This window comes from Specibacter cremeus, from assembly GCF_003946885.1.
GTDB lineage: Bacteria > Actinomycetota > Actinomycetes > Actinomycetales > Micrococcaceae > Specibacter > Specibacter cremeus.
In genome coordinates, this window is the sequence record NZ_RWKQ01000007.1 from 1 (window position 1) to 57056 (window position 57056).

At 68.7% G+C, this 57056-nt stretch carries 53 protein-coding genes and 1 tRNA gene (1 of these 54 running past the window's edge); 17 read left to right on the forward strand and 37 right to left on the reverse strand.

The window, feature by feature from the left end:
- The 3 genes from EJC77_RS20610 to EJC77_RS03735 all read right to left on the reverse strand — a co-directional run.
- Positions 1-223: hypothetical protein (locus tag EJC77_RS20610; RefSeq protein ID WP_205786827.1), on the reverse strand; the 223-nt coding region annotated here is incomplete at its 3' end.
- A gap of 834 nt (positions 224-1057) precedes the next feature.
- Entirely contained in the window at positions 1058-1747 is a 690-nt protein-coding gene (locus tag EJC77_RS03730) for a FadR/GntR family transcriptional regulator (RefSeq protein ID WP_125610239.1), read from the reverse strand.
- Between the two features lie 154 nt (positions 1748-1901).
- On the reverse strand, positions 1902-3584 hold the full coding sequence (locus tag EJC77_RS03735; RefSeq protein ID WP_205786828.1) for a thiamine pyrophosphate-binding protein: 1683 nt from the start codon (positions 3582-3584) through the stop codon (positions 1902-1904).
- 102 nt (positions 3585-3686) lie between these two features.
- On the opposite strand from EJC77_RS03735, the gene EJC77_RS03740 reads away from it, so the two are divergent.
- Together EJC77_RS03740 and EJC77_RS03745 are read left to right on the forward strand one after the other, a co-directional pair.
- Positions 3687-4853 carry a PucR family transcriptional regulator gene (locus EJC77_RS03740; RefSeq protein WP_125610240.1) on the forward strand — a complete coding sequence of 389 codons (1167 nt, stop codon included), beginning with the start codon at positions 3687-3689 and terminating at the stop codon, positions 4851-4853.
- Between the two features lie 148 nt (positions 4854-5001).
- Positions 5002-6390, forward strand: coding sequence for an aldehyde dehydrogenase family protein (locus EJC77_RS03745; protein WP_125610241.1), 1389 nt, complete (start codon positions 5002-5004; stop codon positions 6388-6390).
- Between the two features lie 354 nt (positions 6391-6744).
- On the opposite strand, the gene EJC77_RS03750 is transcribed toward EJC77_RS03745, so the two are convergent.
- Genes EJC77_RS03750 through EJC77_RS03770 form a run of 5 tightly spaced genes read right to left on the reverse strand, consistent with a single transcriptional unit; the run spans position 6745 to position 11152 of the window.
- Positions 6745-7146: a RidA family protein gene (locus tag EJC77_RS03750; RefSeq protein WP_125610242.1), complete on the reverse strand. Its 402-nt coding sequence runs from the start codon at positions 7144-7146 to the stop codon at positions 6745-6747.
- Between the two features lie 54 nt (positions 7147-7200).
- Positions 7201-7965 carry an amino acid ABC transporter ATP-binding protein gene (locus tag EJC77_RS03755; protein ID WP_125610243.1) on the reverse strand — a complete coding sequence of 255 codons (765 nt, stop codon included), beginning with the start codon at positions 7963-7965 and terminating at the stop codon, positions 7201-7203.
- The gene (locus EJC77_RS03760; protein ID WP_125610244.1) at positions 7965-8897 is read right to left on the reverse strand and encodes an amino acid ABC transporter permease; all 933 of its coding nucleotides are present in this window, start codon (positions 8895-8897) and stop codon (positions 7965-7967) included. Before EJC77_RS03760 ends, EJC77_RS03755 begins: the two co-directional genes overlap by 1 nt.
- Before the next feature lie 12 nt (positions 8898-8909).
- Positions 8910-9854: an ABC transporter substrate-binding protein gene (locus tag EJC77_RS03765; protein WP_125610245.1), complete on the reverse strand. Its 945-nt coding sequence runs from the start codon at positions 9852-9854 to the stop codon at positions 8910-8912.
- Complete coding sequence (locus EJC77_RS03770) at positions 9854-11152, reverse strand: alpha-hydroxy acid oxidase (RefSeq protein ID WP_205786832.1); 1299 nt, start codon at positions 11150-11152, stop codon at positions 9854-9856. The genes EJC77_RS03765 and EJC77_RS03770 overlap by 1 nt, the downstream gene beginning before the upstream one ends.
- A gap of 130 nt (positions 11153-11282) precedes the next feature.
- Between EJC77_RS03770 and EJC77_RS03775 the strand changes: the two genes are divergently transcribed.
- The 3 genes from EJC77_RS03775 to EJC77_RS03785 all read left to right on the forward strand — a co-directional run bounded on the left by EJC77_RS03775 (position 11283) and on the right by EJC77_RS03785 (position 14501).
- Positions 11283-12953: a PucR family transcriptional regulator gene (locus tag EJC77_RS03775; RefSeq protein WP_125610246.1), complete on the forward strand. Its 1671-nt coding sequence runs from the start codon at positions 11283-11285 to the stop codon at positions 12951-12953.
- Positions 12954-13150: 197 nt separating this feature from the next.
- Positions 13151-13678: a helix-turn-helix domain-containing protein gene (locus EJC77_RS03780; RefSeq protein WP_125610247.1), complete on the forward strand. Its 528-nt coding sequence runs from the start codon at positions 13151-13153 to the stop codon at positions 13676-13678.
- Positions 13679-13793: 115 nt separating this feature from the next.
- Positions 13794-14501: an RES family NAD+ phosphorylase gene (locus EJC77_RS03785; protein WP_125610248.1), complete on the forward strand. Its 708-nt coding sequence runs from the start codon at positions 13794-13796 to the stop codon at positions 14499-14501.
- A gap of 370 nt (positions 14502-14871) precedes the next feature.
- On the opposite strand, the gene EJC77_RS03790 is transcribed toward EJC77_RS03785, so the two are convergent.
- The 5 genes from EJC77_RS03790 to galU form a co-directional block, all read right to left on the reverse strand.
- Positions 14872-14944 (reverse strand) — tRNA-Ala (locus EJC77_RS03790).
- 32 nt (positions 14945-14976) lie between these two features.
- The gene (locus tag EJC77_RS03795) at positions 14977-15771 is read right to left on the reverse strand and encodes an SDR family oxidoreductase (protein WP_125610249.1); all 795 of its coding nucleotides are present in this window, start codon (positions 15769-15771) and stop codon (positions 14977-14979) included.
- A 106-nt stretch (positions 15772-15877) separates the two neighbouring features.
- A complete protein-coding gene (locus EJC77_RS03800; RefSeq protein ID WP_125610250.1) occupies positions 15878-16840 on the reverse strand; it encodes a hypothetical protein in 963 nt (320 codons plus the stop codon).
- A 72-nt stretch (positions 16841-16912) separates the two neighbouring features.
- Positions 16913-17533 carry a GNAT family N-acetyltransferase gene (locus EJC77_RS03805; RefSeq protein ID WP_125610251.1) on the reverse strand — a complete coding sequence of 207 codons (621 nt, stop codon included), beginning with the start codon at positions 17531-17533 and terminating at the stop codon, positions 16913-16915.
- Between the two features lie 5 nt (positions 17534-17538).
- A complete protein-coding gene (gene galU, locus EJC77_RS03810) occupies positions 17539-18441 on the reverse strand; it encodes a UTP--glucose-1-phosphate uridylyltransferase GalU (RefSeq protein ID WP_125610252.1) in 903 nt (300 codons plus the stop codon).
- Positions 18442-18520: 79 nt separating this feature from the next.
- Between galU and EJC77_RS03815 the strand changes: the two genes are divergently transcribed.
- The 3 genes from EJC77_RS03815 (at position 18521) to EJC77_RS03825 (ending at position 20490) form a co-directional block, all read left to right on the forward strand.
- On the forward strand, positions 18521-19156 hold the full coding sequence (locus EJC77_RS03815) for a 5-formyltetrahydrofolate cyclo-ligase (RefSeq protein ID WP_125610253.1): 636 nt from the start codon (positions 18521-18523) through the stop codon (positions 19154-19156).
- A gap of 116 nt (positions 19157-19272) precedes the next feature.
- Positions 19273-19575, forward strand: coding sequence for an FmdB family zinc ribbon protein (locus EJC77_RS03820; RefSeq protein ID WP_125610254.1), 303 nt, complete (start codon positions 19273-19275; stop codon positions 19573-19575).
- Between the two features lie 183 nt (positions 19576-19758).
- Positions 19759-20490 carry an RcpC/CpaB family pilus assembly protein gene (locus EJC77_RS03825; RefSeq protein WP_125610255.1) on the forward strand — a complete coding sequence of 244 codons (732 nt, stop codon included), beginning with the start codon at positions 19759-19761 and terminating at the stop codon, positions 20488-20490.
- Here the strand turns inward: EJC77_RS03825 and EJC77_RS03830 are convergent.
- From EJC77_RS03830 to groES, 11 genes are all read right to left on the reverse strand, one after another.
- The gene (locus EJC77_RS03830) at positions 20487-21011 is read right to left on the reverse strand and encodes a hypothetical protein (protein ID WP_125610256.1); all 525 of its coding nucleotides are present in this window, start codon (positions 21009-21011) and stop codon (positions 20487-20489) included. The two genes, EJC77_RS03825 and EJC77_RS03830, sit on opposite strands and share 4 nt — an antisense overlap.
- 66 nt (positions 21012-21077) lie before the next feature.
- A complete protein-coding gene (locus EJC77_RS03835; protein ID WP_125610257.1) occupies positions 21078-25238 on the reverse strand; it encodes a DUF4011 domain-containing protein in 4161 nt (1386 codons plus the stop codon).
- Between the two features lie 111 nt (positions 25239-25349).
- Positions 25350-26939: a glutamine-hydrolyzing GMP synthase gene (gene guaA / locus EJC77_RS03840; protein ID WP_125610258.1), complete on the reverse strand. Its 1590-nt coding sequence runs from the start codon at positions 26937-26939 to the stop codon at positions 25350-25352.
- A 45-nt stretch (positions 26940-26984) separates the two neighbouring features.
- Positions 26985-27479: a DUF3817 domain-containing protein gene (locus EJC77_RS03845; RefSeq protein WP_240629745.1), complete on the reverse strand. Its 495-nt coding sequence runs from the start codon at positions 27477-27479 to the stop codon at positions 26985-26987.
- On the reverse strand, positions 27476-28327 hold the full coding sequence (locus tag EJC77_RS03850) for an SURF1 family protein (RefSeq protein ID WP_125610259.1): 852 nt from the start codon (positions 28325-28327) through the stop codon (positions 27476-27478). Before EJC77_RS03850 ends, EJC77_RS03845 begins: the two co-directional genes overlap by 4 nt.
- Positions 28328-28369: 42 nt before the next feature.
- Positions 28370-28861, reverse strand: coding sequence for a PTS sugar transporter subunit IIA (locus tag EJC77_RS03855; protein WP_125610260.1), 492 nt, complete (start codon positions 28859-28861; stop codon positions 28370-28372).
- A gap of 19 nt (positions 28862-28880) precedes the next feature.
- Positions 28881-30623: a glycerol-3-phosphate dehydrogenase/oxidase gene (locus EJC77_RS03860; protein WP_125610261.1), complete on the reverse strand. Its 1743-nt coding sequence runs from the start codon at positions 30621-30623 to the stop codon at positions 28881-28883.
- Positions 30624-30921: 298 nt separating this feature from the next.
- Positions 30922-32046: a GuaB3 family IMP dehydrogenase-related protein gene (locus EJC77_RS03865; RefSeq protein WP_125610262.1), complete on the reverse strand. Its 1125-nt coding sequence runs from the start codon at positions 32044-32046 to the stop codon at positions 30922-30924.
- Between the two features lie 162 nt (positions 32047-32208).
- Complete coding sequence (gene guaB / locus EJC77_RS03870) at positions 32209-33723, reverse strand: IMP dehydrogenase (RefSeq protein WP_125610263.1); 1515 nt, start codon at positions 33721-33723, stop codon at positions 32209-32211.
- Between the two features lie 303 nt (positions 33724-34026).
- Positions 34027-35634, reverse strand: a complete 1608-nt coding sequence (gene groL / locus EJC77_RS03875; protein WP_125610264.1) for a chaperonin GroEL — start codon at positions 35632-35634, stop codon at positions 34027-34029.
- 98 nt (positions 35635-35732) lie between these two features.
- Positions 35733-36029: a co-chaperone GroES gene (gene groES / locus EJC77_RS03880; RefSeq protein ID WP_125610265.1), complete on the reverse strand. Its 297-nt coding sequence runs from the start codon at positions 36027-36029 to the stop codon at positions 35733-35735.
- A gap of 307 nt (positions 36030-36336) precedes the next feature.
- On the opposite strand from groES, the gene EJC77_RS03885 reads away from it, so the two are divergent.
- Together EJC77_RS03885 and EJC77_RS03890 are read left to right on the forward strand one after the other, a co-directional pair.
- Positions 36337-37209, forward strand: coding sequence for an ABC transporter ATP-binding protein (locus tag EJC77_RS03885; RefSeq protein WP_125610266.1), 873 nt, complete (start codon positions 36337-36339; stop codon positions 37207-37209).
- Positions 37206-38018, forward strand: a complete 813-nt coding sequence (locus tag EJC77_RS03890; protein WP_125610267.1) for an ABC transporter permease — start codon at positions 37206-37208, stop codon at positions 38016-38018. Before EJC77_RS03885 ends, EJC77_RS03890 begins: the two co-directional genes overlap by 4 nt.
- A gap of 3 nt (positions 38019-38021) precedes the next feature.
- Here the strand turns inward: EJC77_RS03890 and EJC77_RS03895 are convergent, their stop codons facing one another.
- The 5 genes from EJC77_RS03895 to EJC77_RS03915 form a co-directional block, all read right to left on the reverse strand.
- A complete protein-coding gene (locus tag EJC77_RS03895) occupies positions 38022-39368 on the reverse strand; it encodes a hypothetical protein (RefSeq protein ID WP_125610268.1) in 1347 nt (448 codons plus the stop codon).
- Positions 39369-39428: 60 nt separating this feature from the next.
- Positions 39429-39632: a hypothetical protein gene (locus tag EJC77_RS03900; RefSeq protein WP_125610269.1), complete on the reverse strand. Its 204-nt coding sequence runs from the start codon at positions 39630-39632 to the stop codon at positions 39429-39431.
- A 219-nt stretch (positions 39633-39851) separates the two neighbouring features.
- The gene (locus EJC77_RS03905; RefSeq protein ID WP_125610270.1) at positions 39852-40592 is read right to left on the reverse strand and encodes a hypothetical protein; all 741 of its coding nucleotides are present in this window, start codon (positions 40590-40592) and stop codon (positions 39852-39854) included.
- A 95-nt stretch (positions 40593-40687) separates the two neighbouring features.
- The gene (locus EJC77_RS03910; protein ID WP_125610271.1) at positions 40688-41437 is read right to left on the reverse strand and encodes an AfsR/SARP family transcriptional regulator; all 750 of its coding nucleotides are present in this window, start codon (positions 41435-41437) and stop codon (positions 40688-40690) included.
- A 132-nt stretch (positions 41438-41569) separates the two neighbouring features.
- Positions 41570-41857 carry a hypothetical protein gene (locus EJC77_RS03915; RefSeq protein WP_125610272.1) on the reverse strand — a complete coding sequence of 96 codons (288 nt, stop codon included), beginning with the start codon at positions 41855-41857 and terminating at the stop codon, positions 41570-41572.
- A 229-nt stretch (positions 41858-42086) separates the two neighbouring features.
- On the opposite strand from EJC77_RS03915, the gene EJC77_RS03920 reads away from it, so the two are divergent.
- From EJC77_RS03920 to EJC77_RS03930, 3 genes are all read left to right on the forward strand, one after another.
- Positions 42087-42290, forward strand: a complete 204-nt coding sequence (locus tag EJC77_RS03920) for a hypothetical protein (protein WP_125610273.1) — start codon at positions 42087-42089, stop codon at positions 42288-42290.
- Between the two features lie 59 nt (positions 42291-42349).
- Positions 42350-42565 carry a hypothetical protein gene (locus EJC77_RS03925; RefSeq protein ID WP_125610274.1) on the forward strand — a complete coding sequence of 72 codons (216 nt, stop codon included), beginning with the start codon at positions 42350-42352 and terminating at the stop codon, positions 42563-42565.
- Between the two features lie 94 nt (positions 42566-42659).
- Positions 42660-43895, forward strand: a complete 1236-nt coding sequence (locus EJC77_RS03930) for a class I SAM-dependent methyltransferase (protein ID WP_125610275.1) — start codon at positions 42660-42662, stop codon at positions 43893-43895.
- 47 nt (positions 43896-43942) lie between these two features.
- On the opposite strand, the gene EJC77_RS03935 is transcribed toward EJC77_RS03930, so the two are convergent.
- Positions 43943-44236 (reverse strand): DUF503 domain-containing protein, encoded by a 294-nt coding sequence (locus tag EJC77_RS03935; protein WP_125610337.1) that lies wholly within the window; start codon positions 44234-44236, stop codon positions 43943-43945.
- Between the two features lie 168 nt (positions 44237-44404).
- Here EJC77_RS03935 and EJC77_RS03940 point away from each other — a divergent pair, with 168 nt between their 5' ends.
- Positions 44405-45547 (forward strand): glutamate--cysteine ligase, encoded by a 1143-nt coding sequence (locus tag EJC77_RS03940; RefSeq protein ID WP_125610276.1) that lies wholly within the window; start codon positions 44405-44407, stop codon positions 45545-45547.
- 3 nt (positions 45548-45550) lie between these two features.
- Here the strand turns inward: EJC77_RS03940 and EJC77_RS03945 are convergent, their stop codons facing one another.
- The gene (locus EJC77_RS03945; RefSeq protein ID WP_205786836.1) at positions 45551-46120 is read right to left on the reverse strand and encodes a TetR/AcrR family transcriptional regulator; all 570 of its coding nucleotides are present in this window, start codon (positions 46118-46120) and stop codon (positions 45551-45553) included.
- 133 nt (positions 46121-46253) lie between these two features.
- Between EJC77_RS03945 and EJC77_RS03950 the strand changes: the two genes are divergently transcribed.
- Positions 46254-48521, forward strand: coding sequence for a glycoside hydrolase family 3 C-terminal domain-containing protein (locus tag EJC77_RS03950; RefSeq protein ID WP_125610277.1), 2268 nt, complete (start codon positions 46254-46256; stop codon positions 48519-48521).
- A gap of 5 nt (positions 48522-48526) precedes the next feature.
- On the opposite strand, the gene tsaD is transcribed toward EJC77_RS03950, so the two are convergent.
- Genes tsaD through alr form a run of 5 tightly spaced genes read right to left on the reverse strand, consistent with a single transcriptional unit; the run spans position 48527 to position 52561 of the window.
- The gene (tsaD, locus tag EJC77_RS03955; protein ID WP_125610278.1) at positions 48527-49627 is read right to left on the reverse strand and encodes a tRNA (adenosine(37)-N6)-threonylcarbamoyltransferase complex transferase subunit TsaD; all 1101 of its coding nucleotides are present in this window, start codon (positions 49625-49627) and stop codon (positions 48527-48529) included.
- Positions 49624-50067 (reverse strand): ribosomal protein S18-alanine N-acetyltransferase, encoded by a 444-nt coding sequence (gene rimI, locus EJC77_RS03960; protein ID WP_125610339.1) that lies wholly within the window; start codon positions 50065-50067, stop codon positions 49624-49626. The genes tsaD and rimI overlap by 4 nt, the downstream gene beginning before the upstream one ends.
- Positions 50068-50105: 38 nt before the next feature.
- Positions 50106-50831 carry a tRNA (adenosine(37)-N6)-threonylcarbamoyltransferase complex dimerization subunit type 1 TsaB gene (gene tsaB, locus EJC77_RS03965; protein WP_125610279.1) on the reverse strand — a complete coding sequence of 242 codons (726 nt, stop codon included), beginning with the start codon at positions 50829-50831 and terminating at the stop codon, positions 50106-50108.
- Between the two features lie 9 nt (positions 50832-50840).
- Entirely contained in the window at positions 50841-51407 is a 567-nt protein-coding gene (tsaE, locus tag EJC77_RS03970; protein WP_125610280.1) for a tRNA (adenosine(37)-N6)-threonylcarbamoyltransferase complex ATPase subunit type 1 TsaE, read from the reverse strand.
- Positions 51404-52561, reverse strand: a complete 1158-nt coding sequence (gene alr / locus EJC77_RS03975; RefSeq protein WP_125610281.1) for an alanine racemase — start codon at positions 52559-52561, stop codon at positions 51404-51406. The genes tsaE and alr overlap by 4 nt, the downstream gene beginning before the upstream one ends.
- Before the next feature lie 212 nt (positions 52562-52773).
- On the opposite strand from alr, the gene mshA reads away from it, so the two are divergent.
- Complete coding sequence (mshA, locus tag EJC77_RS03980; protein ID WP_125610282.1) at positions 52774-54024, forward strand: D-inositol-3-phosphate glycosyltransferase; 1251 nt, start codon at positions 52774-52776, stop codon at positions 54022-54024.
- 2 nt (positions 54025-54026) lie between these two features.
- On the opposite strand, the gene EJC77_RS03985 is transcribed toward mshA, so the two are convergent.
- On the reverse strand, positions 54027-55211 hold the full coding sequence (locus EJC77_RS03985; protein WP_125610283.1) for an ROK family protein: 1185 nt from the start codon (positions 55209-55211) through the stop codon (positions 54027-54029).
- 204 nt (positions 55212-55415) lie between these two features.
- On the opposite strand from EJC77_RS03985, the gene EJC77_RS03990 reads away from it, so the two are divergent.
- Positions 55416-57056 carry the 5' portion of a glycoside hydrolase family 13 protein gene (locus EJC77_RS03990; RefSeq protein ID WP_125610284.1) on the forward strand. 51 nt of this gene lie beyond the right edge of the window, so only the first 1641 of its 1692 coding nucleotides appear in the window; it begins with the start codon at positions 55416-55418; its stop codon lies off the right edge, out of view.

Genomic DNA, 57056 nt, shown 5'->3' on the forward strand with positions numbered 1-57056 from the left:
GGCCCGGCCGTCCGACCCACGCCATAGCACGGGCCGGGCAGGACATCAACCAAAATCCTAAGTTAAAACAACGCGGGTCCTTACACAGGCGCTCGCCCCCTCGAAGGGGTTCAAGATTGCCACCTTCGCCACCCTGCTGGATCGCATCGATCTCACCGGTGTCGTCGTGACGGCCGATGCCCTGCATACGCAGGACCGGCACGCCCACTATCTGCACCGGCACGGGGGCCACGCTCCTGTTCACGGTCAAACGCAACCGGCCGAGGCTGCATACCCAGCCGGCCGCCCTGCCCTGGGGCGGCGCCGTGAGATACGGTTCCCCTCGGGCACCGGGCCCTGGGCAAGGAGCACGGGCGTCTGGAGGAACGCACCCTCCAACTCGTCGGTGTGGCTGCCGAGATCGGGTTCCCGCACGCCCGGCTGGCCGCCCGCCTGATCCGCACCCGCACGCCCCTGGACGGTGGCGACCCGGGCTCCGAGGTCGTCTACCCGATCACCGACCTTCCGTGGGAGGCGACCACCACCGCCCAACTGGCCGCCCTAGCCCGCGGGCATTGGGGAATCGAGAATCGCGTGCACCGCGACACGACCCTGGCCGAAGACAGATCCCAAATCCGCACGGGCACACCCCAAGGGTTATGGCCACCCTGCGCAACATCACCTCGGACTACTGCGCAGCAATGGCGTGGCCACTATCGCCGCCGCCACCGAAGCCCTCGCCCGACGCGCCGAACGCGTCATCACCTCGGGGTCGGGTGGCCGGAGGGGTTTCACCCTCCGGCCACCCGACCTTGGTCACCACCCTCATCAACAAACACCCGGAAAACACCCAGATGTCCCTATCGGATCGACTTTGAACAGGCCCTGATCTTGCGGCGTATGGAATCGGGGATTCAGTCCACCGGGATACGTCACATGGCCACGTCAAACGACAGTTGGGTCCGCCCTCACGAGAGAGGATGGAAAAGAGTGGTCCGGACCGGGCCACGGCGTCGCTTCTACCCTGGTTCGGCAGCACACATCGCCCCGCCGCTGCGGCAGGGCGATGGGCCGGACGTCAGTGGTTCGCGCCGGCGGCGCCGTGCAGCGATTCCTTCGTATGCCGAAGGATCGCTTCGTCTCCGAGCTCGTGGTCGCCCCGTTCGATCGCCGTCACGAAATCAAGGTGCGTCTGCAGCCGGAACGGGGTAGCCGGGGCGGTATTTTCCTCGCTGTATCGTCGGGTTATGAAGCCAACGAGGTTCAGGTAGAGGCTGCGCAGCAGCTCATTGGGGCTGATCTGCGCGATGCGGGCGTGGAGCGCCCAGATTTCACGTTCCCGGGCCGGCTCGCCCCAAGAGTCCTGTAGGGCCAGCGCCCGCAGCCGGAGTTCGCGTATATCCTGCGTCGAAGCATGCTCGATGGCATCGTGCAGGATCGCTCCGTCCAGCGCATCCAGAACGCGAAGGCTATCGTTCAGCGTGACCGGGCTTTCCCGGATGCTCAGGAGTTCGTCTATCAACCCCGTGAAGGGCGAAGCATCGGCGACGAAAATCCCACCGCCGGGGCCGGGCTTGGCATCGACCAGGCCCCGGGAGCGGAGCAATTGGATCGCCTCGCCCAGGGTGGCCGGGGCAACGGAGTACCGGGAAGCAAGCTCCTGCCGCCGGCCAATGAAATAGCCGGCACCCCGACCCTTCGCCACGATCTCGTCTTCGATCAGGCGGGCAATCTGCACCGCTGCGGTCTCGCTGGTGTGTCTGTCCATGCCCTTGAACGCCCCCAAATCCGCTGAAGTAACGTACTCCTAAACGCACCGGCAGATGTGTAAAATCCACCGGACGTGTGATAACAATACCAACCGACGGGCGCAAGGGTGTTCCCGAAGCGCCTCCGGGAGCGCCCTTGCGCCCCCTGGACAATCAATGGGCTTCGTGGATGAACGGCCACGGGGTCGGGAAAACGTCCACCGGCACCCGCACCAGCGTGGGTCCGCCGACGGCGATCCCCTCGGCAACGGCGCGGTTCACCGATGCCGCATCCTCGGCGTGTGCGAAGCGGACACCGAAGGCCTTGGCCAGGGTCTCGAAGTCCGGGTTTGTCAGGTCTGAGCCGATAAAACGGCTTTCGTAGCGGTCGCGTTGGATGCGCCACACGTTGCCGAAGCGCTGATCCTCGAAGAGCACTACAACCACCGGGATGTTGTACCGCTTGGCAGTGGCGAGTTCCTGCAGGGACCAGCCGATGCCACCGTCACCCGTGACGACGACGACCGGGCGTCCGCCGGCACCCACTGCGGCGCCGAGCGCCGTCGGCATGGCATAGCCGAGCGTGCCCTGGTAGCCGGGCCAGATGTACGAGCGTGGCGACTGCACCGGGAACCCGTAGGTAGACACGTACCCGATCTGGGTGAGCTCGTTGACGTATATGCCGTCGGCCGGGAGCGCCGAACGGATGGCATCGATGAACTCCATCTGCGGGGCAACAGCCGCCCGTACACGGCGATCGCATTCGGCGCGCAGGATGGCGATTTCGCCCTGCCAGGAGACGCGGGGTGCGAGTGCCGCGACCAGGGACTCGAGCACCGAGGTGGCATCCGCGCAGACAGCGATGTCGGCATGGCGCGGCTTGGTCAGGTCGTCGGGGTCGATGTTCACGAGTGCGACGCGGGCATCACCCGTCTTCATCTGCTGGCCGAAGGGCGAGACGAAGCGGCTGCCGAGCGACAGCACAGCGTCGGCACTGTCCCTCAGCTCCCACAGTGCGAAGGCGGGCAGCGCGTGCGGGTCGCGGGCATCGATGGCTCCACGTCCGTTCTCGCTCATCACGACCGGAGCATCAAGCAGTTCGGCCAGCTGCGTCAGCAGGGCGTGGGCCCGTTCGCCCTTCACGCCGCCACCGGCGTAGATGACGGGACGCTTGCTGGAGTTGAGCATCTCGACCAGCAGTGCAACATCCTCGGCGTCAACTCTCGGTGTCGGCACGACGAAGGGCTCGCCCACCTCGATGTCGGCAACGGCATGCAGGATGTCGGGGGCAACCTCCAGGGCGACGGGGCGCGGGCGGCCGGTGCGCATCTGGCGAAACGCCTCGTGCACCAGTCCAGGGACCTCTTCGGGAGAGGTCGCGGTGCCGGTCCACTTGGTCAAACCGCGCAGGATTTCGGTTTGGGCTGGGATCTCGTGCAGGGCGCCCAGGCCCTTGCCGACCTGAGTGCTCGGGATCGTCCCGGCCAGCAGGAGTACCTGGGAGGAGCAGGCGTAAGCGGTCGAGAGCCCGGCGCCGGCGTTCAGCACGCCCGGTCCGGGCACCACCATGGCGACGCCGGGGCGGCCGGTGACGCGGTGGTAGCCGTCTGCCATGTAGGTAGTGGTCTGCTCGTGGCGGGGAACCATGAGCTCGAGCTCATCCTGCTTCCGGTACATCCCATCGGTCAGTCCATCGAGCTGGACGCCGGGAATACCGAAAACGGTGTCTGTACCCTCGGTGATCAACGCCTGCACTAGTGCGTCTCCGCCAGTCATCTTTGCCATGAAGCAGTCTCCTCTGAAGTAATTGGTTATATTCAATATAAGTCGTAACATCACATTCGGCAACCCCTCCATTGGTCTAATATCAAGTGGAACGCCGGCCTTGCACCCGGCCGTCGGCATGACCGAGGACCGGGCGGCAGATGCAGCTGTCGCGCGACGACGAAGGATGACCGAATGAATCTCGAAGGACACGTCCAGGCCTACGCGGATCGGATCCAGGCTCCCATAGTCGTTTTCAATTCCGACTTCAAGGTGGTCGCCTTCAGCGTCCACGACCAGGACATCGACCACTCGCGGCTGGCGATCATCCTGTCGCACAAGGGCTCGCCGCGGGCCCGGGCATCGATCCGCGAGTACCACGTCGACCAGGCTGACGGCCCCGCCTATATCCCACCACTCGCAGGCCGGCAGGCGCGCCACGTCGCACCGTTGCGGCACGACGGGCGCATTACCGGATACCTCTCCCACATCCCCGAAGGCGCCAAGGCGGACCTTCCGCCGGAGGATGACCGGGAACTGAGGGAGACCAGGCGACACATCGGCCTCATCCTCGCAGCCATGGCACTGGGCAACCGGGAGGGCACCGAGCGGTCCCTCCACTTGCTCACCGCACTGCTTGAGGGGGATGCGGAAAAGCGCGAGCAGGCGGCCGACGAACTCCTGACGAACGCCCTGGTTTCCTCGGTGCCGCACTATGCGGTGATTACCCTCGCGGCCACCCCCGGGGAGTCTCCGGGGGCCGCTGTCCTGCAGCTCGCCCTCGACAAAGCGCTCTCGACGATTCCCAAGTATCCAGCGCTGCGAGCGGAGGGAGCGGTGATCAATGACGAGGCGGTGCTCGTGGTGCCGTACGAAATTGAAATGGACCGGCTGAATGTGCTGCTCGCGCTGCCCACCTTCACCGGCCTGAGGGCCGGCGTCGGCGGGCGATACGCCTCCCTCGCCGAGGCGTACCGCTCACACAGGGAAGCCCGGATTGCGCGCAGGGGTGCCGTGATCGATCCCGAGCGTTCCCCCGCCGCACGCTGGGAAGCACTCGGACTTGACCGGCTGCTGCTGCAACTTCCCCTGGAGTCCCTCTCAATGAAGGACGTCCCGGAGACAGTGCAGCGGCTTTTCGCCGCGCAGTCCGGGCTCGACCTCGCGCAGACGCTCGAGGCATACCTCGACTGCGGCTGCGATGCCCAGCGCACCGCCAAGGAACTCCATGTCCACCGCAGCACGCTCTACTACCGGTTGGACCGGATCCGGGAAATCGTTATAGAGGACCTGTCGGACGGCAGGGTCCGCCGCGAACTGCATACGGGACTACGGCTGGCGGCACTCGCGGGCCTGCGCTGAGCACGCCGGACAATGGCCAGGATTCCGGGGCCGGGTCCCCACAGAAGTATGCCCAGCAACCTATTGACTATATTCAGTATAGCGAGATACCGTAACTCAACTGCCGGTGGACCGGCGCCGATATTCTTGCGCGTGGGGAAGGACCCAAATGAACACCCTTCTAACTTCGGTTTCGGTTGCGGACGAAGAGGGTTATCCCATTCTCGACGCCTCAACACGTGATCTGGTCGGCTATGCCCCGAAGCGCACCACAGCAGATCTCGAGGTGCTGATCAAAACCGCCACGACCGCCCAGCCCGGCTGGGCCGTGCTCGGCCATGCGGAGCGCTCCCGGCTCATGAACCTCGTCGCCGACGAGATTGACAAGCACGCTGTCGAGCTCGGCGAGATCATTACCGCCGAACAGGGAAAGACCGGGGGCCAGGGCGAGGCCCACGGCGCGGCGATGTGGCTGCGGAGCGCGGCGAACACCATCCTGGACACCCAGGTCCTGGCCGATGACGGCACCACCCGCAGCGAACTGCACTATGCGCCCCTCGGGGTGGTTGCCTCGATAGGCCCCTGGAACTTCCCGGTGATGATCACCGTCTGGCACATCGCCCCCGCGCTTCGGATGGGAAACACCGTCGTCGTCAAGCCTTCGGAAAACACCCCGCTCAGCGTCCTGGCGCTGTTGGGGATCTTCCAGCGTTTCCTTCCCGATGGTGTCGTGAACGGGATCTCCGGCGACCGCGAGGTCGGTGCCGCACTTGCCGCGCACCCCGGCATCGCCAAGATCGTGTTCACCGGTTCCACCCCGACCGGTCGGCGCATCGTGGAGAGCTCGGCAAACAACTTGGCCCGCCTGACCCTGGAGCTGGGCGGAAACGATGCGGGGATCGTGCTTCCGGGCACCGATATCGAGTCGATTGCCGACAAGCTCTTCTGGGGTGCGTTCATGAACAGCGGCCAGGTCTGCGCCGCGCTCAAGCGGGTCTACGTCCACGAATCGCTCTACGAGGAAACTGTCGCGGCCCTCGCCGAGCGCGCAAAGAACGCCCCCATGGGCTCGGGTCACGACAAGTCCAACCGCCTCGGCCCGGTGCAGAACCCGAGCCAGTTCGACATCGTGTCACGGCTTGTCGATGATGCCCGGGACAGCGGTGCCCGCATTGCCGCCGGCGGCGAGCCGGCTCCGGAACTCGGCCCGCTCTTCTACCGGGCAACCATCGTGGCAGACATCGAAGACGGTGCGGCGCTCGTGGACGAGGAACAGTTCGGCCCTGTGCTCCCCGTGATCAAGTACTCCGATGTCGATGATGCAGTGCGCCGCGCAAACGGCAACGACCAGGGCCTCGGCGCCTCGGTGTGGGGCCCCGATGTCGAGGAAGCACTGCGGATCGCGGAGCGCATGGAAGCCGGGACCGTATGGATCAACCAGCACGGTGGCGTCGACCCGTCCATTCCCTTTGGCGGCACCAAGGCCTCGGGATACGGCCTCGAGTTCGGCGTCGAGGGCCTGAAGGCCATGGCCGCTACCAAGGTCATCCGCCGCTAAGGCCGCCAGGCCCTGTGGGACTGCTTGCCGTCGTCACCCGCAGGGCTTTCCGGGCGGTGAAGGTGACAGGCAGTCCCGTCTCCTTCCCCGGACACCGACCGGGATGCCCGTACCGCACCCACCGCTTGGCGCAGTGCACGGAGCAACTCGTCGTCGCCGGCATCTTCTCCGACTGGGCCATGAACAAGAAGACCTCCCACCAGCCGCGGTACACGCGCGGACCGGGAATCGCAGGGATGGAACTTCCGTAAATTGGCGTGATGTATCTCTAGCCAATCCCAGGCGATGCCGGTCGTGAACGACGAGCGTCCGTCGCGAAGACCCAGTAGTGCCTGGATCCAGCGATGGTTTCCCTCAGCGGAGGTCTGGGGAAGGTGCGGGTATGGCTGCCACGGCGTCGATTTCGACGAGGAAGTCGTCCAGGAAGGAGCCGACGGTGGTGCGTGCCGGATAAGGGAGGTCGACGAAGTCTTCGTAGATGGCATTGAAGCCCTCGAAGTCCCGGCCGGGGTGGTGCAGGTGCACCGTGGTTTTGACGACGTGGGAGAAGTCCAGCCCGTGGGCGCTCAGCACGGCGCCCAGGTTCTTCATGGCCTGCACGGTCTGTTCCCCGATCGTGGCGCCCACCGTGTCGCCGGTGGCGGGGTCGTGGGGCGTCTGGCCTGCGGTGAAGAGAAACCCGTTGGCCGCGATGGCCTGGGAATAGGGGCCGGCCGGGCTGGGGGCGAGAGTGGTGGTTACTGGCTGGCGGAGCATTTGATGGATTCCTGTTCCCATGGCCGGCAAAGGCCGGCGCACGATTGTTGATGTTTAGAGGACCTTGGAGAGGAACGCTTTGGTGCGTTCGTGTTGTGGGTTGCCGAGAACGTCCGCGGGAGGGCCGCTCTCAACCACCACGCCCTGGTCCATGAAGATGACCTGGTCGGCGACTTGTTTGGCGAAGGCGAGCTCGTGGGTCACCACGACCATGGTCATCCCGGCCTCGGCCAAGGACTTCATGACGTCGAGCACCTCGCCTACCAGCTCCGGATCCAGCGCCGAGGTGGGCTCATCGAAAAGCATGAGCTTCGGTTTCATGGCCAGTGCCCGTGCGATCGCAATGCGCTGTTGCTGTCCGCCGGAGAGTTCCCGGGGATAGGCGTCACCGCGGTCGCCGAGCCCGACGCGGTCCAGCAGGACCTGGGCCTCTGCGGTGATTTCATTCCGCGGACGGCCCAGCACGTGGATCGGTGCTTCCACAATGTTCTCCAGCACGGTCATGTGCGGGAAGAGGTTGAAGCGCTGGAAGACCATGCCCGCGTTGAGCCGCGAGCGTGCCGTCTGGCGTTCCTGCATTTCATACAGGCGCCCATTGCGTTCGGTGTAGCCGACCAGGTTCTCGTCAACGTACAGCCGGCCGGCGTCGACCTTTTCCAGGTGGTTGATGCACCGGAGGAAGGTGGTCTTTCCCGAGCCGGAGGGCCCGATCAGGCACGTCACCGAACCGCGTTCGACCCTCAAATCAATGCCCTTGAGGATCTCCGTAGAGCCGAAGCTCTTGCGGACTCCCCGGGCCTCCACCATGGCGGTGCTCATCATGCCGTCCTTGTCTTGGGCCGGCGGATTCGTCGCGTCAAGACGTCGAAGCCGCGCCCATACCGTCGTTCGAGTTTGTTTTGGAAGAAGCTCAGGATGGAAGTCAAAAGCAGGTACCAGAGGCTCGCGACAATGAGCAGCGGGATCGTCTGGTAGTTGTTGGCGTAGATGATCTGGGCCGAGTACAGCAGATCCGAGATGGCGAGCACACTGACCAGGGACGTGCCCTTGAGCATTGAAATGACCTGGTTACCGGTCGGTGGCAGGACCACGCGCATGGCCTGGGGAAGGATGACCCGGCGCATGAGCTTGCCGCCGTTCATGCCCAGGGCGCGGGCGGCGTCGTACTGGCCCTTGTCGACGGAACCGATCCCGCCGCGGATGATCTCGGCCATGTACGCCGCCTCGTTCAGGGACAGGCCCAGAAGCGCCGCACCCAGCGGGGAGATCAGCACGTTGGCCGAGCCGATGACGATCGACGGGCCGCCGAAGGGGAGCCCGAGGGCGATCACCGGATACAGCGCGGCAATGTTGTACCAAAAGATCAGCTGCACCAGCAGCGGCGTGCCGCGGAAGAACCAGATGTAGCCGCGGCTGATGGTGCTCACGATCGGGTTGGCCGAGAGCCGCATGATGGCCAGGACCGTGCCCAGGGCGATGCCCACGCTCATCGACACCACGGTCAGCACGATGGTCAGCCCGGCGCCGGTCATGATCTGCGGGGAGAACAGGTAAGAGATGACAACGTCCCAGTGGTACCGGCGGTTGGCCGCAACGTCCCAGGCGGCGCTGATTGCGACGAGGATAAGGACGACGGCGATGGCCGTGCGGATTGGGTGCCGGAGCGGCACCACCGGGATGGAGTCACCCGGTTCAGGCGACGGCACCGGCGTCTGCCCGGCAGTGGTGGTGATGGTTGGTTGTCGCTGCATGGTAGTCACGTCCTATTGGGCAAAGTTGACGCGGGCGTTGGTGATGGCACTGGAATCAAGTCCGTACTTCCCCAGGACCTGGCGGTAGGAGTCGCTCTTGATCACGTAGGCAAGTGCGGCCGAGACGGCCTTGATCAATCCGGTGTCCTTCGGCATGCCGACCCCGACCGGCGTGAAGTCGTACTTGTCGGCGATGGAGATCTCCGGGTTCTGCTTGGCGGCAAAGTCCAGAATGGGTGAATCAGCCAGTACGGCGTCCAGCCGTCCGCTGGTAAGGGCCGAGATCGCCTGCCGCGTGTCCTGGAAGTCGTTCGTTTGGATCTGGGCGTTGCCGGCTGCCTGGCAGGCCTTGTTGTAGTCGGGGACATTGACCGTGAGTTGGTAGGACCCGGTCAGAAAGCCGACCTTTTTCCCGCACAGAGCCTGCTGGTTCTTGATCCCCAGGGGGTTGCCTTGGGCAACGGCAATGGAGTTGCCCATTTGCATGTAGTCAACGAAATCCAGGACCTCCATGCGCTTGGTGGTCGGGGTCATCGACGAGACGGTCATGTCGTACCGGCCGGCGGCGATCCCGGGGATGATGGAGTCGAAGTTGGTGACCTTGATTTGCACCTTCACACCCAAGGCTTGGCCGATCAGACGGGCGACGTCGGGGTTGGTTCCCGTCATGTCCTGTGTGCCCACACGGTAGTACTGGGTCGGCGGCTCATTCGTGGGAATGGCCACCCGCAGGACCTTTGTTGACTTGATCGAATCCGGGAGCAGCTGCGCGGCAGCCTGGTTGACCCCAAGGGCCGGGACTCCGGTGCCCTCCGCCGCCGCGCTGTCCGGGGACGACGATGCCGTGGTGGACGGTGCGCAGGCGGTGACGGCGAGCAGGAGCGCTGCCGTGGCTGCGATAGCGGGGCCCCGGAATCGAGCGGGAGACACGCGCGACGCTGCGAGTGTGGTTTTCATCAGTGGTTCCTCAATTCTGTGTAGGCCAGTTCAGCCTCAAGGCTTTCGGGGGCGGTGGTTTGGGTAAATACTTCGCTGCGGTGCCGGAGCAGATCGCGGCCTTCCTCGCGCAGCTCCTGGATTGTCGATACGCCCAGCAACATCATGGTGCGGGTCATTTCGGCGGCGAACAGGTCCAGCACGTGGGTGACGCCGGCCTGACTTGCGGCAGCCAGTCCGTAGAGGTACGGGCGGCCGATGGAGCACGCGTCGGCGCCAAGTGCGATGGCCTTGACGACGTCGGAGCCGCGGCGGATGCCGCCGTCGACGATGATTTCGAGCCGGCCGGCTGTTCGTTCGACGAATTCCGGGAGCACGTCCAGGGGTGACGCCATGTGGTCGAGCTGGCGCCCTCCATGGTTGCTCACCTGGATGGCGTCGATGCCCAGCTCCGCCGCGATCACGGCGTCGTTGGGATTGACGCAGCCCTTGAGAATGATGGGGCCGTTCCAGCGGGCACGCAGGTCGCGGATGTCATCCCAGTCGGTCGGTTCGTAGGTTCCGGCGAGCAGCGTGCGCCACATGTCAGGGGTGCTGGACAGGGGGCCTTCGGGGATTTCGGCATCCAGGTTCGGGAACGCGATGGCGTCGTTGGCCAGGAATCCGAGGGCCCACCGCGGGTGCAGGGCGCCTTCGATGACGGTCTTGGGCTTGATCGACGGCGGCGCGGTGAAGCCGTTGCGGTAGTCGCGTTCGCGGTGGCCGATGTCCCGGCAGTCGACATTCACAAGCAGGGCCTCGTACCCGGCGTTTGAGACCCGGTCCAGGACTGCCTGGAGCAGGACCTTGTCCGAGGTGGGCTCAAGGTTGAACCACCGGCGCAGGCCGGGAGCGGCGGCGCTGACGTCTTCCATGGTCGTGGTGCTCAAGTGGGCCAGCCCGTAGGGGATTCCGGCCTGCCGGGCAGCCTTGGCAACCGCCGTCTCGCCATCGGGGTGGAACAGCCGGGTGCCGCCGGTGGGGGACAGCGTCAGCGGCATGGCAACCGGACCGCCCAGGAGGGTCGAGCCGAGGTCGTGGTGCTCAACCGACCCCCACTTCGGGAGGAAGGCCCAGTCGTCGTAAGAGGACTTGTTGCGTCGCAGGGACGCTTCGTCTTCGCTGCCGCCTTCGATGTAATCGAACACGCTCCGGGGCAGGCGCCGCTCCGCCAACTTTCGCATGTCTTCGACGCTGTAGCAGCGCCGTGCCAGGCGCTCCGACACCGACCGGGCCGGGCCCTGCACCGAGGCAAGAGCCCTGATGTCCTTCAATTTCATTTCGCATCCTCAGTTCTTGCTCTTGCTGGAACTCACGTTCCGCTCCTTCCCAATGGTGACGCAGATCTCGCCTTGCCTATATGTGAGTTCATCTGAAAAGGCGGTCAGGCACTTGTGATAACTTCCAACCATGGACATTGAGGGACAGGGCTTGGCCGAGCCCGATCTCCAGGCCGTCGTCGTGCGGCTCGCCGACTGCATCCAGTTGATGCAGGCAGATCTCGTGCACGCCAACCCCACCCCGGAAAACCTCGGGCACCCCGTCTCCGACGTCCTGATGTATGACCCCATGGATGAATGGACAAGCGTCCATGACCGCATCATCCTGGCCGTCGGCATCACCGGCGGTTCAGCGGACTTCGATCAACTTCTCCACCGGGCCGCCAACAGCAACGCGGCCGCGGTGATCGTCAAGGCGCATGCGACGCCCCTGGAACAGTTGCGCTCCGCCGCAGTCCGGCACGACCTCGCGGTCCTTGTCGCACCCGACAAAGCCGACTGGACGCGACTGGTGGCGCTGGCCCGGGCCTCCGTCGTTGGGGCGGCCGCGGATTCCGTCTCCGGCGTCCGCCTCGGAGACCTTTACGCCTTCGCCAACGCCGTCGCGTCCATCACCAATGGCGCAACCAGCATCGTGGACCCGCTGGGCCGGGTGCTGGGCTATTCGACATTGCCGGGCCAGCCCATCGACGAACTGCGCCGGCTCACCACCCTTTCCCTGCAGGAGGTCAGGCCGCCGGCCTTTGACGCTGATTTCAAGGTGACCTACGCGGCAAGCGGCACCGTGCTCATCCCCGGCGAGGAGGGAGGCATGGACCGGCTGGCCCTGGCCGTCCGGGCCGGCGGCGAACTGCTGGGCTCCATCTGGATCATCGACCCGGGCGAGGGCCGGCGCGAGGCCGGGCTGGAGGCGCTGGACAAGTTGGCGCCGCTGGCCGGCCTGCACATGCTCCACGCCCGTTCGGCGTCGGACTTTGGGGAGCGCCGGAATGCGGACTTGATCCGGACGCTCATGGACGACACGCCCCATGCCTCGTTTGCGGCGGCACAGCTCGGCCTCGACGCGGCCAACGGCCTTGCCGTCGCAGCCTTTTCCATCGTCCGCCCCGAGACAGGGAGCCTGGAATCGGTGCGCGAAATCCACCGGCTGCTGCATCTCGTGACGACGGTCTGCGACGTCCAGTTCAACACCAGCCACAGTGCACTGATCGATTCCGTCGTCTACGCCCTCCTGCCGTGTGAGGGGGCCACGCCCCGGGCGGCGCATCGGCGGGTGCTTCAGGAAATCGGGGCGTACGCCCGCACCATCAGCTCCTTTCCGCTCATCGCCGCCGTGGGCAGTATCGCACCACGGGTGGAAGACCTGCCAGGATCCAGATCCGAAGCGCTGCAAACACTCCAGTACCTGCTCCACATCCAAGGGACCATGGCGGGCGCCCCCAGCAAAGCAACTACGGCAGTGGGGCTGTTCGAGGACCACCGGATCCCGTTGAACCTCCTCAAGATCGGGGCGTTCATCGACGACAACGGGCTTGGCACGCTCGATGACATCGCCAGGATCCAGGCCTACGACGCCGAACAGCAAACCGACTACCTGGGCACCCTACGCGCTTATCTGGCCGCAAACGGGAACATCTCCACGATGGCGGCCCAGCTCCACGTACACAACAACACGGTCCGCTACCGGGTCACGCGCCTGGCCAAGGACTTTGGCCTGGACCTGGACAACCCGCATCAGCGACTCTGGCTCTGGCTGCGCATCACCACCATGGACCTCACTCCCAGCGGACGGCGGAGTTGACCTTCGGTAGGGGGCGGCCCATCCGCACCACCCCGCTGCCGCGGGAAATACGGAAGCGGTCAAGCCCGGTCGGCACGGCCGCATCCGTCTGGCTACTGCTTGCCGTCATCGGGAGCAGGTTCCTGCTCCTCCCCCAGCAGCTCCACTGACTGACTTTCGCATCTTGTTTATCTTGGCTTTGTGCGTAGGCTGATGCGATGGAGACCAAGCGGCAGATGGGCAAGAACCAGCGTGCGGCGAAACGCCACAAAGCCACCAAGGAGGCGAAGACGCGCGAGGCGGAAATCGCAATGTCCGCCAAGAATCGAGACAAGGCGCCGATCAGGCTGCTCGAGCAGGTCTGGACGGGTGCTTCCGAAGAAAGCAAAGAGACTTTCATAGCCATCGTCTCCGAGAGTGCATACGACGGCCTCGACGTCGATCTCTGGGGGGAGCCTCCGTCACCGCAAGAGCGGAAGTCGGTGGCGCTGGAGCAGATTGCACTGGAGTTCTCACGACGCGAAACCGTACTCGACAAGTCGCTAACGGCATCAGAGGCAGCGGGCCTGCTTCACGTGTCGGTGCAAGCAGTCCGCGACCGCATCGAGTCCGGAGACCTCATCGGGCTGCGTGACGGTCGCCAGTGGCGGCTTCCGGTCTGGCAGTTCAATGCCGAGGCGGAGCGCGGATTCATCCCGGGCATCGCCCGGGTGAGGGCAGTTTTTCCGGCGGTGTTGTGTCCCTGAGTCGGTGGGCGGAGAAGCCCAATCCAGACCTCGGCGATGCCACCCCAGCAGAGACCCTAGCCGCTGGACGGATCGAGCCCGTCGTTGACGCTGCACGGGTGATCACGGCGACCGCGTGGTAAGGCCACTGAGGCCGCCAGTTCGCACGCTGCAGAACGGTGCAGCCTGGATCTGGCAGATTCACTCCGGTCCTTGGAGGTGGTGCAGGATCTACCACGAATCCGGATACACTCCGGACGGTGTCACTCACCGAGACTACGGCCCGCTGTCCCGCATGGACCACCACGAGATGTCCCCCGATGAAAAGCCGAGGCGGTCTCCCACCGGACGTTCAGTGCTCTACGTCGCCGAGAGTCTGATGACTGCGCTCGGCGAAGTTTTCGGCGAAGTTTTCGGCGAAGCCGAGGAGGCCAGGGTCTGCCCCAATTACCGGGTCGCGATACTCAAGCCTCGAGTGCCGATCCACGTCCTGGACCTCAGGCTCCAGGGAGCGGCCATGAGGATTGGCGCCCTACCCTCACTGGCAACCGCGCCTTACCCGCGGGACGAGACCCAAGCCTGGGCGCGCGCGATCTACGAGGATCAGCCTGTCGCCGGAACCAAGGTTCGGGGGATTTATTATGACGCTGCCTACTCGAACGGCGGAGCCCTAGCACTCTGGGACACGACCGGTGACGTAGTCGGGGTCAGTGTCAGAGGGATCCGTCAGGACTTCGCCTTGTCCGATCCGAGGATGTGGCCCCGCGTCCAAGGCGAGGCCAACGACGTCCTCCGAATGCCAGCTTCGCTGGTCGCGAGGCGGAGCTGTCCGCTCTGCTCCTAGCCTCGAGTGTCCTCGCCGCTCGAGTAGGCGACCAGCTGACTTTCCGCGTTTGTCCGGGCCAGCAGCACCCGCAGAATCGTCGGGCCATTTCCGGCCGCCGGGATTCCGTTCCTGCCGTTCACATCGGGCAACCCACGTTCGGCGGGACTACCTGAGCAAAGTGCTTCGACACACCAATCAGGCGAGCCTCGGCGGCCCAGCTTCGAACATAGCGCTAGAACCTAACTTTTGTGATGCACGACGCACCGCCCTTCAATGGCTCACCCACGTTTCCATCGTTTCCGGAGAATAAACGGAGAGTTTGGCCCGCACGACCCCACGAAAAAGCTCCCCGACCCGGCGTTTCCGCAGGTCAGGGAGCTTTCAGGGGTGGAGCTAAGGGGATTCGAACCCCTGACCTCCTCGATGCGAACGAGGCGCGCTACCAACTGCGCCATAGCCCCGTGACGGCCGTCAAGCCGTCAACTTGTCTAGGTTATAGCCTCCGGCGCCGACTTTCCAAACGGAGCCAGTCGGTGAACGTCACGGTGCCCACGGCATGCTCCGGGACCAGGTTTCGCCCGGCACGCAGGAACCGCCCGAACGAACCCGGCAGGGGCACCGAAACGATGGCCCCGCCCCGCCCGGTGCTGGCCTTCCACTCCACGGCCAGCGATTTCATGGACCGGATCTGCGGTCCGCCCACGGTCACGCTCCGGGGCCCCGGCTCCGTCACGAGCGCCTCGTCCATCAACACCTTGGCCACGTCGGTCACGGCCACCGGCTGGAACGACGCGCCGCGGATCACCGGAACCACACGAACCCGAGCGCCCGCGGCGAAGATCCCGGCCACCAGGTTGTGGAACTGGGTCGCGTACACCACGGATGTGTCCATGCCGGCGCGCGTGTAGGTCAATGCGCGAGCGGCCTGGACCCGGTAGTACCCGAACGTGGACTCCCCCGCGTTGGCGATCGTCAACAGCACGGCCCGCCGCACCCCGGCGCGCTGCGCGGCGGCCAGCACGGCCACCGTGGTGACCGGCAGGGCCCGCAGCGCCGCCCCCGACCGGGCGTCCAGCGTCTCCACCAGGGCGTCCACGCCGGCCAACGCCTCCGCCACGCCGGACCCCGTGGCGAAGTCCGCACAGGCGTACTCGGCGCCGGCCACCCGATGGGCCACGTCCGGGGCGTGCCGGCTGATCGATCGAACCGACAGTCCCCGTGCGGCGGCCTCGGCCACGACGGCCCCGCCGGCCGTTCCCGTCCCTCCGGCCACTGCCAAGACACCCATACCCCGAGCCTACTCCCGGAACATACAGGCAAGCGCCCGGAGGGAAGCACCGGGCAGCACAACGGCCGGGCCCCGTGGGACCCGGCCGAACAGTGAAAAGGGATGCCTAGGCGCGTCGCCGGCGCAGCACGACGTCCAGGTTGCTCAGCCCGGAGGCGGGCTTCGCCGGCAAGGCGTCGGAGGAAGCGGAATCAGCGGCGGAAGCACCAGCAGTGGACTCAACGACCGACGGCGCGTCCCCGGTCGGCGCCCCGATGCCCGCCTGGTCGGCCTTGATGGACACCTTCGTGGACGCCTTCGGCTCCTCCGGCGCAACCAAATCGGGCGCCGGGGCCTTGGCGGCCTTGGCCGCCGTCACATAGCCCGGCTTCGGCACCTCGACGGGCTCCCAGGGCTCGCCATCCAGCTCGCCCTCGGCCAGCGTCATGGTGTGCGCCAGCTTCGCGTCGGCCGCACCCTGGGCGGCCACGCGAAGGGCCACCTTGCGCAGCTCCTCCGCCGTCAGGCGCTTCTCGACCGGGGCCGCGGCCGACTCGCCGGCGGCACCGTCGAACACCTCCGTGGCCTTGCCCACGGCGCCACCGGCGACGGTGGCGGCAGCCGGGTCCGCCGTCGTGCGAAACCGTGACGTCTGCAGCGCGGCAGCCAATTTGCGACGACGGCGGTCGCGGATCGCCAACGATCGCAGCGTCGCGATGACGGCGCCGAAGACGACGACGCCGCCCCACGCCACGGCGACCGAACCAAGCGAGAAAATCAGGAGCGCACCGGAGATCGCGGCCGCCAGCAGCGCCAGGACACCGACCAGGGCCAGGGTGGTCCGGCCCCACCGGATGGTGAACGGCGCCGGCGGAGATGACCGGGGCCCGGCGTGGGCGTCGGACGAGCTGTGTTCCATTGACGCCTCCTGCATCATCTGGGTCGGGCGGGTGTCACGGGCGCCCGAAAACGGGGCCGCGGCGGTGGCGAGCGCGGGCCTTCGCCTGCGCCACAAAAGGGGCATGACCCAGAACAGCCAGACGGCGACAGCCAACAGCAGTATTGCCGAGGTATTCACGGGTGAGTCCACGCGTTCAACCCTACGGGGGAATAAACCGGCACCGGGCATTCGGGTGGGTGTGTCGCGTGCGTGCCGCGCGAATTACGTGCCGCGGCGCTCCAGCCACGGGCCGAGCAGCCCGTCCGGGACCTCCTCCGTGGTCAATGCGAAGCAGCGGTGGTCCGCCCAGGCCCCGTCGATGTGCAGGTAGCGGGGGCGCACACCCTCATCCCGGAAGCCCAGCTTCTCCACCACGCGCAGGCTCGGCCCGTTCTCCGGCCGGATGTTGATCTCCATGCGGTGCAGGCCCAGCGCCGTGAAACAGTGGTCGGTGGCCATGGCGACGGCCGTCGGCGCGATCCCCCGCCCGGCCCGGGCCTCGTCGACCCAGTACCCGAGGGTCGCCATCATCGCCGAACCCCACACGATCGACGAGACGGTCAGCTGGCCTACCAGCACCGGACGGCGCCGGTCCGGGACGCGCTCGGCGATGACGAACGGCAGCGCCGTCCCGGCCCGCGCCTGCTGGTTGAGGCTGCGCACCATGGCCGAGAACGTGGGCAGGCCGCCGCCCCGGACCGGGTTGCTGGCCTCCCAGGGCGCCAGCCAGGCAGCATTACGGGTGCGCACCCGCGCCCACTCGCCCCGGTCGGCGTACTTGATGGGCCGCAGCAGCAGGTCCCCGCATTCGAGTGTCACTGGCCAGATGGCCTGACCCCACACGGATGCTACTTCGGCAGCCGCGCGGTGTACTCGCCCAACCAGGCGCGCAGGTCGGCGCCCAGGTCCTCGCTTTCGCAGGCCAGCGTCACCACGGCCTTCAGGTAGCTGAGCTTGTCACCGGTGTCGTAGCGGCGGCCGCGGAACACGACGCCGTATACGCCCCCGCCCTCGCCGTCACGCGTGGCCAGGGTCTGCAGCGCGTCGGTCAGCTGGATCTCGTTGCCGCGTCCGGGCGGGGTGTTCTCGAGCACCTCGAACACGGAGGGGTGCAGCACGTACCGGCCGATCACGGCCAGGTTCGACGGCGCGTCGGCCACGGCCGGCTTCTCCACCAGCTGGTTGACACGCACGTAGTCCTCACCGTCGATGACGCTCATGTCGGCGCACCCGTAGGCGGAGATCTTCTCCGGCTCGACCTCGATCAGGGCGATGACCGACCCGCCCGTCTTGGCCTGGACGTCGATCATGGTGGTCAGCAACGGGTCGCGTTCGTCGATCAGGTCGTCGCCGAGCAGGACGGCGAACGGCTCGTTGCCCACGTGCGTCTTCGCGCGCAGCACGGCGTGTCCCAGCCCCTTCGGATCGCCCTGGCGCACGTAGTGGATCTCGCCCAGGTCGGTGGCAAGCTGGACGGCGGCCAGCCGCTCCGTGTCTCCCTTGTCCGCCAATAGTTGTTCGGTGACGGGCACGCGGTCGAAATGGTCTTCGAGGGCCCGCTTGTTGCGGCCCGTGATCATCAGGACGTCGTCGAGCCCGGCATTGACGGCTTCCTGCACCACGTATTGGATGGCAGGTTTGTCCACGACGGGCAGCATTTCCTTGGGCATGGCCTTCGTGGCCGGCAGGAAGCGGGTGCCCAGCCCGGCGGCGGGGATGACGGCCTTGCGTACTCGAGGTGCAGATGTCATTACCCTAGGCTAGCGGAGAACGCCGGATTGCCGCGGGTGCGCCGGCTTTTGCGCGCGCGGCACGAATCGAAGGGACACCATGGGAAGCCCGGACAAGGCCACGTGGCGGGAGCGGTTGCGCGCGGCGCGCGCCCTGATGGACGACGACGACCGTCGCCTGGCTGGCGACCGGCTGGCCACCGCCGGGCTCGCGTGGGTGGCGGACGTGTCCCGTCCCGGCCGTGCCGACGACGGTTGGGCCGTCTGTTGCTACCTGTCCGCCGGCACCGAACCGCCCACACCGGCGCTGTTGGCCGCCCTGGTCCAGGCCGGGTACCGTGTGCTGGTGCCCGTGTGCGAACCCGGATTCCAGCTGTCCTGGGCGCGGTGGTTCCCCGGCGTCCGGATGGCGCGGAGCCCGCTGGCGCCCGTGCTGGAACCGGTCGGGCCGCGGTTCCCGTTCGACGCCGTCGGCCCCGTGGCCGGCATCCTGCTGCCGGCCCTGGCCGTGGATCTCTCGGGCGTCCGGCTGGGCCAGGGCGGGGGCTACTACGACCGGTTTCTGGCAACGGCCGGCACCCATCCGCGTGCCGCCGTCGTCCATGACACCGAGGTGCTGCCGGCCGGGACGCTGCCGCACGATGCCCTCGACCGGCCCGTCGACTACATCGTCAGCCCGGGTGGCGTCCGCAGGATCGGTGGGCTGGACACGCCCGGCGGTGTGGGCAGGAAATAGATCGGGCCCCTTGGCCGTTTCATCCAAAGTGCTAGAATTGGCACTCGGGGCATGGGACTGCTAACGTTCATCGGTTGCGGCCATGGCCCCAACGCTTGTTTTCAGGAGGAAATTCAGTGCCCACTTACGCCTACGCCTGCACGGACTGCCAGCACGCCTTCGACGCCCGGCAGTCCTTCAGTGACGACTCCCTGACGGTCTGCCCGGAATGCAGCGGCAAATTGCGCAAGAAGTTCAACTCGGTCGGCGTGGTCTTCAAGGGCTCGGGTTTCTACCGCACGGACTCCCGCGACGGCAAGGGCGGCAGCATGGTCCCCGCCAAGCCGGCGGCCCCAAGCGACTCGTCGGCCACCGCCGCCCCGGCGACCCCGGCCGCCTCCACCGCGCCGGCCAAGGTGCCGGCGCCCGTCGCGGGCTAGTCCCCAGCTCCTCCCCGCTGACGCCGCGCGAGCGCGTCATCAGCGGGGCCCCTCGGAGCTGTGGGCCCACCCAGCCCTCCCGAAGAAGCGGCCCGTCCTGCACAGGCGGTGCCCGTGCGGTACCTGTCCACAGGCGGACCGCGACGCCTGGCACGGACACGGCACCGCATCTACCGTGGGCGGATGAAACGAACTGCTCCCCCACGCCGGACCCCGCCGCGGACCGGCTTCGCGCCGGGTGCGGCCTGGTCCCGCCGGCCGCCGCAAACACCGTGGTCCCGGTTGGGCCGGTGGATCAGGCGCCGTCGCCGGCTCGTGGCCTCGCTCCTGCTCTGTGCCGCCGCCGCCCTGGCCGTCCAGCAATTGACCCCCGCGGCCGCCGTGACGGTCTCCATCCCGGCCGCCGCGCGCGACCTCCCCGCCGGTCATGTGCTCGCCGCGGGTGACATCACGACAATGCCCATCGCCCCGTCCGCGGTGCCCGATGGCACCCTGGCCGTTGCCGGCTCCTGGCCGGGACGGCAGCTTTCCGGCCCGCTGCGGCGCGGCGAACCACTGACCGACGCGTCCCTCATGGGCGACGGGTTGCTGGTCGGGGCGCCGCCGGGCAGCCAGGCCGTGCCCGTCCGGCTGGCCGATGCGGGCACCGTGCGGCTCATCCGCCAGGGCCAGTTGGTGAACGTCGTCCTCTCCAGCACGACGGGCCTGGACGGGCCGACCACGGACCGGGTGCTGGCGGAGGCCGTGCCCGTGCTCTGGACACCGGCGAACGGCGGATCCGCGGCGCCGGGGCTGTTGCCGGCGCGGGACGTCGACGGGCTGGTGGTCGTGGCCGCGCTGCCGGACCAGGCACTGCGCCTGGCCGGCGCCTCGGCCCGGGGGAAGGTGTTCCTGGTGCTGGTGGGCTCCGGCTAGCGCAGCCGGTTGGCCCTGCGGAACGCCTTGGCCTCGGCGAAGTACCTGGTTGACGGGGCCAGGTAGCACAGCACCATGCCGGCGATGCCGAGCACGACCTGGACAATGGTGAAGATGCCGGCCGGGAAGCCGACGCCCACCAGCTGGTAGAGCGAGATGACGGCCAGCACGGAACCCGTGATGCGGGCCCAGTTCATGCCCTTCCGGAGGAACAACGCGATGAGGATGTAGAGGACCAGGCCGAAGACGGTGATCAGCGAGACCGTGACGATGGAAAATGTCTGGGCGGCCTCGGCCGAGCCGGCCGGCACGTTCTGGCCCTTCAGCTGGTTCTCGATCTGCCGCAGCACCTCGGCCGACGACACGTGGATGAGGTTGAAGATGCCGCTGATGAGGTGGAACAGGGCCGCGGCGAGGACCAGCCAGTACGCGCGCTGCACGGTGGACGGTACGGTCGGCCGGGGACCGGCGTCGAACCTCCCCTCCCCGGGATTGTAGCTGGGCATTCCTGACATGCTCATGGCCTCGCTCCTTGGTCGGTTCCTTGGTCGGCTATTCTGGCGGGTGCGCAGGCCCGGCCGGGCTTCCTACCCCCAGTGGGGCGGCTTGTTGTCCTTCAGCCAGGCGTCACGCCCGGCATCCTCGGGCTTGTCCCCCCACGTGTGCCCCTCATCACCGGGCGCCACGGTGGGCAGGATGCCACCGGCCGGGCCGGTGGCGCCGGCCGTGGGCGACTCCGGCGCCCCATCCCCGGTCGGTGCCTCGGCCGATTCGGCCGGCTCGGCCGGTTCGATGTCGGTGGTCGCTTTCGCGGCGTCCGCCGTTTCGGTGACGGGGGCGTGCGACCTTCGTGATGCGGACACGGTGTTGGCACTTTCTGCGGGAGTGTCGATGGCGGCCACGGTGGACGTGTCCAGCGGGGTGCCGAGCAGCGACGGCAGCTCGTCGGCGTGCGTGGACAGGGACAGGTAGCGGCCGATCCGGTCGGCACAGCCCGAGGGGTCCGTGAAGACCTCGATGGTCCACAGCGGCACGTACCGCCACCCCATCTTCTCGAGCATCTGCGGACGCAGCCGGCTGCGCTCCCGCACACTCATGCCCTGGTACTTTGCCGTACCGTCGTATTCGACGGCGACCGGGACGGGAATCTCCGCGTCGTCGCGGCCCAGCAGCTGCACCGGGTCGGTGGCGGCGACCAGGTCCAGCGCCCCGTCGTAGTGGTGCCACACGCGCGCACCGCGGGCTCGCAGGCGCTCGGCCAGATCCGCGACGAGCGGGTCTGCGCCGCTGGCCCGTTCGCGTTCGGCTGCCCGGGTCGCCGTGGAGCCGAGCAGCGAGTTGCCGGCCAGTTCGCGGTCCAGCAGCTCGTAGAAGTCCACGGCACCGTGGCTGAGCCGTTCGGCGTCCAGGTCCTCGGGCCGGAAACACGTGATGACATGCAGGTGCCGGCGGGCACGTGAGAAGGCCAGCGCGAACTTGGCCCGGCCGTCGGGTTCGGACAACGGCCCGAAGCTGTGCAGCACGCGCCCGTGCGGTGTTCGGCCGAAGCCCAGCGAGAAGATCACGTGGTCGCGCACCAGCCCGGCCGCCCGCGCCAATGTCACGACCCGGAATGATTCGGGACCGGAGTCAAAGAACGGGGCCAGCAGCGGATGGTTGGGCATCTGCAACCTGATGGCCTGGGCCACCCGGACGGCGTGCTGGTCGCTGGCCGTGATGACCGCCAGCGATTCGCGCGGGCGCACCCGGGCATGTTCGAAGACCAGATCGACGACGCGATTGACCTCGGCCACGACGGACTCGACGCCGCCGCTTCCGGCCCCCGGCAGGCCGGTGCCGTCCGGCAGGTAGTCCACCGTCAGGGACCGATCGATGCCCGTGATGGCCCGCCCGTCGGGCAGCCGGCCCAGCTGGTCGTCGTAGAAGCCGCCGCTCAGCTGCAGCACCAGGTCCTCGTCGACGGCCCGGTACGCCACCGTCAACCGGTGCCGCGGCAGCACCCGCGACAGGGCGCCGAGCACGCTCTCCAGCGGGTGCCCGGTGGCGGCGGACTCCCGGGATGCGACGGCCACGCTGAAGCTGCGCGGGGCGGCGGTCTGCTCGTCACCGAACGCCACGACCTGGCGGGCGCGGGCCAGGGACGGGAGCGCGGATTGCAGCGATGTCGATTCGGCGTCAAGCACCACGACCGTGTCGAAGCGGTGGGCGTGGGGCAGCACGGACGGGACCACGAGCGGGCTGGCCGTGAACACCGGCACCAGGTTCCGCACCAGGTCGGGCGCCTGTGCGTCCAACGCGTCGAGGGTGACGCGCCCGTCCTTGAGCAGGTTTCGCAGCAGCTCCCCCTGCCGGTCCTTGCCACCGACGATGCCGGCCCAGTCCCGGGCCAGCTTCCACCGGATGCGGGCCGGGCCACTGGCCACGTGCGTCTGGTCCGCGAGGCGGAACTCCGCCTCCAGGCGGCGGAGGTTCTCGCCGTCGGACATGGCCAGATAGTCGTCGCCGCTGATCATGGCCTCCAGGGCCGACTGCCACCACGCCAATTCCAGTTCGGAGCCCGTCTCCGCGGGCCCGGTCTCGCGCGCGGCCAGGTCGTCCAGCAGGTCGCCGAGCCCGTGCTCGCGCATGTTCTCCAGCAGCAGCGTGCGTTCCGGCAGGCTCTCCAGCGTGGCCCGGTCCTGGCAGAGCGCCTCGAGCCGGCCGACGAGTTCCTCGGCGTTGGCGTTGGCCAGGTCGCCGCCGTCGACCGTCCGCTCCAGTGCCGACCCGAGTTCGGTCAGCTGGGCGTTCAACTCGTCATAGGTGGCGCTCAACTCGGCCAGCCCGGTCGGCACCGTCGGATGCCGCTGGCTGGTGGCCATCTTCTCCCATGCCTCGCGCTGGTCGCGCACGTTGACCAGGGAGCCGTGCAGGTCATCGATGTGCACGCCGCGCCGGACGTATTCGCGCGCCGCACGACGCCCGCGGGCGCGCGCCATGGCCGGGACGTCGACGCCGTGTTCGCGGCGCCACGCCGCGCTTGCCGTGGCCGCGATCATGTCCGCCACGGGGCGGTCGAAGACGTCCGTTTCGAACTTGTCCAGGCTTTCACGCACGGCGACCAGCAACTCCAGCTGGCGGCCCCACGCGGCGAACGTGCCGCCCTGCCGGATCTGCGAGAACTCGGCCACCTGGTGCATCTTGTCCGCGAACGCCGGCACGGAGCGCAACAGCCGGTCGGCCAGCGCGTACGCCGCCTCGGTCTCCTTGCGCGTGACCAGTCGCGCCCCATGCCAGGCGCTGGACGTGGACGCCCGGGTGAATGCACCGAGTTCGGCGGCCCGGCGCAACCGGCCGGCCAGCTCGTCCCGGTCCTTGATGGCGTCGAGCACGCTGCGCTTGAGCCGGACGGTCGTGGCCGGTGCCGGGTGGATCGAGGTCAGTTCGGCCAGCGACTGCATGGCCTCGTAAGGCGAGCAGCCCCACCGTTCGCGCACGTCGTGCAGGCTGGCCACATGGTCCATCAGCTGGTGCCGGTGGTCGGTCAGGGTCGCATACAGGTTCGCCAGCTCCGGCTGGGTGGCCTTCTCGTTGCGGGTGATCGCGCGGACCAGCTGCGAGCGGAGCTGTTGCGGCCCGGTCTGGGCGCCCAGTTGCAGGGCCAGGGAGTCCAGGCCCAGTTCGCCGAGTCGCTTCGCCAGTTCGTTCAACGTGGCGCGCCGTTCGCCCACCACGAGCACGGTCTTGCCGTCGAACACGAGCTCGGCGATGGCGTTGATGGCCGTCTGCGTCTGTCCGGTGCCGGGAGGCGTGGACACGAGCACGGATTCGCCGGCCCGGATCAGGTCGAGCACGTACTGCTGTTGCGGATCGGCGTCCAGGACGAGCATTTCATCGGCCGGGTCGCGCTTGTCGAGGGGCACGAACCGGGACCGGTCGGGTTCCAGCTCGACCGGCAGCACGTCCCCATCGCTGTTCAGGCGCAGCTTGTCGACGAGTTCATTGCCGGCCAGCAGCGCCGGGTCGGCCAGGTTGTCGGCCAGGAACGCGAACGCGGACACCAGCAGGCTGTGCTCCACCGTGGCGCCCGGGATGCCGGAGAGCAGGTTGCGCAGCCGGTCCAGCACGGGAGCGGGGTCGAAGCGGGCCGTGCTGTAGGCGAGCCGGGCGAGCCCCTGCGCGTCGACGCCGATGCCCGCCTGGCGCAGGTGCCGCACCAGCGCGGGGTTGACGCGTGCCTGTTCCATGAGCTGCAGCTCGTAGTCGCCCTGGCCCGGGCGGGCGGTGAGTGCGACGCCGGCCAGCAGCACGGGCGCGCACACGTCACCGCTGTTTTCACCCGCCACGGCGGACCAGCGCACGATCCCGGCGGCGAGGTGGCCGACGTCGATCCCGCGGTCGCTGCTCATTTCGAAGATCTTGGCCCGCAACCCGGTGGCGGCCCGCTTGGCGGCCGCGTATTCGCCCGGTTCACGCAGCAGCGTGGACAACCGGGTCTTGCGCCCGGCCAGCAGTTGCGCGAGTCCGGAGGGATGCGCATGGGTCAGGTCGATGGTGCCCTCGGGCGTTTTCACATAGCCCAGGGCGGTGTCGGGGCCGGCGTACGAATCCAATCCGGCCAGCCATATTTGAAGCTCCGACGAGCTCCCGGCGGGATTCGGCTGTTCGGACACGAGTGCCTTCTTCTCTGCGCTTGATTTCTCGAGGCTTGATTTCTCTAAGCCTGATTTCTCTAGGCTGGAGCGAAACGATCTGGACCACACGGACATGCTCTCGAGGCTATCGCGACTGGTCCACGAATGCCTGCATGGCACACTGGGGGGCGCCGAAATAGGCCGCAAGATACGGACATTCGGCGCGCCCCAGCGTCCAACGGCAGGCTATTCCCACTCGATGGTTCCCGGCGGCTTGGACGTGACATCGAGGACGACCCGGTTGATGCCGTCCACCTCGTTGGTGATGCGATTGGAGATGCGGGCCAACAGGTCGTAGGGCAGGCGCGACCAGTCGGCGGTCATGGCATCCTCGCTGGAGACCGGCCGCAGCACGACCGGGTGACCGTAGGTGCGCCCATCACCCTGCACGCCCACGGACCGGACATCGGCCAGCAGCACCACCGGCATCTGCCACACGTCGTTGTCCAGGCCGGCCGCCGTGAGCTCGGCGCGGGCGATGGCGTCGGCCCTGCGCAGCAGCGTCAGCCGTTCCTCATTGACGGCGCCGATGATGCGGATGCCCAGCCCCGGGCCGGGGAACGGCTGGCGGCCCACGATCTCGGCCGGCAGGCCGAGTTGGGCGCCGACGGCGCGGACCTCGTCCTTGAACAGCGCGCGCAACGGTTCGACCAGTTCGAACTGCATGTCCTCGGGCAGGCCGCCCACGTTGTGGTGGCTCTTGATGTTCGCGGCGCCCTCGCCGCCGCCCGATTCGACGACGTCCGGGTACAGCGTGCCCTGGACCAGGAAGCGGACGGGTTCGCCGGCGTCGGCGGCCTCGGCCACGATGGCGGCCTCGGCGGCCTCGAACGCGCGAATGAACTCGCGGCCGATGATCTTGCGCTTCGTCTCCGGGTCGGTCACGCCGTCGAGGGCGGACAGGAAGCGGTCCTGCTCGTTGGCGACGTACAGCTTGGCGCCGGTGGCGGCGACGAAGTCGCGTTCCACCTGCTCGGCCTCGCCCTCACGCAACAGCCCGTGGTTGACGAACACGCACGTCAACTGTTCGCCGATCGCGTTCTGGACGAGCGCCGCGGCCACCGCGGAGTCGACGCCGCCGGACAGGCCGCAGATCGCCCGGGCCGTGCCGACCTGTTCGCGGATCCGCTCGACCTGGTCCTCGACGATGTTCCCCGTGGTCCAGTTGGCTTCCAGCTTGGCGCCGTTGAACAGGAAGTTCTCCAGGATCTGCTGGCCGTAATCGGAATGCTTGACCTCCGGATGCCACTGCACCCCGTACAGGCACTTCTCCTCGTAGGCGAACGCCGCAACGGGGGCGCCGGCGGTGGAAGCCAGCACGTCGAAGCCGTCGGGCGCCTGCTGCACGGAGTCACCATGGCTCATCCACGCGTTGTGGTGCGCGGGCGTGGCGGCCAGGATAGAGCGGCCCTCCCCGACCAGCGTCACCTCGGTTGCGCCGTACTCGCGCAGCCCGGTCTGTGCGACGGTGCCGCCGAGCGCCGCGGCCATGGCCTGGAACCCGTAGCAGATGCCCAGGACCGGCACGCCGGCCTCGAACAGGTCGGCACCCACGCTGGGGGCACCGTCGGCGTAGACGCTGGACGGGCCGCCGGAGAGGATGATGGCGGCGGGGTCCTTGGCGAGCAGCTGTTCGGTGGACAAGGTGTGCGGCACGATTTCCGAGTACACGTTGGCCTCGCGCACACGGCGTGCGATGAGCTGGGCGTATTGGGCACCGTAGTCCACAACCAGGACGGGCTTCTGGGAAGTCTGGGCCGTAGCGGGATTAGTCACTGTTCAATCTTAACGCACCGGGCGGGCCCGGCCGGGACCGCCCGGTCAGTACCGCTTGGGCGCCTTCGGGTTCGCGGCGATCTCCGCCAGCGCCTGCTTGTGCACGCGGCCCTCGACGATGAACGACAGGAACGGGATGACACCGCCGAGCGCGATCAGGATGAACTTCGGGAACGGCCAGCGCATGAGCGACCACAGCCGGAAGTCGGCCACCAGGTACACGACGTACATCCAGCCGTGCACGATCAGCACGGTCGTGGAGATGTTGAACCCGCCGGTGACCGCCAGGGTGCCGTCGGAGACGGCGACGAAGCCGACGCCGTGCGCGGTGCCGGTGACGGCGTCCGTGCCGCCGGCCATGAGCACCGAGTGGAAGCCGTACCGGACGATGAGTTCGATCGTGAGCAGCAGCAGCATGGTGCCGGTGGCCCACGCCATGACCTTGTAGAACTTCAGGGCGCCCAGGATCTGGGCGGGCGTGCCGCCGAAGCGGCGCTTGGGCGCGGTGCTGGTTGGGGTGGTGGACGGGGTTTCAGTCACTTGGTTTCCTCTTGTTCCAGGGTGGGCGGCACGGTTTCGCCTGCGCCGACGTCGTCATCATCGCCGTCGTCGTACGCGTCGTGATCGTCGATGCCGTGTTCACGCTTGTAGTCGTCCCGCACGAGCCGCCACCACAGGAACACGGCGAACCCGGCGAACACGACCCATTCGACCGAGTAGAAGATGTTCAGCCAGTTGATCTTGTTGTTCTGGTCGGTGGCGGTGACGGTGATGGGCGTCAGGCCCGCCGTGGCGACGGGCACGCCGTCGGCCAACTCCTTGTAGGAGATGACGAACGCCGCGTAGGTGGTTCGCTGCCAGGTGTTGGCCAGTTCGGCGCTGGAGAGCGCGCCGACCTGGCCGGCCGGCAGCGCGTGGTCGGCGACGGGACCCTCGGAATCGAGCAGCCGCCCGGTCAGCATGATGGGGCCCGACGGCGGTGGGCCGGCTTGCGCCGGGTCGGCGAGCCAGCCCCGGGCCACCGGGATGACGGTCTCGCCGGTCGCGCCCGCCCCGGTGAGCTTGGGGGCGCCGTCGACGACGAACGCCGTGACCACCCAGTAGCCGCGCAAGCCGCCCTGCAGGCGGGCGTTGACGATGACCTGCCGGGTCGGGTCGAAGTGGCCGGTCGCGCTGACGATCTGCCCCTCGTCGCTGCCCATCAGCGGCTGTCCCAGCGTGATCGCATCGATCAAGGGCTTGCTGTGTTCCGTGACGGCCGGCGGTGGCGTGTCCGTTCGCAGCGAACGGTTGAACTGCCACTGGCTCAGCAGCACGAACACGGCCGCGATGGCCAGTGCCAGCACGAGCGTGGCGATCCACTTGGCCTTCAGGGCAGTCCTCAACACCCCTTAACGGTACTTCGTCACGCTGTAGAAGAGCGAATGGGCCTAATGGTCGAAGAACACGAGGGAGGAGTTGATGAGTTCGGAGATGACCTCGGCGTCGTGGGCCCGCCGCAGCGATTCGCGGAAGTTCTCCTTGAACAGGGACCGGGCGATTGTGGCCAACACCTCAAGGTGGGCGGAGAAGGAACTGGCCGGGGTCGCGATCAGCAGGATCACCGTGGCCGGCCCGTCGACCGCGCCGAAGTCCAGGCTGTGCCCGTATTTCGTGATGCCGACGGCGATCGAGGTTTCCGTGACGTAGTCGCTGCGCGCGTGCGGCATGCCGATGCCGCCGGGTAGTCCGGTGGCCATCTGGTGTTCGCGGGAGTTGACGTGGCGCAGGAACCCGTCCAGGTCGGACACCCGGCCCGCCTCGAACATGGTCCGGGCCAACTGGGCGGACGCGTCCTCCTTGGACTCGGCAACCATTTCCAGGATGACCAGTTCGGGGGTCGTGAGCCGGGTGTCGTACCGTTCAAGCGCGGCCTCTGTCATCACTGCCTTTCATGGGGGTTCACGGCCGCAACGGGACGATGTCCGGGGCGCCGAGCCGGGCGGCGTCCGCGGAATCGTCGTCGGGCTGTTGTTGGCTGAGCCGCTCCGCCTCGACCCGGGCCAGGTAGTGCGCCACCTCGTTTTCCTCCTGGGTGGCGCTCCAGCCGAGCACCTTTCCCATGAGCCTGGCGGCAACCGGCGCGGCGGACACGCCGCGGTCCCACGCCTCGATGGAGATGCGGGTGCGCCGGGTGAGCACGTCATTGAGGTGGAGGGCGCCCTCGTGCGTGGTGGCGTACACGACCTCGGCGCCCAGGTAGTCGTCGGCGCCGGGCAGCGGCTCGCCCAGTTTCGGGTCGTCCTCGATCAGGGCGAGCACCTCGTCGGCCAGCGACCCGTACCGGCTGAGCAGGTGCTCGATGCGGACCACATGGACGCCGGTCTCGTCGGCGGTCCGGTTGCGCCTGTTCCATGCCGCCTTGAAGCCGTTGGCCCCCATGAGCGGAATGGTTTCCGTGCAGCTGGCCGGGACGCGCTCGTCCAGTGCCCGGGTGGCCTCGTCGATGGCGTCCTTGGCCATGACCCGGTAGGTGGTGAACTTGCCGCCGGCCACCACGACCAGGCCGGGCACCGGGTGCGCCACGACATGCTCGCGGGAGAGTTTCGCGGTGGAGTCGCTTTCGCCGGCCAGCAGCGGCCGCAGCCCGGCGTACACGCCCTCGACGTCCTCACGGGTGAGCGGGCGCTTGAGCACCTTGTTCACGTGCTGCAGCAGGTAGTCGATGTCCTTGCTGGAGGCGGCCGGGTGCGCCTTGTCCAGCTTCCAGTCGGTGTCGGTGGTGCCGATGATCCAGTGCCGGCCCCACGGGATGACGAACAGCACGGACTTCTCCGTGCGCAGGATCAGCCCCACCGTGGACTGGATCCGGTCCCGGGGGACGACGAGGTGGATGCCCTTGGAGGCGCGCACCTTCAGCTGGCCCCGGTCGGTGACCATCGCCTGCGTTTCGTCGGTCCACACGCCCGTGGCGTTGACGACCTGCTTGGCGCGGATCTCGAATTCCTCGCCGTCCTCCTGGTTGACGACCTTCGCCCCGACGACGCGCTCGCCTTCGCGCAGGAAGTCCACGACCCTCACCTGGTTGACCGGGCGGGCGCCGAACGAGGCGGCCGTGCGGATGATGTTGGCGACGAGCCGGGCGTCGTCGACCTGCGCGTCGTAGTAGCGGATCGAGCCGATCATGGCGTCGTCCTTGAGGCTGGGTGCCGCGCGCAAGGTGCCGCGCCGGGACAGGTGCTTGTGCATGGGCACGCCGCGGCTGTTGCCGCTGGTCAGCCCCAGCGTGTCGTACAGGAGGATGCCGGCCCCCACGTAGGGGCGTTCGACGAACCGCTTCGCCAGCGGATACAGGAACGGCACGGGCCGGACCAGGTGGGGGGCGATCCGCTGGATGAGCAGGCCGCGTTCCTGCAGCGCCTCCTGGACGAGCGCGAAGTCGAGCATTTCCAGGTAGCGCAGGCCGCCGTGGATGAGCTTTGACGAGCGCGACGACGTGCCGGCCGCCCAGTCGTTGGCCTCCACCAGGCCAACGGACAGCCCGCGCGTGACGGCATCCAGCGCCGAGCCTGCACCCACCACGCCACCGCCGACGATCAGGACGTCCAGTTCCCGCCCGCGTTCATTCGTGGCCTTCAGCGCCGCAATGGACGCGTCCCGTTCGGCGGGTCCGAGGATTCCCGTGGGGCGGGGTGTGGCAGACATGGCGGACCTCCAGGGGTTCTCGACTTGCTGGTGTGCAAAACCATACGCGCTCGATCCGCCGAACGGGAGGGACCGGATAGGTGGTCGAGCCTGGGCCCACGGCCGCGAGGGGCCCCGACCGAGCTTGCGAGGGCGGGGAGCGAGACCCGTGATTTCGACAAGCTCAATCACCGGATCGGTGGTCGAGCTTGTCGAGACCGGTGATTTCGACAAGCTCAATCACCGCATCGGTGGTCGAGCCTGCCGAGACCGGTGATTTCGACAAGCTCAATCACCGACAAGCTCAATCACCGGCGGACTAGTCCGTGACGAGGACCTCGACGCGCTGGAATTCCTTCAGGTCGGAGTAGCCGGTCGTGGCCATGGCCCGGCGCAGCGCCCCGATCAGGTTGGACGCGCCGTCGGCCTGGTGGGCCGGGCCGAACAGGACCTCCTCCAGCGTGCCAACGGTGCCCATCTTCACGCGGTGCCCGCGCGGCAGTTCCTGGTGGTGCGCCTCGGCGCCCCAGTGCCAGCCCTGGCCCGGCGCCTCCTCGGCCCGCGACAGCGCCGCGCCGAGCATGACGGCGTCCGCGCCCATGGCGATGGCCTTGACGATGTCGCCGCTGGAGCCCACGCCGCCATCGGCGATGACGTGCACGTAGCGTCCCCCGGATTCGTCCATGTAGTCGCGCCGGGCAGCGGCCACGTCGGAGATGGCGCTGGCCATGGGTGCCCGGATGCCCAGGGCACGGCGCGTGGTGGTGGACGCGCCGCCGCCGAAGCCGACCAGCACGCCGGCCGCGCCGGTGCGCATGAGGTGCAGGGCCGGGGTGTAGCCGGCCGCGCCGCCGACGATCACGGGCACGTCGAGTTCGTAGATGAACTGCTTGAGGTTCAGCGGTTCGGTGGTCTTGGAGACGTGCTCGGCGGACACGGTGGTGCCGCGGATCACGAAGATGTCGACGCCGGCCGCAACCACCGTCTTGTAGTGTTCCTGGGTGCGTTGCGGGGTCAGGGAGCCGGCCACGGTGACCCCGGCGGCCCGCATCTCGGCCAGCCGGGACGTGATGAGCTCGGGCTGGATGGGGGCGCTGTACAGCTCCTGCAGGCGGCGCGTGGTGCGCGGCTCGATGACGGAGCCCTCCAGGTTCGCGATCTCGTCGAGCACCGGCTGCGGATCCTCGTAGCGGGTCCACAGGCCCTCCAGGTCGAGCACGCCCAGGCCGCCCAGCTTGCCCAGCGTGATGGCCGACGCCGGGGACATGACCGAGTCCATGGGCGCGCCGAGGACCGGGGTCTCGAATTGGAAGGCGTCGATCTGCCATTTCACGGAGACATCCCGCGGATCGCGCGTCCGGCGGGAGGGGACGATCGCAATGTCGTCCAGGGAGTACGCTCGACGCCCACGCTTGCCACGGCCAATCTCAACTTCGATAGTCACGCCCACTAGCCTATCCCAGCGCCCGTCGGTGGTTGAGTTTGTCGAAACCACCGGGGGTCTCGCTCCCCAGCCTCTCCCCGCCCTCGCAAGCTCGGTCGGGGCCCCTCGCGGCCGTGGGCCCAAGCTCGACCACCGACAAGCTCGACCACTGGACGGGGTCAATCACCGGGAGCGGTAGTTCGGCGCCTCCACGGTCATCATGATGTCGTGCGGGTGCGATTCCTTCAACCCGGCCGAGGTGATGCGCACGAACTTGCCGCGCGCCTTCAGTTCCGGGATGGTGCGCCCGCCCACGTAGAACATGGTCTGGCGCAGGCCGCCGACGAGTTGGTGCGCGACGGCGGAGAGCGGGCCACGGTACGGCACCTGCCCCTCGATGCCCTCGGGGATCAGCTTCTCGTCGGAGGGGACGTCGGACTGGAAGTACCTGTCCTTCGAGTAGGAGGTGTTCTCGCCACGGGTCTGCATGGCGCCCAGCGAACCCATGCCGCGGTACGTCTTGAACTGCTTGCCGTTCATGAACACCAGGTCGCCCGGCGATTCGGCCGTTCCGGCCAGCAGCGAGCCGAGCATGACGGAGTCGGCGCCGGCCACGAGGGCCTTGCCGATGTCGCCGGAGTACTGCAGGCCGCCGTCGGCGATGAGCGGCACGCCGGCCGGGATCGCGGCCTTCGACGACTCATAGATGGCCGTGATTTGCGGCACGCCGACCCCGGCGACGATCCGGGTGGTGCAGATGGAGCCGGGGCCGACGCCGACCTTGATGGCGTCCGCGCCGGCGTCGATCAACGCCTGGGCGCCCGCCCGGGTGGCCGCCTGGCCGCCGATGACGTCCACGTGCGCGGCGGCCGGGTCCCGCTTCAGCCGGGCGATCATGTCCAGCACGCCCTGGCTGTGGCCGTTGGCCGTGTCCACGACAAGCACGTCCACGCCGGCGTCGACGAGGGCCATGGCCCGGTCGTAGCCTTCGCCGAAGAAGCCGACGGCGGCGCCCACGCGCAGCCGGCCGTCGTCGTCCTTCGTGGCCAGCGGGTACTGCTCGGCCTTGTCGAAGTCCTTGACCGTGATCAGGCCCTGCAGCACGCCGTCGTCGTCGACGAGCGGCAGCTTCTCGATCCGGTGCTTGCCGAGCAGCTCGATGACCTCTTCGCGCGCGACACCGACCTTGGCGGTGATCAGCGGCATCCGGGTCATGACCTCGTGCACGGTGCGGGTGGCGAACTCGGCGCGCGGGATGAAGCGGGTGTCGCGGTTGGTGATGATGCCCAGCAGCTTTTGGTCCTCGTCCACCACGGGCAGCCCGGAGACCCGGTAGCGGGCGCACAGGTCGTCGAGTTCCTGCAGCGTCGCGCCCGGGCCGACGGTGACCGGGTTCGTGATCATGCCGGATTCGCTGCGCTTGACCTGGTCGACCTGGGCGGCCTGCGCCTCGATCGACAGGTTGCGGTGGATGATGCCGATGCCGCCCTGGCGCGCCAGCGCGATGGCCATGGGCGCCTCGGTGACCGTGTCCATGGCCGCGGACAGCAGCGGGATGTTCAGGCTGATGCGCTTGCTCAGCCGGGTGGCGGTGTCGGCCTCGGACGGGATGACGTCGGTGGGGCCGGGCAGCAGCAGCACATCGTCATAGGTCAGGCCAACGAAGGCGAACGGGTCATGGATTTCGGGCTGGGACACGAAGTCTCCTTCTCGGGCGAAGAATTGAACCGATGGAGTGTGCAATCGGTGGCCAGCTTTCGTCATTACGGAACTGGTCTGTGCTTTGGTTTGCGTTGGTTACAGTCTAAAACGAAAGCCGGCCCCTCCCCTATTCCGGCCGGCCCCGCCGGCCTGCGGTGATTCCCGCCACGCACCGACGCACGAAGCCCCCGTCCGGCACCGTGGGGTGCGGACGGGGGCTTCGCTGCGAGCCGCGTGGGCCCACGCTTGCCAGGTTCCCGGCAAATCGCGCCAGCGATTTTCCGGGCCGGCAAGCGGGGATCAGTGCTGGTGGCCGGCCGGCTCATCCTCGGCCGGCTTGTCCGTCACGAGCGCCTCGGTGGTGAGCACCAGGGCGGCGATGGACGCGGCGTTGCGCAGCGCGGAACGGGTGACCTTGACCGGGTCGATGATGCCGGCCGTGACCAGGTTGCCGTACTCGCCGGTGGCGGCATTGAAGCCGAAGCCGTCCTCGAGCTCGCCCACCTTGTGCACGACGACGTAGCCGTCGGCGCCGGCGTTCTGGGCGATCCAGCGCAGCGGCTGGGCCACGGCGCGGCGGACCAGCCCGATGGCGGTGGCCGCGTCGCCTTCCAGCTTGGCCACGAGCGGGCTCTCGTCGAGGGCCTTGGCGGCCTGGACCAGGGCGGAGCCGCCGCCGGCCACGATGCCCTCTTCCAGTGCGGCACGCGTCGCGGACACGGCGTCCTCGATGCGGTGCTTCTTCTCCTTGAGCTCGACCTCGGTGGCGGCGCCGACCTTGATGACGCCGATGCCGCCGGCCAGCTTGGCCAGGCGCTCCTGCAGCTTCTCGCGGTCCCAGTCGGAATCCGTGCGCTCCAGTTCGGCGCGCAGCTGGGCCACGCGGTCGGCCACATCGGTGTCGGAGCCGGCACCGTCGACGATGGTCGTGTTGTCCTTCGTGACGGTGATGCGCCGGGCCGTGCCGAGCACCTCGAGGCCGACCTGGTCCAGGGACAGGCCGATCTCCGGGGAGACGACCGTGGCGTTGGTCAGCACGGCGATGTCCTGCAGCATGGCCTTGCGGCGGTCGCCGAAGCCCGGCGCCTTGACGGCGACGACGTTCAACGTGCCTCGCAGGCGGTTGACGATCAGCGTGGACAGGGCCTCGCCGTCGACGTCCTCGGCGATGATGAACAGCGGCTTGGACGCCTGCATCGTCTTTTCCAGCACCGGCAGGAACTCCTGGATGTTGGAGATCTTGCCCTGGTTGATCAGGATCAGCGCATCCTCGAGGACGGCCTCCTGGCGCTCGGCGTCGGTGACGAAGTACGGCGACAGGTAGCCCTTGTCGAACTGCATGCCCTCGGTGAGGACCAGTTCGGTGGACGTCGTGGAGGATTCCTCGATGGTGATCACACCATCCTTGCCGACCTTCTCGAACGCCTCGGCCAGCAGGTCGCCGATCTCGGGGCTCTGCGCGGAGATGGCGGCCACCTCGGCCACCTGGCGGCCCTCGACGGGGCGGGCGTTCTCGAGCAGGCGCTCGGCGATGGCCTCCACGCAGACCTCGATGCCGCGCTTGAGGTCACCGGGGGCGGCACCGGCGGCCACGTTGCGCAGGCCTTCACGGACCAGTGCTTGGGCGAGCACGGTCGCCGTCGTCGTGCCGTCACCGGCAACGTCGTTCGTCTTCGTGGCGACTTCCTTGGCGAGCTGCGCGCCGAGGTTCTCGTACGGGTCTTCCAGCTCCACCTCGCGGGCGATCGTGACGCCGTCGTTGGTGATCGTGGGGGCGCCCCACTTCTTGTCGAGCACGACGTTGCGCCCGCGCGGGCCGAGGGTCACCTTGACGGTGTCGGCCAGCTTGTCGATGCCGGCCTCGAGGGCCTTGCGGGCCGCGTCGTTGAATGCAAGCTGCTTGGTCATGTTTCATGTCCTTTCACGCAAAGACCCCGCACCGGAATCTTGACGATCTCGACGATCTCGACAGGCTCGATCACCGGTGCGGGGCTTCACAAAAGTCGTTACTTTACGACGACGGCCAGCACGTCGCGAGCGGAGAGCACGAGCAGCTCCTCGCCGCCGGTCTTGACCTCGGTGCCGCCGTACTTGGAGTAGAGGACGACGTCGCCCACGGTAACGTCGACGGGCACGCGGTTGCCGTTGTCGTCAACGCGGCCGGGGCCCACTGCGACGACTTCGCCTTCCTGCGGCTTCTCCTTGGCCGTGTCCGGGATAACCAGACCGGACGCGGTGGTCAGCTCGGCTTCGAGCTGGCGAACAACAATACGATCCTCAAGAGGCTTAATAGAGACCGACACTCGGACCTCTCCTTCACATGAGTAAATTCTTAGCAGATGGCACAAGGTCCTGCCGCCCTTGGCGGGGTCGCCGACCGTCGTCGCGGTGCCGGTGACAACCCCTGATGGCTGCAAGCCCTGTCGTTAGCACCCTCGGGGTGAGAGTGCTAACCCTGACTCTATTGACTCGGTTAGCACTCGGTCAAGGCGAGTGCCAACGTGAGGGTGTGAAAGTGCGACGACGGCGGGTCCGGTTTCGCGCTCGGCGCACCCGTCGCGCGCCGCGCCGGGCGTTGTTCGAGTCCGCCGGCGGTGCAACGATGGGCATATGAGAGCTGCCGATCCTCCCGTCCGCGTGCGTGACCTCACCAAGGCCTACGGGGCCCTCACGGCCCTGGGAGGCGTGAGCTTCGACATCGAGGAGGGCGAGACGTTCGGGTTGCTGGGTCCCAACGGCGCCGGCAAGAGCACCACGATCGAGATCCTCGAGGGCTACCGGAACCGGTCCGGCGGGTCGGCCAGCGTGCTCGGCGTCGACCCGCAGCACGGCGGCACCGGCTGGAAGGCGCAGCTGGGCATCGTGCTGCAGTCCGGCGGGGAGAGCGCGAATGTGAGCGTGGTGGAGCAGCTCACGCACTTCGCCCGCTACTACCCGAACCCGCGCAACGTGGGGGAGGTCATCGAGGCCGTGGGCCTGGCCGACAAGGCCAGGACCCGCATCGGCAAGCTCTCCGGGGGGCAGCGCCGCCGCGTGGACGTGGCCCTGGGCATCATCGGCCGCCCCCGGCTGCTGTTCCTGGACGAGCCGACGACGGGCTTCGACCCCGAGGCGCGGCGCCAGTTCTGGGGCCTGATCGACCGGCTCAAGGGCGAGGGCACCACCATCCTGCTCACCACCCACTATCTGGACGAGGCCGCCGCACTGTCCGACCGGGTCGGCGTCATCGTCGACGGACGCCTCGTGGACATCGGGCCGGTCGATGAGATCGGCGGGGATGCGGCGAAGGTGCCGCTCGTGCGGTGGCGGGAGGCCGGCGTCGTCCGTTCGGAACGCACAAGGGCACCGGCGGCGCTGGCCGCGCGGCTCTTTGCCGAGGCCGGCGGCGAGGTGGACGGGCTGGAGATCACCCGGCCCAGCCTGGAGGACATCTACCTGGACTTGGTCGGGGCCCGCGACGATGGGTCCGGGGAGGCGGCATGAGAACCCTCGACCTCGGGTGGTCGCGGATCAGGTACGAGCTCAAGACCTACTTCCGGCAGGGCGATTCGGTGTTCTTCACGTTCCTGTTCCCCATCCTCATGCTGTCGGTGTTCGCGGTGGCGTTCAGCACCAGCGGCAAGATCGGTGCCGCGCCGGACGGCAGCGGCGGCATCAGCTTCGCCGCTTTCTACGTCCCCGGCATGGTGGCCGCCGGCATGCTGCTCAGCGGGGTGCAGAACCTCGGCGTGGACATCGCCGGCGAAAAGGGCGACGGCACGCTCAAGCGCCTGGGCGGCACGCCGCTGCCCGTGTTCTCCTACTTCATGGGCAAGATCGGCATGGTGCTGGTCTCCGCCATCCTGCAGGTGGCCCTGCTGCTGCTCGTGGCCAGGTTCGGGTTCGACGTGGCGCTGCCCACCGAACCGGGCAAGTGGTTCACGTTTGCCTGGATCTTCCTGTTCGGCGTCGTGACCAGCTGCGTGCTGGGCATCGCCTTGTCCGCACTGCCGCGCACCGGCAAGAGCGCCACGGCCGTCGTGATCCCGATCGTGCTGTTGCTGCAGTTCATCTCCGGCGTGTACCTGAACTTCAACCAGCTGCCGGCGTGGTTGCAGAACATTGCCAGCGTCTTCCCGCTCAAGTGGATGGCGCAGGGCATGCGGAGCGTGTTCCTGCCGGCCTCCTTCGAGACGGCCGAACGCGGCGGCGCATGGAACCTGGGCCTCGTGGCGCTGGTCATGGGCCTGTGGCTCGTGGTGGGACTCATCTTGTGCCGGTTGACGTTCCGCTGGATCCGGAAGGACAGCTGAGCTCTACCGGACCAGGTGGCGTGCCGAGTTCGGGTCGATCCGGCGCTGCCGGGCCGGGCGCCGGCGGGCGGCCGTCCACCGGCGCCCGGCCTTGACGACCGCGGCCAGCAGGCGCTGGAGGATCACCACGAGCCCGAGCAGCGGCAGCACCAGCATGACGACCGACAGCGCGGAATACAGCGCATCGAGGGGGTGGCCCTGGGCGAAGGCCGGGCCAATCCCCTGGGCGTGCATGGCCACGGCCGCCGCCGTCTGCTGGACGACCAGCGGCAGGCTCCACAGCAGCCAGCCGAGCATCAGGATCAGTGCGGGAATGACAATGAGGACCCAGGCCGTGACGATCCTGCGGGCCGCCGGACGCAGTTCGGCGACGCGCGGATCGGGGGCCCGTCCGGGCACCAGACTGCGCAGGACCGGGCCGACGCGCGCGAACAGGTCGGGCACGCCGGCCAGGTCCGCCAACACGAAATAGCCGTCCAGGCGGATCGTCGGGGGAAGCTGTTGGAGCATCTGGAACTGCATGGCCAGCACCAGCAGCAGCAGGATCCCCTGCCCCGTGAGCAGGTACCCGATCCCGGCGACCAGCACGCACCAGACGTTGAAGTAGAGGCCGCCGAGATCCGTGCGGAGCCGGCCGGCCCTCGGGAGCCGGTAGGAGTCCGTCACGTTCGTGAAGAACGCGGGAAAGACCAGGTACAGGCCGAACCCGATGACCCCGGGCTTGGCGCCGCCATAGTGGCAGGCCGTGGCGTGCCCCAGCTCGTGGATCAGTGCGCCGGCCACGAGCAGGACGAACAGCTCCAGCAGCAGGACGGGGGTGACCAGGATTTGTTGCAGCGCGCCCAGGAAATTGGCGGTGGCGAAGATTGCGATGTCCAGCGCCACGAGCCCGGCCAGGGCCACGATGACCACGGGGGTGAAGTACAGCGGCGACAACCAGCGGGCCAACCGCTGCACCAGCGGGGCCGGCACGAGCGTGCCGCGCAGCCGCAGGGCCAGCAGCGGATCGGCGGTCGGGGGCTTTTCCATCGACGGCTGATCCAGCGACCGGTCCTCAAGGAGCCCGTTGGGTGCCAGCTTCGTCTCGATGAGCTGTTCCAGGCCCGCCACGTCAAGCTCGCGGCCATAGGCGTCACTGACCAGCCGGGCCACGTCGGCGGGCGCGCGGTCCGCCGCCACCGTGGACAGGACCAGGTTGAGCAGGGTCGACAACTGGATGACTTGGCCGTCCGGGCGTTGGACCAGGTAGGTCTGCTGGACGAGTCCCGAACCGGACACCGGTCCGAGGAGCTGGACGCCCGGGGCAAGGGACCATTGCGGTGTGCGGATGTCGCTGGACTCTGTGGTCATGGCCCCTCGATCGTGTGTGGGCCCGGCGCCTGGAAGCCAGACGCCGGGCCCGGGTGGTCGTCAGCTGTTGCTCTGAACGACGTTGACTGATTGCAATGCTGCGCTGTTCGCCGAGGACAGGATCGTGCCGGCATTGACCGCGAGCGACGAGTTCGACGCCCAGACGGCGGCCCAGTTGTGCCCGAAGTTGAAGAACAGGGTCTCCTTCGTGGGAAGCAGTTCCACGCTCTCGCCTTCGAGTTCGGTGATGGTCATCATTTCCATATCATTCACCTCCTTCGAAATCCTGGGGAGTTCCGTGAACGGATCTCCACTTGGGGGTCTTTCAGGAACAGTCAATCCGAGCCCCCGTTGCTGCCGCGTTACAGCCGCGTTGCCGTGGGTTGCCGATCCGTCCCGGGACGCAAAACGGCCCCTGCGGGGGAGGGAACACCACTGGTTCGCCTGCCCGCAGGGGCCGGGTCGGTCCGTCTCAGCGGGCGCTCACTGGCCCACCTGCACGTCGACGTTCCGCTGTACGGCGGCCCCGCCCACGGCGGAGACGATGATCTTCGAAAGCCGTGCGGCCGTGTCGTCGACCAGCGCCTTGGCCTCGGGCGCGGCCATCCGGCGCTGCGAGTTCTTGGCCGGCTGCTGCAGGCGGTCGGCGAGTTCGGCCTGGATTTCGCTGATGAGGGCCTTGGCCTGGCTGGACAGCTCCCGGTACGACCCCCCGGCGATGACGAATTGGATGGCCGCCGCGGACGTGTTGCAGTCGACACAGCCGGAGTTCAGGGCCAGCGCGCGATTGTTCACGGTCAACGGCTGGGCGCGGCGCGCCACCACGAGTTGGACCGAAACGGCCGACGACGTGCAGCCGGTGCAGCTGGACCAGGCCGCCGCGGTGTTGTCACCGGTGGCCGCGGTGCCGGTGAAGTACACCACTTGGAAGGTTGTCGACGTCCCGCTGCAGCCATCGCAATTGCTTGTGGCCACCGACGACGCCACCGCCTTCGCCGCCGACGAGGACGTCCGTGCGGTCGCGACGGCGTTGTCGCCGACCGTCGGATTGGCCGTGGACGGGATGGCCGAGGAGGCCGCGTCCAGGCTGGAGATGTACCGCGGGGCGTAGTGGCCCCAGCGGATCTGCCCTGAGGCCTGGGACACGGGGGTCTGGGACACGGCGGGCGTGGAGCCGGTGCCCGTCACAAGGGTGGCCGCGACGAGCACGGGCACAAAGAACAAACTGGCAAGAAACCTGCGGTGCATTGCTAACCTCGTTTCTACTTCGATTACTTGGTGTGGATCAAAGCGGAGGAGACCGAGCGGAGACTAGCAAACTATCGGAGGACCTGCCTCGGGGCGGAGCGGATGACGGGTGGAAGGTGCTCCAGGAGCAGCTCCCGGAATTTCGAGGACGGCTCGGCGCCCAGTTCCTGGTCCAGGTAGCTGCGGAAGTTCTCGTATTCGTGGACCGCGGAGGCGTAGTTGTCGTCGGCGAGGTAGGCCCGGAGCATGATCAGCCGGGCGCTTTCGCGGAAGGGTTCGATGGAGGCGGCAACCTTGGCGGCGTCCAGCGCCAGCCCGGTCTGTCCCGTCGCCAGGTAGCGCCTGGCGAGTGCCTCGAGGGCGAACAATCGTTGGAGCTGCAGCCGTTCCTGTTCGAAGAGGACCCAGTCCTCATACCAGCCCGGCAACAGGTCGGCGGACCGGAGAACGTCGATGGCCGCGCCGCCCGGCGGCACCGCACCCCCGTCGTCCCCAATGTCGGAGATCAGCCCCCGGACACGATCGAGATCCACGGTCACATGCTCGCCGAGCGTCAACGGGTCCATGTCGCCGGACAGCAGGGACGGAAGTTCGTGGGAGATCCGGAACACGCTTGAGCGAAGGCTGCCGGCGGCCTGGCTTTCCGAACTGCCGGGCCAGAGCAGGTCCGCGAGGTAATGACGGGACCGGGCACCGCGCAGGGCCAAGACGCTGATGACGCGTTGTTGGCGTGGCCCGACGTCGATGGTTTCACCATGGTGTCTGAGCCTCCAGCAGCCCAGCAGGTTCAAATCCCACCCTGAATTGGAGGTCGTTCGCACTTGCCCCTCCCCCGGCGCCCCGGCCACAAGATAATTCGGACCTGTGAGACCGCCCCAAGCCCCTTGTTAACTTCTAAGTAAGGCCTCAATGCCCTGCCCTGTCAAGAGTCGTCGGGCACAATGACGGTGCTGTTACACATTGTCCGGCGTCGGCACCGGCGGCTCCGCGCTTGAGAACCGTGAAAGCCAGCTCCGAACCGCCTGCAGGACCTCCTCGGGGTTCGTGACGACGGATACGGCCGGCTCGGATTCTTCCGGCCCGCCAAACGTCAGCCGCGCGCGGAATCCGGGCTCCTGGTCGGGTTCCGACCACACGCGGATGACCATGGCACCCACGTCGGCGTAGCCACCACCCAGGTCATCCATATCAACCATTTCCACGCTTTCCCAAATATCCGACTTCGAACGGGCAATCTTCAACCTCCGGGCAACCCTACCAGCCGGTAACGATATGAGTCTAAGTCATTGCAATAGCCTCCATTATGTCCTATTCGATGAATTTATGTGAGACCAATCCACGGTCCGGAGGGCCCTGCAACGCCGCTGTAACGCGGCTGCAACGGCGGCCGGGATTGACTGTTCGAGGAAGACCCAAACAAGGAGATCCGATCGCGGAGCTCCACCAGGAAATCCCAAGGAGGTGAATGAAATGGAAATGATGACCATCACCGAACTCGAAGGTGAGAGCGTGGAACTGCTTCCCACGAAGGAGACCCTGTTCTTCAACTTCGGGCACAACTGGGCCGCCGTCTACGCGTCGAACTCGTCGCTCGCGGTCAACGCCGCCACGATCCTGTCGCAGGCGAACAGCGCAGCGCTGCAGGAGGTCAATGTCGTCCAAGCCAACCACTAGGCATTCGCCCCGTCCGGCGCCCGCCTTCCGGGCGCCGGACTCACAGAAAGGTGAGGAGCATGACTTCATCATCGCTCCTGCGCTCCGACGAACTCGATGCCGAGTTCGCGCAGCTCCTGCCCAGGCGCGAAACATTGTTCCTGGACTTCAACATCAATGTGGCCCCCGTGATTGGTGTCAACCTGGCGCTGGCCATCAACGCCGCGACCATTAACTCCGTCGCCAACGCGGGTGCGTGGCAGAACCTTGCTTCGGTGGCAGTCATCCACCACTAGCGCCCGGGGCCGGCCCGTCCGGCGGGCATGTCGTCGACGACGGCATGCCCGCCGTTCGGCGTTCAGGCGGGATACACCCCGATACCCTTGATGCATGGCCGCCGACGCAATCGCACCCCTCCTGACCACCGAAGGCTGGGAGCTGCTCGCTTCGCTGGGCCCCTACCGGCAATCCGATGCGCTCAAGCTCAATGAGGCGCTGCGCAGGGCCGGCCACCCGGCCGATCTGGTGGCCGCCGTGCTCACCCAGTCGCGATTGCGCGCCAAGGCGGAGGCCAAGTTCGGAGAATTCGCCGCCCGCATGCTGTTCACCCCCGCCGGGCTGGAGCAGGCGACGCGCCTGAGCGTCGCCGCGCTGCACGCGCAACGATTCACGACGGCGGGGCTCGGCTCCGTCGCCGACCTCGGCTGCGGCATCGGCGCCGACTCGCTGGCCATGGCCGGCCTCGACCTGGATGTGCTGGCGGTCGACATGGACGAGACGACGGCCGCGTGCGCCACCGTCAACCTCATGCCGTTCCCGCACGCGCGGGTCCGATGCGCGCGGGCGGAGGACGTGGACCTGGCCGGCATCGACGGCGTCTGGCTGGACCCGGCCCGGCGCACCACGTCCACCTCCGGCACCACGCGCCTGTTCGACCCCGAGGCGTTCTCCCCGCCGTTGTCCTTCGCCGAGCGGTTGGCCGATCGGGGACTGGCCGTGGGGGTCAAGATGGGGCCGGGCATCCCGCACGAATCCGTGCCCGCGACGGCGGAGGCGCAATGGGTCTCCGTCAACGGCGACGTCGTCGAGGCGGGACTGTACTTCAACGCCCTCAAGCGACCCGGGGTACGGCGCGCTGCACTGGTGTTGGGCCCGCACGGCCCAGCCGAGTTGACCAGCGCCGAGGCGTACGATCCCGGCGCCCAGGACCCGCCCGTCGGGCCCATCGCCGGGTACCTGTACGAGCCGGACGGGGCCGTGATCCGCGCCGGGCTCGTCGCCGACCTGGCGCGGAGCCTGGGCGGCCACCTCATCGACGGGCACATCGCCTACATCTGTGCCGGGCAACCCGTGGACACGCCGTTCGCCCGCGCCTACCGGGTCCTCGACGTCCGGCCGTTCAACGTCAAGGCGCTCAAGAGCTGGGTCAAGGCGCAGCGGATAGGCGTCCTGGACATCAAGAAGCGCGGCATGGCCGTCACGCCCGAGGAGTTGCGCCGCCAACTGCTCACGGGGTCCGGCAAGGGCCCGAACAAGGCGACGTTGGTGCTGACGCGTGTGGGCGACGAACGGGTGGCCGTCGTCGTCGAACCGCACGGTCCGATCGACGGACCGCGCACGCTATAGCGTTCCCCAGGCACGGGCGACTTCCGGCGCGGCGCGCGTGGAACGGATCAATCCTCGCCGGAGAGTATCCGCCGGTGGGCGCCCAGCAGCTCCACGCCCGGGCGGTACGCCACGTAGTGTTCGACGGCGTCGAGCACGTCCACAATGTGGGCGCGGTCGGCCGAGACCAGGCTCGCACCGATGCCGGCCCGGCGGTGCAACGCGAGGTGGTCGACCTCTGCCACCGCGACGTCGAAGCGGTGCCGGAGCTCGTTGAGCACCGGCCGGACCACCGAACGCTTCTCCTTCAAGCTGTGGACGTCGCCCAGGAGCAGGTCGAACTCTATCCAGCCAACCCACATGAGGTAACTGTTGCACACGCACGCGCCCACGGACAGGACCGCCGGCCCGGAGCCCCGCATTTCCCCGGTCCGCGCCGCCGGGGCATGCTTCTCGCGGGCCGTCCCTGAACTAGAATCTGAGGTGCACCACGGCCCGGTGGCTGCCCACAAAGTTGCAGGGGATCCGCATTGAAGATTGATTTCGCCCGGTCTGAGCAATCGACCCTCGGCCTGGAGTGGGAGATCGCCCTGGTGGACGCCGAAACGGGCGAACTGTCGGCCAGTGCCGGGGACGTGCTGGCCGACATTGCGGCCGAACACCCGGACGCCATCGGCGACGCCGAACACCCCCATATCAAGGGCGAGCTGCTGCTCAACACCGTGGAACTCGTCTCGGGTGTTTGCCACACGGTGAACGAAGGCGTCGAGGACCTGCGCCGGAACCTCAACGTGCTCCGTGGCGTGGCCCACCCGCGCGGACTGGACCTGCTCAGCGCCGGGACCCACCCGTTCAGCAACCCCGCGGAGCAGCGGGTCACCGACAAGGAACGGTACGCGAAGCTGATCGACCGGACCCGTTGGTGGGGCAGCCAGATGCTCATCTACGGCGTGCACGTGCACGTCGGGCTGGACAACGTGGCCAAGGCCATGCCGGTCCTGGACGGGCTGGTCAACTACTTCCCGCATTTCCAGGCCCTGTCCGCGTCCTCGCCCTTCTGGAAGGGGGAGGACACCGGCTACGCGTCCCAGCGGGCGCTCATGTTCCAGCAACTTCCCACGGCCGGCCTGCCGTTCCAATTCCCGGACTGGGCCGGGTACGAGGCCTATGTGCAGGACATGTTCACCACCGGGGTCATCGACGCGACCAGCGAGATCCGCTGGGACATCCGGCCCGTCGCGGGCCTGGGCACCATGGAAATGCGCGTCTGCGACGCCATGTCCACGCTGTCCGAGATCGGTTCCATCGCCGCCCTGACGCAATGCCTCGTGGATGAGTTCTCCACCACGCTGGAGAACGGCGGCAGCATTCCCACCATGCCCCCGTGGCATGTTCAGGAGAACAAGTGGCGCGCCGCCCGCTACGGGCTGGACGCCATCATCATCCTCGACGCCGCCGGCCACGAACAACTCGTCACCGAGCACACCATCGAGCTGCTGAACCGGCTCGAACCCATCGCGGCCAGGCTGGGCTGCGCCGACGAACTGGCCGGCGTCGAGACGATCATCGCCAAGGGTGCCGGCTACCAGCGCCAGCGCGACGTGGCGGCAGCGCACCGTGGCGACCTCACCGCCGTCGTGCGGGACCTCGTCGCCCAGATGGCGACCAACTGACTCCTACCCCGGCGGGGCGAGCAGCGCCCAGAAGGCCTCGATGTGGGCCGCCATGTCAAGGCCCGGGTCGAGCAGCCATTGCGTCTGCAAGCCGTCGGCGAGCGCGATGGTCATGACCGACAGCGCGCCCGGGTCGACGTCGGCGCGCATCGTTCCGGCGTCCTGGCGCGCCCGGATGGTGGCGGCGAAGCGCCGGTGCAAGCGTGCGTAGCGCGCCTCGGCGTGCGGCCGCGACGGGTGCCCCTCATCCGTCGCCTCGGCGGCGAACTGCGCATACACCCGGATCAGGCCGGGCACGTTCGCGTTCCGGCGCACTCCCTCGACGAATCCCGCGAGGGCGTCCGCGCCGGACGCCGCCAGGTTGGCCTCGTCATACCGCCGCACGATGGCCGCGAACAGCTCGTCCTTGGAGCTGAAATAGTGCAGCAGCCCGGCCTGGCTCAGTCCGACGGCGTCGGCCAGTTCACGCACGGACGTGTTCCGGTAGCCGTTCGACGCCACGACCTCGAGCGCGGTGGCCAGGATCTCCTCCCGCTTCGCCACGCCCTTCGCGTACGAGCCGCGCCGTGCCATGGCAGCCAGCGTAGTGGGCCAAGCTGGTAGTTGTGACGTAAAACGCCGTTGCAGTACCGTGTTCGCAATGCCCCTTCCGGCCGCGCCGCCAGGCAGCCCGGGAAGCGGCCGCCATGCCACCCGAGGAGATGCCATGACAGACCCCGCCGCCCCGCCCGGGCGGCAGACACGCCCGGGCGCCCAAGTCGTCGCCGGGCTGACCATCGAGGAGAAGGCGGCATTGACCAGTGGCGCGGATTTCTGGCACACCACGGGCATTGACCGCGCCGGCATCCCGCCCCTGCTGCTCACCGACGGCCCGCACGGCGTTCGCAAGCAGGTCTCGGCCGGCGACCATCTCGGCCTGGCCGACAGCGTCCCGGCAACGTGTTTCCCGCCGGCCGCGGCGATGGGGTCGAGCTTCGATCCCGAGCTGCTGTTCCGGGTCGGCACGGCGCTCGGCGTGGAAGCCGCGGCCGAGGGCGTCGCCGTCCTGCTGGGGCCCGGCATCAACATCAAGCGCTCACCCCTGTGCGGGCGCAACTTCGAGTACCTGTCCGAGGATCCGACGGTCAGCGGCATCCTCGGCACGGCCCTGGTCCGGGGCCTGCAGGGCCAGGGCGTCGGCGCATCGCTGAAACACTTCGCGGCGAACAACCAGGAGCACGACCGCATGCGCGTCAGCGCCGACATCGACCCGCGGCCGCTGCGCGAGATCTACCTGCGCGCGTTCCAGCGGGTGGTCGCCGACGCGCAGCCCTGGACGGTCATGTGCTCCTACAACCGCATCAACGGCGTCTACGCCTCCGAGGACCCGTGGCTGCTCACCGACGTGCTGCGCGGCGAGTGGGGCTTCGGCGGCCTGGTCGTCTCCGACTGGGGCGCCGTGAACGACCGCCGCGACGCCCTGGCCGCCGGCCTGGACCTGGAGATGCCGGCCAGCGGCGGGCGCACCGACGCCGAACTGGTCGCGGCCGTGCGCTCCGGCGCCCTGGACGAGGCCGTCCTGGACCGGGCCGCTGAGCGCGTCGTCGCCCTCACGCAACGGGCCGCGGCCATGCCGGTACCGGCGGGCGGCTACGATCGCGACGCGCACCATGCGCTGGCCCGGGAGGTGGCCGGGCGCAGCATCGTGCTGTTGAAGAACGACGACGGCGTCCTGCCACTGGATCCGGCCGCGTCCGTGGCCGTGATCGGCGAGTTCGCCCGCACGCCCCGCTACCAGGGCGCCGGCAGCTCCCTCATCAACCCGACCCGGTTGGACAACGCCCTCGACCAGATCCGTGCCCTGGCCGGCGGCACGGTCACGTTTGACGCCGGGTTCGACCTGTCCGGCGACGCCGGGGCGGCCGAGATGCCCCAGCCCGGGACGGCGGCCGACGAGGCCGTCCGCGCGGCGGCCGCCGCCGACACCGCCGTCGTCTTCCTTGGCCTGCCGGCGTCCGACGAATCCGAGGGGTTCGACCGGACCGGCATCGACCTGCCCCGGGCCCAGCTGGACCTGCTGGAGCGTGTCGTCGCGGCCAACCCGCGCACCGTCGTCGTGCTGTCCAATGGCGGTGTGGTCGCGTTGCCGTTCGCGGACGCCGTCCCCGCCATCGTCGAGGGCTGGCTGCTGGGCCAGGCCGGCGGCGGCGCCGTCGCCGACGTCCTGTTCGGCCGGGTCAACCCCTCCGCCCGCCTGTCCGAGACCATTCCACTGCGGCTGGCCGACTCCCCCGCGTACCTTGACTTTCCCGGTGAGCACGGCCACGTCCGCTACGGCGAGGGACTGTTCGTCGGCTACCGCTGGTACGACGCGCGCGGGCTCGACGTGCGCTTCCCGTTCGGCCACGGCCTGTCCTACACGACGTTCGAGTACGGTCCGGCGACCGTCACCCCGGACGACGCCGGCCTGACCGTCCGGGTGCCCGTGACGAACACGGGCCTGGTGGCCGGTCGCGAGGTCGTCCAGGCCTATGTGGGCCGCCCGGGATCGGCCGTCGTCCGGCCCCCGCGCGAACTCAAGGGCTTCGCGAGCGTGCACCTGGAGCCCGGCGCCACGCGCGAGGTCGTCATCCCGATCCCGCGCGCGGACCTGGCCCACTGGGACACCCGGATCGACCGCTGGGTCGTGGAGGGCGGCACGGCCACGGTTTGCGTCGGGGCGTCCAGCCGGGACCTGCGCCGGACCGTGCGGGTCGAGGTTGCCGGCGACGCCGTGCGGATCCCGCTGGGGCCGGCGTCGTCCGTCGACGAGCTGCTGGCCGACCCGGTGGCGGGTCCGATCGTGCGCGAAGCGCTCGCGTCCTCGACGATCGACGACGCGACGCTGGCCATGATGGCCTCGTTCCCGCTCGGCCGGCTGGCCGGTTTCCCGGGTATCCCGGTCACGGCCGGCCGGCTCGAGGCGCTGATCGCGGCGGCCAACGCGGCCGGATAGGCGCGCTACCCGGCGGCCGGCAGGCTGATGCTGCTCACCGGCAGGGACGAGTCCGGGGCGAAGGCGAGCCCGCCGGGTGCCACCCCGCGCATCACCAGTTGCGCGCCGAGCGCGGCCACCATGGCGCCGTTGTCGGTGCACAGCGAGAACGCCGGCACGAGCAGGGTGATCCCGGCGGACCGGCAGCGGGCGGCGAGAAGTTCGCGCAGCCGCGAGTTGGCCGCCACGCCCCCACCCAGCAGCAGGGTGGTGATGGCGTGCTCGCGGCACGCCAGCACGGCCTTGGCCGTGATGACGTCCAGCACGGCCTCCTGGAAGCTGGCGGCGACGTCCGCCACGGGCACGTCCGCCCCGGCCGCCTCGTAGCCCTCCACACAGCGGGCCACGGCCGTTTTCAGCCCGGAGAATGAGAAGTCGTAGCGGTGCGGGCCGGGCGCCTCGGCGGTGCCCATGTACTTGGGCATGGTCAACCCGCGCGGGAACCGCACCGCCTTCGGGTTGCCCTGCCGGGCCAGCTTGTCGATGGCGGGCCCGCCCGGGTAGGCCAGGCCGAGCAGCCGGGCCACCTTGTCGAACGCCTCCCCGGCGGCGTCGTCGATCGTGGCGCCGAGCAGTTCAACGTGCTCCGCGATGCTGTGCACGCGCAGGATCTCGGTGTGCCCGCCGGAGACGAGCAGGGCGCCCAGGTTCTCCGGCAGCGCACCGGTTGCGGTCACGGCCGCGATGGACGGGTCGAGCAGCCCCACGCCGACGTGCGCCACGAGGTGGTTGATGGCATACAACGGCTTCCCGGTGGCCAGGGCCAGCGCCTTGGCGGCACTGACCCCGACCATGAGCGCCCCGGCCAGCCCGGGTCCGCTCGTGACGGCGATCGCGTCGACGTCGGCGAGCGCCACACCGGCCTCGGCCAGGGCGGCCCGCAGGGTGGGCACGAACGCGTCCAGGTGTGCGCGCGAGGCGATCTCGGGGATGACGCCGCCAAAGCGCACGTGCAGCTCCATGGACGAGGAGACGGTGTTCGCGAGCAGTTCGGTGCCGCGCACGATCCCCACGCCCGTCTCGTCGCAGGAGGACTCGATGCCCAGCACCAGCGGGGTCGCGTTCATTGGTGATCCTTTACGTGCTTCAGCGGCAGGCGCATGACGAGCCCGTCCGAGCCGTCCCGGTAGTACCGCCGCCGCGTGTGGATGTGCTCGAACCCGTAGCGGGCGTACAGGCGTTGCGCGCGCGGGTTCGCTGCGCTGACCTCCAGCATGACGTCGTCGGCGCCGCGTCGGCCGGCCTCGGCGATCAGCTCGTCGAGCATGGCGCGGGCGATGCCGCGCCCCTCGAACGCCGGCAGTACGCCGATGGTCTGGATGTCGCCGATCGGCTTCACGCACAGCAGCCCGGCATAGCCGACGACGGCGCCGCCCACCTCCGCGATGATGTACCGCCTGGTCTCGGGCCGGGACAGTTCGTCCGCGAACATCCGCCGCGGCCAGCAGTCGACGCCGAACAGTTCGGCGTCCATGCCGGTGACCAGGTCGAGGTCGGCCGCCGTCATGTCGCGCAACACTGCGGTTGCACCGTTTGCGGGGCCGCTCACAGGGCCCGCTTCCGCGGCCCCGGCACCTTGGCGTCGGATTCGCGCAGGTACAGCGGGGTCGTGTCGTCGAGCGTCTCGCCGGCCGCGAGCCTGCGGGCGGCGGCCCGCGCCAGCGCGCGCGCCGTCGGCTGCGCCGCGGCGTACCCGGCCGGGACGGTGCAGCCGTTGGCGGCAAGCGCCTCGGCATACAGGCCGGCGCCGGCACCGAACACGGGCAGGTCCGTGATGTCCGCGGCCGGTCCCACGTGCGGGCCGTCCAGCAGCGTCCCGTCGGGCGCGTAGTGCGCCCAGTACAGTTCCTTGCGCCGGGCGTCCGTGGCGACCACGAACCCGCCGGCGGCCACCCGCGCCCGGTGCGTGCCGCCGTCGTCCAGCACGTCCCAGGCGAGCGCTTCCAGGCTCATGAGCCCGTACAGCGGCACGCCCCAGACGAACGCGAGCGTGCGGGCCATCGCGATGCCGGTGCGCAGGCCGGTGAACGGGCCGGGGCCGGTGCCCACCACGATGGCGTCCAGCGCCGGGCCCTCGGTGAGCGGGTCCGCGAACAGGCCGCGCACGCCCGGGGCCAGCACCTCGGCGTGACTGCGGGTGTCGTCCGTCGCGAAGGCGGCCTCCACGATGACGCGGCCGGCGTCCCCTTCCTCGATGTCAAGTTCCTCAATGTCAAGGCGCACGAGCGCGGCGCTGGCCACGGCGGAGGTATCCAGGCAAAGAAGTCGCACGTCGCCAGCCTATGCCACGGGGTTCCGGGGCGTGCCGGCGACGTCCGCGGGATCGTCCTGCAGCCCGGACAGGTCGACGCCGTCCCACCGCGGGCCGACGGTGCGCAGGCGCACGAGCCGCGGCTCGTCGTCGTCCTCGGTGAAGTCCGCGGCGCCGCCCTCCGATCGTCCGACCGCGCGCAACAGGTCGATCTCCAGTCGGTTGTCGGCCAGGTGCTCGACCCGCTCGGCACCCCATTCGACGACCGTGACGGAGCCGTCCATGGTGGTCTCGAGGTCGATGTCGTCGATTTCCCCGGCCGTGGCCAACCGGTACGCGTCGACGTGGACCAGGTCGGGGCCGCCCGGGTTGTGCCCGTCGGGCAGGTTCGGGTGGATGCGCACCAGCACGAACGTGGGCGAGATGATGCCGGCGCGCACCCCGAGCCCGTGTCCCAGGCCCTGCGTGAACGTCGTCTTGCCGGCGCCGAGTTCGCCGTTGAGCAGCAGCAGGTCGCCGGCGCGCAGGAATGCGGCCAGCCGGGCGCCGATGCGCTGGGTCTGGGCGGCCGTCGTCGTGCGGTACTCCCAGATCATGCCGCGCCGCCGGGGATGCCGCCCGTGTAGGTGCGGGGGACGCGGGGGCTGATGCGCGTGACGACCTCGTAGTTGATCGTCCCGGCCGCGCGGGCCCAGTCGTCGACGGACGGGTCGCCGAGCGCCGGGTCGCCGAAGAGCACGGCCTCGGCGCCGAGCACCGTGCCACCATGGTCCGCCCTGCCGCCCGGGCCCAGGTCCACGACCATCTGGTCCATGGCGATGCGCCCCACCACCGGGTAGGTGATGCCGTCGATGCGCACCGGTCCGCCGGTGGCGGCGCGCGGGATGCCGTCGGCGTAGCCCAGCGGGATCAGCCCCAGCGTCGTGGGGCCGGCGGTGACGTAGTTGAGCCCGTAGGACACGCCCTGCCCGGCCGGGACGTCCTTGCAGGAGGCCACCCGCGTGGACAACGTCATGGCCGGGCGCAGGCCGAACTCGTGGGGGCTCTGGTCCTCGAACGGCGAGAGCCCGTATACGCCGAGCCCGGCGCGGACCAGGTCGAAGTGCGTGTCCGGGCGGGACAGGATGGCCGGGGTGTTGGCGATGTGCCGGACCTCCAGGTCGGCACCGGCGTCCTCGGCGACGGCCACGGCCTGGCGAAAACGGTCCAGCTGCCCATCGGTTTCCGGGCGGTGCGGCTCGTCGGCGACGGCCAGGTGGCTGAAGACGCCCACAACACGCAACAGGCCCTCATCCTGGTGGGCGATGGCCGCGGACACGAACGCGTCCCAGTTCTCGGGGGGACAGCCGTTGCGGCCCAGGCCGGTGTCGATCTTCAGGTGGACCCGGGCCGGCCGCTCCAGCGCGCGGGCGGCTTCCGCGATCGGTTCCAGTTCCCAGCCCGAACAGCCCAGGTCGATGTCCTGGGCGACGGCGGCGTTGAAGTCCGTGGACGGCGTGTGCAGCCAGGCCAGCAGCGGCGCGTCGATGCCGGCGGCGCGCAGGGCGAGGGCCTCGCTGACGTGGGCCACGCCCAGCCATCCGGCCCCGGCCGTAAGTGCCGCGCGGGCCACCGGGACGGCGCCGTGGCCGTACGCGTCGGCCTTGACGACGGCCATGACCTGGGCGGGGGCGACGATCTCGCGCAGCCTGGCCACGTTGTCGCGGATCGCGGACAGGTCGATGCGCGCTTGCCGTTCCGGGAGATTCATGTCAGGGGCAATCTGTATAGGGGCCTTGTCGCGGGACTGGATGGGTTCGGCTGTGGAAGTCACCCACCCATTTTAGGCCCCGGCCGTCCGCCGGACGGGATCGGCACCGGCCGCCCTCCGCTTTGAGCCGCGCCCCGGCGGTGAAAAGATGGAGGGGTGCACGGCCATCCGGCGCGCACTGCCAGACGTGTTTTGCCGCGCAAGGAGAGACCATGCACCAGATCAGGCGGGTCGCCATGCTTTCCCTGCACACCTCACCGCTGGACCAGCCCGGTGGCGGCGACGCCGGCGGCATGAACGTCTACGTCCGGTCCTTGGCGCTGCAACTGGCCGCGGCCGGCGTGCTCGTCGACATCTACACCCGGCGCACCGCGGCCGGGCAGCCGGACGCCGTTCCGCTGGGCCGCGGCGTCACGGTCCACCACGTGAACGCCGGGGCCTTCGGGAAGCTGCCGAAGGAATCCCTGCCCGAGCTGGTCGGCCGCATGGCCGCGGCCGTCAGCGAGCACGTCCGCACCCTGGCGGACGTGCCGGTCGGTGTTGTCCACTCCCACTATTGGGTGTCCGGCATGGCCGGGCTCCTCGTGGCCCGCGAATTGGACCTGCCCCTGGTGCACACCATGCACACCATGGCCCGGGTCAAGAACCGGCACCTGCCGCCGGGCCAGAGCTCCGAACCGGGCGTCCGCGAGGACGGCGAACAACACATCGTCACGGCGGCGACGAGGCTCATCGCGAATACCACCGCGGAGGCCGCGGAACTGGAACGCCACTACAACGGCTGTGAACAGCGCATCGACGTCGTCTCCCCCGGCGTCGACCTGGCCGTGTTCAAGCCGGCGTTCCGGGACAGGTCGCGGCAGCGGCTCGGGATCGGCCCGGAAGACTTCCACGTCGTATTCGCCGGCCGACTGCAACGGCTGAAGGGCCCGCACGTGCTGGTGAAGGCGGCCGCGCGGCTGCGCCGGGACCGCCCGGACATCCCGCTGCGGGTGAGCATCCTGGGCGCCCGCAGCGGCAGCGACAAGTACGACCTGCCGCAGCTGGTGCGCGACGAGGGGCTCGACGACGTGGCGGCCGTGCTGCCGCCGGTCGACGCCCCGACCTTGGCCGAGTGGTACCGTGCGGCCGACGTGGTGGCCATGCCGTCGTCCAGCGAATCGTTCGGCCTGGTGGCCATGGAGGCGCAGGCGTGCGGTACGCCCGTCATCGCCACGAACGTCGGCGGCCTGCCCCGGGCGGTCAGCGACGGCCGCACGGGGCTGCTGGTGGAGGGCCGGGGCACGGCCAGCTGGGCCGAGGCCATCGCGTCGCTGTACGACTTCCCGCAAACACGCGTCGACATGGGCCGGGCGGCGTCCGTGTACGCCGAATCGTTCGGGTGGGACCGGACGGCCGCGGCAACCATGGCCAGTTACGACTTGGCCCTGACGTACCAATACGTGGCCCCGGCCGGCTGCTGAGTTCAGGCGACGAACGCCTGGTCCTGGATGGCGACGGCGGCGGCGCCGCGCGCCCACTCCTCGTATCCGGACGACAGGACCGGCACCCGCACGGGCGCCGCGTCCGGATCGCGGTCCGCTTCGAGGGTCCCCCGCACGGACTCGGCAACGAGCGCAAAGAAATCAACACCCTCGCCGGCCACCACGACCGTGTTGACCATGGCCAGGTTGGCTGTCAGGGCGATCAGCCGGCCCAGGGCGCGTCCGGCCGCGTCGAACACGGCCGCGGCCACCGGGTTGCCCGATGCCGCCAGGTCCAACGCCTCGGGGTAGTCGACCGGGCGGGCCAGGGCCGTGGAGATCTGTGCGCACAGGCTCGGCATGGCCAGCATGGCGGTGGAGCAGCCCCGGTGCCCGGCGGCGCACAGGGGGCCGTTGGCGGCCAGCGGGATGTGGCCGCCCAGCCCCAGCCCGGAATCGCCCGTGCGCACCACCGTGTGGTTCATGACGAGACCGTAGCCCACGCCTGCGCCAACCGTGATGACGGCGAAGTCCGGTGTGTCCCTGCCCGCGCCAAACCACTGCTGCGCCGCGGCCAGGGCCAGGACGTCGTTTTCCAACCTGACGGGCAGCCCGGTCCGTTGCCGCAGTTCGGGGCCCAGCGCAACGTCCCGCCACCCCAGGAAGGGCGCCCGCAGGACGGTGCCGTCGTCCATCACCCGCCCGCCCAGTGACACACCCATGCCGGACACCGTGACTCCGGCCCGATCCGCCAGTGCGCCCGCCAGCCCGGCGATGGCTTCCACGACACCGGGGACGGACCTGTCGGCCAATTCCACCGTGCCCGAGGCGAGGATCGTGGCGCGCAGGTCCGTCACGACCGCCTGCAGGGCCGTCCCGGTGACCTTCACCCCGAAGAAATGCCGTGCATCATCGGGGACGTCCAGCAGCCGCACCGGCCGGCCCACGCTGCCGTCGGCGATCAGGTCGCCCTCGACCAGCCAGCCGGCATCCAGCAGCGGCTTGCTCAGCCGGGTCAGGCTGGCCACGCTGAGTTTCAGCTCCGCGGCCAGCCGCCGGCGCGACACCGGGCCTTGGACCAGGACGGCTCGGGCCAATTCCAGGGCGGTGTCGGCCAGCGTTCCGCCGGGACCCGGACGGGCCGGTGTGGCGTGGGGTTCGCCGGGAGTGCGTCGGGTCGCGTTCATCCCCGCATTTTATTCCATTCTGATGAAAACTATCGCCGCAGGTCGGCTCGGGGCCCGATGCGGCGCGGCGCTTGCACCACTTGACATGGCATTTACTGTTGTCATAAAAATATTCAATGCCCTGTCCGCACGGCCCCGTGCTGCTGGCACGCCTGAACGCCGGCGCCGCATCGACGCCGGCACCATGAGAGGAACCGTCACCCCATGACCGACATCCTGACCTCCAGCCACCCCGAGGCGAACTGGTGGCGACAGGCCGCCGTCTACCAGATCTACCCGCGCAGCTTCTCCGACGCGAACGGCGACGGCCTCGGCGACCTGCCCGGCGTGACCGCGCGCATGGGCTACCTCTCGGCGCTGGGCATAGACGCCATCTGGCTGAGCCCGTTCTACCCGTCGGCGCTGGCGGACGGCGGCTACGACGTCGACGACTATCGCAGCGTCGACCCGCGGCTCGGATCCCTGGACGACTTCGACGCCATGGTCGCCGCCGCGCACGCCGTCAACATCCGGGTCATCGTGGACGTCGTGCCGAATCACAGTTCCAACCGGCACGCCTGGTTCCAGGAGGCACTGGTCTCCGCGCCCGGGTCGCCCGCCCGGGCCCGGTACCACTTCCATGACGGTCGGGGGGACGACGGCGAGCTGCCGCCCTCCGATTGGCCGTCCCACTTTGGCGGCGCCGCCTGGACCCGCGTGGTGGAGGCGGCCGGGCCGAACGCCGGCAGGCCGGGCCAGTGGTACCTGCACCTGTTCGCGACGGAGCAGCCGGACTGGAACTGGGACCACCCGGAGGTGCGCGAGGACTTCCACACAACGCTGCGGTTCTGGGCGGGCCGCGGTGTGGACGGATTCCGCGTGGACGTGGCGCACGCCCTGGTCAAGGACATGTCGATGCCGTTGCGCTCGAAGCCGAAGCTGGAGATCCTCGTCGACGACGGCACCGACGCGTTGTTCGATCGCGACGCCGTGCACACCGTGTTCGAGGGATGGCGTCAGGTCATGAACGAATACGACCCGCCGCGGATCGCCGTGGCCGAGGCCTGGGTGCCGTTCACGAACCGCCGGCTCAAGTACGCCCGCCCCACCGAGCTCGGCCAGGCGTTCAACTTCGACCTGCTGCAGGCTCCGTTCAAGGCGGCCGAATTCCGTTCGGTCGTGCAAAAGTGCCTGGCCGAGGCGGACGTCTCGGGCGCGTCCTCCACGTGGGTGTTCTCCAACCACGACGTGGTCCGGCACCCGTCCCGGTACGCGCTGCCGGATGGCAGCACGGCCAAGGAACTCGAAGCGTGGCTGCTGGCCGATGGCGCCACCCCGCCCACCGATCTGGAACGCGGGCTGCGCCGGGCCAGGGCGGCCACGCTGTTCATGCTGGGCCTGCCCGGCTCCGCCTACCTGTACCAGGGCGAGGAGCTGGGCCTGTTCGAGGTGGCCGACCTGCCGCACGAGGCGCTGACGGACCCGACCTGGTTCCGCACGAACCACCTGGTCAAGGGCCGCGATGGCTGCCGCGTGCCACTGCCGTGGGACGACGCCGAACCGAACAACGGGTTCGGCGGCACGCCCTGGCTGCCGCAGCCGGCATGGTTCGCCGGCAAGGCCGTGAGCGCCCAGGACGGCGTGCCCGGCTCCACGCTGGAGCTCTACCGGTCGGCGCTGGACTGGCGCCGCAAACTGCAGGGCGAGGAGACGCTCGAGTGGCTCTCGGAGCCAACCGACATCGTCACGCACTACCGGCGTCCCAACGGATGGGAGGTGATCACCAACTTTGGTGGGGCGACGGCGTTGCTGCCCTCCGGCGTCGACCTTGCCACGGTGGTGCTCGCCAGCTCCGGCGAGCCGGCC

Coding starts and splice junctions, on each gene's coding strand:
- EJC77_RS03730 (WP_125610239.1), bottom strand. CDS start 1,747: ATGGACAGACACACCAGCGAGACCGCAGCGGTGCAGATTGCCCGCCTG.
- EJC77_RS03735 (WP_205786828.1), bottom strand. CDS start 3,584: ATGGAGGGGTTGCCGAATGTGATGTTACGACTTATATTGAATATAACC.
- EJC77_RS03740 (WP_125610240.1), top strand. CDS start 3,687: ATGAATCTCGAAGGACACGTCCAGGCCTACGCGGATCGGATCCAGGCT.
- EJC77_RS03745 (WP_125610241.1), top strand. CDS start 5,002: ATGAACACCCTTCTAACTTCGGTTTCGGTTGCGGACGAAGAGGGTTAT.
- EJC77_RS03750 (WP_125610242.1), bottom strand. CDS start 7,146: ATGCTCCGCCAGCCAGTAACCACCACTCTCGCCCCCAGCCCGGCCGGC.
- EJC77_RS03755 (WP_125610243.1), bottom strand. CDS start 7,965: ATGAGCACCGCCATGGTGGAGGCCCGGGGAGTCCGCAAGAGCTTCGGC.
- EJC77_RS03760 (WP_125610244.1), bottom strand. CDS start 8,897: ATGCAGCGACAACCAACCATCACCACCACTGCCGGGCAGACGCCGGTG.
- EJC77_RS03765 (WP_125610245.1), bottom strand. CDS start 9,854: ATGAAAACCACACTCGCAGCGTCGCGCGTGTCTCCCGCTCGATTCCGG.
- EJC77_RS03770 (WP_205786832.1), bottom strand. CDS start 11,152: ATGAAATTGAAGGACATCAGGGCTCTTGCCTCGGTGCAGGGCCCGGCC.
- EJC77_RS03775 (WP_125610246.1), top strand. CDS start 11,283: ATGGACATTGAGGGACAGGGCTTGGCCGAGCCCGATCTCCAGGCCGTC.
- EJC77_RS03780 (WP_125610247.1), top strand. CDS start 13,151: ATGGAGACCAAGCGGCAGATGGGCAAGAACCAGCGTGCGGCGAAACGC.
- EJC77_RS03795 (WP_125610249.1), bottom strand. CDS start 15,771: ATGGGTGTCTTGGCAGTGGCCGGAGGGACGGGAACGGCCGGCGGGGCC.
- galU (WP_125610252.1), bottom strand. CDS start 18,441: ATGACATCTGCACCTCGAGTACGCAAGGCCGTCATCCCCGCCGCCGGG.
- EJC77_RS03815 (WP_125610253.1), top strand. CDS start 18,521: ATGGGAAGCCCGGACAAGGCCACGTGGCGGGAGCGGTTGCGCGCGGCG.
- EJC77_RS03825 (WP_125610255.1), top strand. CDS start 19,759: ATGAAACGAACTGCTCCCCCACGCCGGACCCCGCCGCGGACCGGCTTC.
- EJC77_RS03830 (WP_125610256.1), bottom strand. CDS start 21,011: ATGAGCATGTCAGGAATGCCCAGCTACAATCCCGGGGAGGGGAGGTTC.
- EJC77_RS03835 (WP_125610257.1), bottom strand. CDS start 25,238: ATGTCCGTGTGGTCCAGATCGTTTCGCTCCAGCCTAGAGAAATCAGGC.
- EJC77_RS03855 (WP_125610260.1), bottom strand. CDS start 28,861: ATGACAGAGGCCGCGCTTGAACGGTACGACACCCGGCTCACGACCCCC.
- EJC77_RS03860 (WP_125610261.1), bottom strand. CDS start 30,623: ATGTCTGCCACACCCCGCCCCACGGGAATCCTCGGACCCGCCGAACGG.
- groL (WP_125610264.1), bottom strand. CDS start 35,634: ATGACCAAGCAGCTTGCATTCAACGACGCGGCCCGCAAGGCCCTCGAG.
- EJC77_RS03885 (WP_125610266.1), top strand. CDS start 36,337: ATGAGAGCTGCCGATCCTCCCGTCCGCGTGCGTGACCTCACCAAGGCC.
- EJC77_RS03890 (WP_125610267.1), top strand. CDS start 37,206: ATGAGAACCCTCGACCTCGGGTGGTCGCGGATCAGGTACGAGCTCAAG.
- EJC77_RS03895 (WP_125610268.1), bottom strand. CDS start 39,368: ATGACCACAGAGTCCAGCGACATCCGCACACCGCAATGGTCCCTTGCC.
- EJC77_RS03900 (WP_125610269.1), bottom strand. CDS start 39,632: ATGGAAATGATGACCATCACCGAACTCGAAGGCGAGAGCGTGGAACTG.
- EJC77_RS03920 (WP_125610273.1), top strand. CDS start 42,087: ATGGAAATGATGACCATCACCGAACTCGAAGGTGAGAGCGTGGAACTG.
- EJC77_RS03925 (WP_125610274.1), top strand. CDS start 42,350: ATGACTTCATCATCGCTCCTGCGCTCCGACGAACTCGATGCCGAGTTC.
- EJC77_RS03930 (WP_125610275.1), top strand. CDS start 42,660: ATGGCCGCCGACGCAATCGCACCCCTCCTGACCACCGAAGGCTGGGAG.
- EJC77_RS03935 (WP_125610337.1), bottom strand. CDS start 44,236: ATGTGGGTTGGCTGGATAGAGTTCGACCTGCTCCTGGGCGACGTCCAC.
- EJC77_RS03945 (WP_205786836.1), bottom strand. CDS start 46,120: ATGGCACGGCGCGGCTCGTACGCGAAGGGCGTGGCGAAGCGGGAGGAG.
- EJC77_RS03950 (WP_125610277.1), top strand. CDS start 46,254: ATGACAGACCCCGCCGCCCCGCCCGGGCGGCAGACACGCCCGGGCGCC.
- tsaD (WP_125610278.1), bottom strand. CDS start 49,627: ATGAACGCGACCCCGCTGGTGCTGGGCATCGAGTCCTCCTGCGACGAG.
- rimI (WP_125610339.1), bottom strand. CDS start 50,067: ATGACGGCGGCCGACCTCGACCTGGTCACCGGCATGGACGCCGAACTG.
- tsaE (WP_125610280.1), bottom strand. CDS start 51,407: ATGATCTGGGAGTACCGCACGACGACGGCCGCCCAGACCCAGCGCATC.
- alr (WP_125610281.1), bottom strand. CDS start 52,561: ATGAATCTCCCGGAACGGCAAGCGCGCATCGACCTGTCCGCGATCCGC.
- mshA (WP_125610282.1), top strand. CDS start 52,774: ATGCACCAGATCAGGCGGGTCGCCATGCTTTCCCTGCACACCTCACCG.
- EJC77_RS03985 (WP_125610283.1), bottom strand. CDS start 55,211: ATGAACGCGACCCGACGCACTCCCGGCGAACCCCACGCCACACCGGCC.